Origin of the sequence: Marinobacter sp. Hex_13, from assembly GCF_001566815.1 — a bacterium.
GTDB classification, from domain to species: domain Bacteria; phylum Pseudomonadota; class Gammaproteobacteria; order Pseudomonadales; family Oleiphilaceae; genus Marinobacter; species Marinobacter salarius.
Window position 1 is genome coordinate 1 of sequence record NZ_LSMM01000026.1, and the last position, 57671, is coordinate 57671.

Annotated in this window: 45 protein-coding genes; 9 read left to right on the forward strand and 36 right to left on the reverse strand. The window is 56.4% G+C overall.

What is annotated here, in order from left to right; all coding sequences use genetic code 11:
• Positions 1 to 211: 211 nt before the first annotated feature.
• Positions 212 to 988: an IclR family transcriptional regulator gene (locus tag AXW11_RS05795; protein ID WP_041332689.1), complete on the forward strand. Its 777-nt coding sequence runs from the start codon at positions 212 to 214 to the stop codon at positions 986 to 988.
• A 705-nt stretch (positions 989 to 1693) separates the two neighbouring features.
• On the opposite strand, the gene AXW11_RS05800 is transcribed toward AXW11_RS05795, so the two are convergent.
• The 22 genes from AXW11_RS05800 to AXW11_RS05905 form a co-directional block, all read right to left on the reverse strand.
• Positions 1694 to 3289, reverse strand: coding sequence for an ATP-binding protein (locus tag AXW11_RS05800; RefSeq protein ID WP_041332692.1), 1596 nt, complete (start codon positions 3287 to 3289; stop codon positions 1694 to 1696).
• Positions 3282 to 4619 (reverse strand): TnsB C-terminal domain-containing protein, encoded by a 1338-nt coding sequence (locus tag AXW11_RS05805; RefSeq protein ID WP_220387384.1) that lies wholly within the window; start codon positions 4617 to 4619, stop codon positions 3282 to 3284. Before AXW11_RS05805 ends, AXW11_RS05800 begins: the two co-directional genes overlap by 8 nt.
• 44 nt (positions 4620 to 4663) lie before the next feature.
• Complete coding sequence (locus tag AXW11_RS05810; protein WP_220387385.1) at positions 4664 to 5362, reverse strand: hypothetical protein; 699 nt, start codon at positions 5360 to 5362, stop codon at positions 4664 to 4666.
• Positions 5352 to 6167, reverse strand: coding sequence for a heteromeric transposase endonuclease subunit TnsA (locus tag AXW11_RS05815; RefSeq protein WP_041332694.1), 816 nt, complete (start codon positions 6165 to 6167; stop codon positions 5352 to 5354). Before AXW11_RS05815 ends, AXW11_RS05810 begins: the two co-directional genes overlap by 11 nt.
• Positions 6168 to 6299: 132 nt before the next feature.
• On the reverse strand, positions 6300 to 8132 hold the full coding sequence (gene glmS, locus AXW11_RS05820; protein ID WP_041332695.1) for a glutamine--fructose-6-phosphate transaminase (isomerizing): 1833 nt from the start codon (positions 8130 to 8132) through the stop codon (positions 6300 to 6302).
• A 34-nt stretch (positions 8133 to 8166) separates the two neighbouring features.
• Positions 8167 to 9531: a bifunctional UDP-N-acetylglucosamine diphosphorylase/glucosamine-1-phosphate N-acetyltransferase GlmU gene (gene glmU, locus AXW11_RS05825; protein WP_091643281.1), complete on the reverse strand. Its 1365-nt coding sequence runs from the start codon at positions 9529 to 9531 to the stop codon at positions 8167 to 8169.
• Positions 9532 to 9673: 142 nt separating this feature from the next.
• Positions 9674 to 10096 carry a F0F1 ATP synthase subunit epsilon gene (locus AXW11_RS05830; RefSeq protein WP_007153013.1) on the reverse strand — a complete coding sequence of 141 codons (423 nt, stop codon included), beginning with the start codon at positions 10094 to 10096 and terminating at the stop codon, positions 9674 to 9676.
• Positions 10097 to 10143: 47 nt separating this feature from the next.
• Positions 10144 to 11538, reverse strand: a complete 1395-nt coding sequence (gene atpD / locus AXW11_RS05835) for a F0F1 ATP synthase subunit beta (protein ID WP_036211702.1) — start codon at positions 11536 to 11538, stop codon at positions 10144 to 10146.
• Between the two features lie 54 nt (positions 11539 to 11592).
• Positions 11593 to 12456: a F0F1 ATP synthase subunit gamma gene (atpG, locus tag AXW11_RS05840; protein WP_036211705.1), complete on the reverse strand. Its 864-nt coding sequence runs from the start codon at positions 12454 to 12456 to the stop codon at positions 11593 to 11595.
• 71 nt (positions 12457 to 12527) lie between these two features.
• Positions 12528 to 14072 carry a F0F1 ATP synthase subunit alpha gene (gene atpA / locus AXW11_RS05845; RefSeq protein ID WP_041332697.1) on the reverse strand — a complete coding sequence of 515 codons (1545 nt, stop codon included), beginning with the start codon at positions 14070 to 14072 and terminating at the stop codon, positions 12528 to 12530.
• Positions 14073 to 14100: 28 nt separating this feature from the next.
• Positions 14101 to 14637, reverse strand: a complete 537-nt coding sequence (locus AXW11_RS05850; protein WP_007153009.1) for a F0F1 ATP synthase subunit delta — start codon at positions 14635 to 14637, stop codon at positions 14101 to 14103.
• Positions 14638 to 14652: 15 nt separating this feature from the next.
• Complete coding sequence (locus AXW11_RS05855; RefSeq protein ID WP_036211711.1) at positions 14653 to 15123, reverse strand: F0F1 ATP synthase subunit B; 471 nt, start codon at positions 15121 to 15123, stop codon at positions 14653 to 14655.
• A 65-nt stretch (positions 15124 to 15188) separates the two neighbouring features.
• Positions 15189 to 15446: a F0F1 ATP synthase subunit C gene (atpE, locus tag AXW11_RS05860; protein ID WP_012138088.1), complete on the reverse strand. Its 258-nt coding sequence runs from the start codon at positions 15444 to 15446 to the stop codon at positions 15189 to 15191.
• Positions 15447 to 15519: 73 nt separating this feature from the next.
• Positions 15520 to 16392 carry a F0F1 ATP synthase subunit A gene (gene atpB, locus AXW11_RS05865; protein ID WP_036211714.1) on the reverse strand — a complete coding sequence of 291 codons (873 nt, stop codon included), beginning with the start codon at positions 16390 to 16392 and terminating at the stop codon, positions 15520 to 15522.
• Between the two features lie 19 nt (positions 16393 to 16411).
• Positions 16412 to 16810 carry a F0F1 ATP synthase subunit I gene (locus AXW11_RS05870; RefSeq protein WP_036211717.1) on the reverse strand — a complete coding sequence of 133 codons (399 nt, stop codon included), beginning with the start codon at positions 16808 to 16810 and terminating at the stop codon, positions 16412 to 16414.
• A 313-nt stretch (positions 16811 to 17123) separates the two neighbouring features.
• A complete protein-coding gene (locus tag AXW11_RS05875) occupies positions 17124 to 17996 on the reverse strand; it encodes a ParB/RepB/Spo0J family partition protein (protein ID WP_036212072.1) in 873 nt (290 codons plus the stop codon).
• A gap of 51 nt (positions 17997 to 18047) precedes the next feature.
• Complete coding sequence (locus AXW11_RS05880) at positions 18048 to 18842, reverse strand: ParA family protein (protein WP_041332702.1); 795 nt, start codon at positions 18840 to 18842, stop codon at positions 18048 to 18050.
• Positions 18830 to 19507: a 16S rRNA (guanine(527)-N(7))-methyltransferase RsmG gene (rsmG, locus tag AXW11_RS05885; RefSeq protein ID WP_041332703.1), complete on the reverse strand. Its 678-nt coding sequence runs from the start codon at positions 19505 to 19507 to the stop codon at positions 18830 to 18832. The genes AXW11_RS05880 and rsmG overlap by 13 nt, the downstream gene beginning before the upstream one ends.
• A gap of 8 nt (positions 19508 to 19515) precedes the next feature.
• Complete coding sequence (gene mnmG / locus AXW11_RS05890) at positions 19516 to 21402, reverse strand: tRNA uridine-5-carboxymethylaminomethyl(34) synthesis enzyme MnmG (protein ID WP_041332705.1); 1887 nt, start codon at positions 21400 to 21402, stop codon at positions 19516 to 19518.
• A 408-nt stretch (positions 21403 to 21810) separates the two neighbouring features.
• Positions 21811 to 24960, reverse strand: coding sequence for an efflux RND transporter permease subunit (locus AXW11_RS05895; RefSeq protein WP_075196411.1), 3150 nt, complete (start codon positions 24958 to 24960; stop codon positions 21811 to 21813).
• A gap of 3 nt (positions 24961 to 24963) precedes the next feature.
• On the reverse strand, positions 24964 to 26058 hold the full coding sequence (locus AXW11_RS05900; RefSeq protein WP_091643221.1) for an efflux RND transporter periplasmic adaptor subunit: 1095 nt from the start codon (positions 26056 to 26058) through the stop codon (positions 24964 to 24966).
• A gap of 59 nt (positions 26059 to 26117) precedes the next feature.
• On the reverse strand, positions 26118 to 26678 hold the full coding sequence (locus AXW11_RS05905; RefSeq protein WP_041332707.1) for a DUF3833 domain-containing protein: 561 nt from the start codon (positions 26676 to 26678) through the stop codon (positions 26118 to 26120).
• Between the two features lie 219 nt (positions 26679 to 26897).
• Here AXW11_RS05905 and AXW11_RS05910 point away from each other — a divergent pair, with 219 nt between their 5' ends.
• Entirely contained in the window at positions 26898 to 28718 is a 1821-nt protein-coding gene (locus AXW11_RS05910; RefSeq protein WP_036211734.1) for an acyl-CoA dehydrogenase C-terminal domain-containing protein, read from the forward strand.
• A gap of 25 nt (positions 28719 to 28743) precedes the next feature.
• On the opposite strand, the gene AXW11_RS05915 is transcribed toward AXW11_RS05910, so the two are convergent.
• From AXW11_RS05915 to rpmH, 8 genes are all read right to left on the reverse strand, one after another.
• A complete protein-coding gene (locus tag AXW11_RS05915; protein ID WP_036211737.1) occupies positions 28744 to 29493 on the reverse strand; it encodes a substrate-binding periplasmic protein in 750 nt (249 codons plus the stop codon).
• Positions 29494 to 29635: 142 nt separating this feature from the next.
• The gene (locus AXW11_RS05920; protein ID WP_228301408.1) at positions 29636 to 32005 is read right to left on the reverse strand and encodes a bifunctional diguanylate cyclase/phosphodiesterase; all 2370 of its coding nucleotides are present in this window, start codon (positions 32003 to 32005) and stop codon (positions 29636 to 29638) included.
• Positions 32006 to 32028: 23 nt separating this feature from the next.
• Positions 32029 to 32802 carry a tetratricopeptide repeat protein gene (locus AXW11_RS05925; RefSeq protein ID WP_158498349.1) on the reverse strand — a complete coding sequence of 258 codons (774 nt, stop codon included), beginning with the start codon at positions 32800 to 32802 and terminating at the stop codon, positions 32029 to 32031.
• 157 nt (positions 32803 to 32959) lie between these two features.
• Positions 32960 to 34330, reverse strand: a complete 1371-nt coding sequence (gene mnmE, locus AXW11_RS05930) for a tRNA uridine-5-carboxymethylaminomethyl(34) synthesis GTPase MnmE (RefSeq protein WP_036211739.1) — start codon at positions 34328 to 34330, stop codon at positions 32960 to 32962.
• 104 nt (positions 34331 to 34434) lie between these two features.
• Complete coding sequence (gene yidC, locus AXW11_RS05935) at positions 34435 to 36147, reverse strand: membrane protein insertase YidC (protein ID WP_091643224.1); 1713 nt, start codon at positions 36145 to 36147, stop codon at positions 34435 to 34437.
• Positions 36148 to 36151: 4 nt separating this feature from the next.
• Complete coding sequence (gene yidD, locus AXW11_RS05940) at positions 36152 to 36445, reverse strand: membrane protein insertion efficiency factor YidD (protein ID WP_036211745.1); 294 nt, start codon at positions 36443 to 36445, stop codon at positions 36152 to 36154.
• A complete protein-coding gene (rnpA, locus tag AXW11_RS05945; protein WP_036211748.1) occupies positions 36445 to 36852 on the reverse strand; it encodes a ribonuclease P protein component in 408 nt (135 codons plus the stop codon). The genes yidD and rnpA overlap by 1 nt, the downstream gene beginning before the upstream one ends.
• Before the next feature lie 15 nt (positions 36853 to 36867).
• Positions 36868 to 37002, reverse strand: a complete 135-nt coding sequence (rpmH, locus tag AXW11_RS05950; protein WP_008172542.1) for a 50S ribosomal protein L34 — start codon at positions 37000 to 37002, stop codon at positions 36868 to 36870.
• 643 nt (positions 37003 to 37645) lie between these two features.
• On the opposite strand from rpmH, the gene dnaA reads away from it, so the two are divergent.
• From dnaA to gyrB, 5 genes are all read left to right on the forward strand, one after another.
• Positions 37646 to 39097: a chromosomal replication initiator protein DnaA gene (dnaA, locus tag AXW11_RS05955; protein ID WP_036211752.1), complete on the forward strand. Its 1452-nt coding sequence runs from the start codon at positions 37646 to 37648 to the stop codon at positions 39095 to 39097.
• A gap of 56 nt (positions 39098 to 39153) precedes the next feature.
• The gene (gene dnaN / locus AXW11_RS05960; protein ID WP_036211756.1) at positions 39154 to 40257 is read left to right on the forward strand and encodes a DNA polymerase III subunit beta; all 1104 of its coding nucleotides are present in this window, start codon (positions 39154 to 39156) and stop codon (positions 40255 to 40257) included.
• Between the two features lie 57 nt (positions 40258 to 40314).
• Positions 40315 to 41586 carry an ABC1 kinase family protein gene (locus tag AXW11_RS05965; protein ID WP_036211759.1) on the forward strand — a complete coding sequence of 424 codons (1272 nt, stop codon included), beginning with the start codon at positions 40315 to 40317 and terminating at the stop codon, positions 41584 to 41586.
• Between the two features lie 103 nt (positions 41587 to 41689).
• Positions 41690 to 42826, forward strand: coding sequence for a DNA replication/repair protein RecF (gene recF / locus AXW11_RS05970; RefSeq protein ID WP_036211762.1), 1137 nt, complete (start codon positions 41690 to 41692; stop codon positions 42824 to 42826).
• 72 nt (positions 42827 to 42898) lie between these two features.
• Positions 42899 to 45313, forward strand: coding sequence for a DNA topoisomerase (ATP-hydrolyzing) subunit B (gene gyrB, locus AXW11_RS05975; RefSeq protein WP_041332713.1), 2415 nt, complete (start codon positions 42899 to 42901; stop codon positions 45311 to 45313).
• Between the two features lie 118 nt (positions 45314 to 45431).
• Here gyrB and AXW11_RS05980 read toward each other — a convergent pair whose 3' ends face one another.
• Both AXW11_RS05980 and AXW11_RS05985 read right to left on the reverse strand, forming a co-directional pair.
• A complete protein-coding gene (locus tag AXW11_RS05980; protein ID WP_075196403.1) occupies positions 45432 to 46196 on the reverse strand; it encodes a VC0807 family protein in 765 nt (254 codons plus the stop codon).
• Positions 46197 to 46359: 163 nt separating this feature from the next.
• A complete protein-coding gene (locus AXW11_RS05985; protein WP_177190638.1) occupies positions 46360 to 48075 on the reverse strand; it encodes a carbohydrate-binding module family 20 domain-containing protein in 1716 nt (571 codons plus the stop codon).
• A gap of 264 nt (positions 48076 to 48339) precedes the next feature.
• On the opposite strand from AXW11_RS05985, the gene AXW11_RS05990 reads away from it, so the two are divergent.
• Positions 48340 to 49080, forward strand: a complete 741-nt coding sequence (locus AXW11_RS05990) for a ParA family protein (RefSeq protein ID WP_036211769.1) — start codon at positions 48340 to 48342, stop codon at positions 49078 to 49080.
• 96 nt (positions 49081 to 49176) lie between these two features.
• On the opposite strand, the gene gabT is transcribed toward AXW11_RS05990, so the two are convergent.
• Positions 49177 to 50451, reverse strand: coding sequence for a 4-aminobutyrate--2-oxoglutarate transaminase (gene gabT, locus AXW11_RS05995; protein WP_041332718.1), 1275 nt, complete (start codon positions 50449 to 50451; stop codon positions 49177 to 49179).
• 81 nt (positions 50452 to 50532) lie between these two features.
• Positions 50533 to 52278: an ABC transporter transmembrane domain-containing protein gene (locus AXW11_RS06000; RefSeq protein WP_041332720.1), complete on the reverse strand. Its 1746-nt coding sequence runs from the start codon at positions 52276 to 52278 to the stop codon at positions 50533 to 50535.
• Between the two features lie 257 nt (positions 52279 to 52535).
• On the opposite strand from AXW11_RS06000, the gene AXW11_RS06005 reads away from it, so the two are divergent.
• Positions 52536 to 54344: an ABCB family ABC transporter ATP-binding protein/permease gene (locus AXW11_RS06005; RefSeq protein ID WP_091643227.1), complete on the forward strand. Its 1809-nt coding sequence runs from the start codon at positions 52536 to 52538 to the stop codon at positions 54342 to 54344.
• On the opposite strand, the gene AXW11_RS06010 is transcribed toward AXW11_RS06005, so the two are convergent.
• Both AXW11_RS06010 and AXW11_RS06015 read right to left on the reverse strand, forming a co-directional pair.
• The gene (locus tag AXW11_RS06010) at positions 54329 to 55888 is read right to left on the reverse strand and encodes a BCCT family transporter (RefSeq protein WP_041332721.1); all 1560 of its coding nucleotides are present in this window, start codon (positions 55886 to 55888) and stop codon (positions 54329 to 54331) included. The genes AXW11_RS06005 and AXW11_RS06010 overlap by 16 nt on opposite strands.
• Positions 55889 to 55987: 99 nt before the next feature.
• A complete protein-coding gene (locus AXW11_RS06015) occupies positions 55988 to 57568 on the reverse strand; it encodes a beta-helix domain-containing protein (protein WP_041332724.1) in 1581 nt (526 codons plus the stop codon).
• Positions 57569 to 57671: the final 103 nt, after the last annotated feature.

Here is a 57671-nt window from a genome sequence, read left to right on the forward strand (position 1 = left end):
TGCTAGTATAAAGCATTCTTCCGATTCCGAGTCAACACAGCAAGGTTGGAATTTGATGCACGTGCTGGCAAGCCAAGCAGAGAGTAGTTACCGAAGCTCTGGGGACGGGGCAATTGCAGTAGCGTATCTATCCAATGATGTGCTGATTGGCGGGTGATGCTGCGTTCCAGTCAGTCCCGCCCAATCGCAGATGGCTAATTTAGGAGATGAAATGTCAGAAGTTAGCAAGCAATCTAAGCCCCAAGTCCAGGGGACCGCGTCATTTTCCAAGTTCATGAACGTGTTGCAGGCGATCGCCGACTCGCCGAATATCGATATAACCGGATTAATGAATGTAGTGCCGTACCCGCGACCAACACTCTATCGCCTCCTTTCAGCGCTAATTAACGAAGAGCTGGTAATGGAAAACGGGGACCGCGGCACGTTCAAATTGGGTACGCGATTGATCAGCCTGGCCGCCCGCGCCCGGGATGAACACGATCTGCGAAGCATAGCGCATCGGCACGTCGCTGCGCTTCGCGATACCACCGGCGAGACCGTGCACCTCGCGGTTCCCAGCGGATTGGAAATGGTCTACGTCGATAAACTTGAGAGCCCGCAGAATGTACGCATGATTTCGCGCATCGGTACGCGAGTGAATCTGCACTCGACCTCCGTTGGAAAGGCCTATCTTGCGGCCCTCGATTCCGCGGTACGGGAAAATATTCTCGCGCAACTACAACTGACCCGGCGCACGGAACACACCATTACCAATCTCGATCAGCTCCGGGACGAACTCGCTCAGACCCAACAGCGAGGTTTTTCGCTCGACTGGGAAGAGAACGAACTGGACATTCGGTGCTTCGGAGCCGCGATTCTTGATTGCGGGGGCCAACCAATCGGGTGTGTCAGTGTCAGCGTGCCCAAGTATCGCTATGATTCCATCGATACCAAGCTCTTCCAAACCGCGATCCGCGCAACCGTCGATACCATCTCGAAAAGCCTGTAGTGGCGATACCGATCAGATGCGATAAAACATATCCCGCGGCGAACGCCGGCGAGGTAACCTTATGCGGCTCCTTCTGGCACTGCTCCGCCAGCATGTAGTTGTGCACCGCTGGCGGTAAGCGCCGTTAAATCGACCCACTTACCTCAGGGGTATTGATCCACTTTTTTGAGGCGAGCAAATCCACGTTCAAGGACAACAGTGCTTCCAGTTTCTCGTAAACGAGCGACTGTTGTTTGCAGTAAGCTGCGCAGCATAAGCCATAAACGCGTCAGTCAGACAGCGCCTTCTGCCAGAACTGGTGCAGGTCGGGGTTGTCTGTCCATGGATTTCCTCCTGGGATGAAAAGGCAGGAATCAGTGTGGCGAACTCTGGTGGTTGGAAACAGGTGCGGAGTTAGTGGCACTTATAAGACTGGAAAAAGCGGCTGGTCTGAGCTGGTCCTCGGAAGACCCCATACTGTTTCTCTATGCCTGAGTGCTTCAATGGTAGAAGACATACCTTTCAAGAAAGATAGCCTAAATCCTGCGCTCTAGACAGATGAGCAATGGATGAGGGGCTCCCATGCACTGTTTAAAATCCGCATGCCGGAGATCGGTCTTGCAACCTTGCATATTCCGGGCGATCGTGACCGATCCCAGGTGTTTTTCCGGAGTTTCTGGTCACGATGCCGGAATCCCCGGTCACGTTCGCCAGAATACGCAAACCTCATAGGTAAGACGAGATCTCAATAACCACACCCCTTGTTTTCAAGCTTTGGTAGCTTTTTTTAGGATCGTCATCCCTGATCACACGCAGGTCATCCTCCAGATACACCGGCGCTGGTTCTTCTTTTGTCCGAGAATGATTCTTCGGTGGTGAGGCGGCCGGCGCCCTCTCTCCCAAGTCATTTATATGAGCTACCAACGCGAATAAGTCATCATCTGGCCGCTCCGCCAGAGCCTGCTCTGCAACAGCGGGGGCGATGTCCTCTCCAATTCCCATCTGGACCAGAATCGTGATCAGGCTGTCCTGCTTGGAACCGTTAGACGCCGTCTGCCTTTCCTGATCAAATGACTCAAGAGGGGCTACAGGCTGCAAAGAGCTTTGGGCCCGGATAGACTCCCTTGGCACATCCAGATCATCGTATTGGAGAATCGTTGCCTCACGCCCGGTTCGCAACGCGGCAATCATTGGATGAATCATGGCAAGTTCTTCTTGATAGACCTTGGTTACAAGGCTCCGATCAACCACTTCCCTGCTAGCAGCGATAGCCCGCGCTTGGCTGAGGTAAAAAAGTGCAACTGCGATGTGGGCTATCCCCTGCGTATACTCCCAGAATAGATCCATCATTTCTTGATTTAGAGGGGTTGCATGCTCAAACCACTGCAGCTTCCAGAGCCGTTTGAAAAACCGCTCCCACTCTCCATCAGCGCCCTCATTCTCAGCCCGTGCAAACCGTTCCCAATCCAGACTACCAAATTGCGCTGCTCGCCTTGCCGACCGCATGGTTGGCTGGAAAAGCTCCAAAGCCTTCGGCGTTCCGATGAAAAGAACCGGAACTTTAATGACATTGGTCAGCGTTACGAAGAAATTAAGCATCTTCGCCGCCCCGCCCGAGCGAGATTTCTCCAAGTGCTGAATCTCATCAATAACAAGAACGCCAACCGAATGTAACGCTGACACGCGGGCGATATCGCCAAGCATGGACTCCGCAGAGGATCGGCTTTTTACATAGAGCGCCTGGTAATCGGTACCCAGCGCATCATCGACGGCCCGGAAAAAATTGGTGCACAGATTCTTTACCGACCCATCATGAGGGCACTCCACTTTCAGCCAGACCAATTGGGCATGCTGGTATTCTGGATGATAAATCGCTTGCGGGTAGGTTTTCAGGATTGCCTCTACCGCCGTGGATTTTCCGGTACCGGAACACCCGATAATGGAACTTACCAGGGCTTCATTTCCGGCATTTCGAACGATCGCATTGAAATCGTTATGGGCAACGTCATCCAAGTTTCGGTGATAATCCGGCGCGGCAATATTTCGACTCAGATAGCCACGACGGATCATTCCAGAAATCATTTGCTCTAATTGAAGGTGAGATTTCGTTGGGTACAGGAACTGATCAAGAATCCTCATCATTGCATGTCGCCGGATATGGGCTGGCAATGCCTTTTCAGCCTCGTCGACTTTTGGGAAACGAGCCAGCATCCTCGCTGTATCCTGCGGCGAATTAATAGGTGGCAGGGCATTAATTAATGGCTGTCCTTCGTATTCCCGGATTTCTGCTTCCCGATATTGTGCCCGTGGCAGTTTAATCATCGTCATCCTCCAGGAAGGCATCCATATCCGGGTAATCGAGGCTCTCGTTTGATTGGGTCTTATTAGAGCGGAACGGCACGACATCCGCTGGACGGTCACGCTTCGATTGTTTCCTGGATTTAATTCCGCTGCGATTTCGCTCAGCTTCTTTTTCTGTGGCGCGATTCTGCCGTATACCCCGAAGTCGCTCAGAGTCAGCAAGGGATAGTTTGCTGGCTTTCTGCCGCTTCTTCGCGTTAGAAACAATCTCCTCAACCGCGGATAGGGCGTCCGGCTTCTGATAATCCTCCTCTTGTTTGGCAGTGGCTTTGGTACGATTAATTTCTTTCACTATTCCAGCGGCCTCCACGAAGCTCATGCCTTTGTATCGCCGGCTTCGGTCCGAAAGCTCACATACCCAGTAGTTTTCGAATGCAGAGCCAGGTCTCAGGTAAACAGTGTCAGTCCGTCGCGGGTCAAAAGCGATTTCAACTCTTGAAGGGCGGTTTTGGCGGATACGGTCGAACCAGCCTTGGGCCAACGCCTCCTGACAGGTGTACACAAGTCCTTTGAAGGTGATGCCAACCTGTGACACCGTTCCACTCTCATAGGGCAGGAGATTAATGCGTGCCAAGTCTTCGTCACAGGAGCGAAGTCGGCCGGTGCGGTTTTGAATTCCCCAGTTCCAGAGTTCCCGGGGCACTGCGGGCAAGTCAGCCGGCATATCAGGCGCGAAATCATAACCTTCAACAACATGCTGGGTGTTGTAGATGATGACCAGATTAATCAACATTTGCGTGAAGTCAGAGAGGTTCAGTTCCGCATCCAGCTCGTAGCGCTTTCCGGCACGCTTTTTCCCATTTACAGGCTCAACTACCCCGCCAACATAGGGCCGAAACTTACTTTGAATAGTGTTGAAGAATCGCTCACAGATTGCTTTGTCATCACCGCGATAGGCGCGTGAATTGCTCAATTGAATATTGAATCTGTTAACCAAGACATCCGCTTGTTTGTAAAGAAGCTCCCCGCGGTCAGCCATGATGGACGCGGGAAGGCCGAAGCTTGGCCAGTCTTCTTTACTGATAGCTATTCCATAACCCTGGCAGTACGTTGTTTTATCGCTGAAGGCGTTGCTAAGCGCCACCATCGCAGCAACCCATGAGGGATTTTCGAGGCCCACATACATACCCACAACCATCCGGCTAAATACATCTTTGACAAAGTACAAAACCGGACGGCCAATGATGAGAGCAGGATCGTCCTCTGCCACTAAGTAGAGATCCGCTATGGTCGCGTCTATTTCATAACGGGCCCCCGGGCCGAAATTGAGATTGCCTGACGTGCTGGTCAACGCCCGTTTATCTTTTTGATAGATGCGGCTTGGAGTCCGCGTCCTTACCACATCAGATTTCTGTAATTCGTTTCATAAAAGTACCGGAATTGCCTCATCGTGGGCATACTTTTCTCTGTTGCAGAGGGGTTGCGCGCTTTGAAAAGCCCGACAGCCTTGTCTTTTGCAGCAGCCAAAGGGACCTTTTCGTTGGTCAGATAAAAGCCATCAAGTGCCATGCGAAAGAGCTCCGCAACTTCCGCTGTTACAGGCACCCCCACTCCTGGAGTAATCGTACGTTTTGGGCCAACCTTTTGCTCCACCTCACGTCTAGGGCGGCCTTTGGCCCCACATTTGTGATAATCCGGTGCCAGGGCATTGGGGGCCATTCCCCTTTGCCAGTATCGACGAAGCTGTCGGGTGATATACAGCCTCGGCTTATCGGTAGATTTAAGGAGTTCCTTTATCAACCGATTTCGTTCGTTTTTAATCAAAAGCGATTGGTAGTGTTCCAACAATGGGCTGATCGTGGCCCAGGCTTCATCACGCCTTGCGGCGCCAACGCTGCCATCCTCGACACTCGGTATCGGGTAGGGGTCGGAAATAGAGTCATACCCAACCGAACGGAACTCTTCTTCTGACATTGGGAAAGGCCAGGCTTTGTCACTGTCGACGTCGATCAACATCAAATCTGAGAGGTGCTCCAGGACCACACGATATCGCTTGCCTGTCGAGGGATCTTGGAATACACGATTAAGAAGCATTGTTCACCTCGGTGGCGAACTCTGGCTCTCTGAGAGTCAGGTCTCCAAATTTCCAGCTGTGAAATGCGTTGTTCAGAGGTGCCTTTATGAAACGGTGGGCTACAGCGTATCGAAAGATACTCAAATGGAATCCGCGATCGACGTTATATTGGTCATCCAGCTTCGCACAAAGCCGTGTGATCTTGGTTCGCGGATGCGACTGAAGCCGATGGAAAAGATCCTGCACATCTGAATAATCCACCTCTTGATGTGCCGCCATATCCGGGGATAGATAGGGCTGGATCCACATAAGATTTTCCCGCATCCCATCTGTGACTTCCCTCTCTGTGAAAATCTTCCATTCCACATCACGAGTTTCCCAGTAGGTTTTTTCAATCTGGAGCTTCTCCATCACTCTCAGCTTAGATAGCTCCGACGACGATTTCACTGCAATCGCCAACCGATGGCCCGATGAGAAGTCGACTAATAGGTCCGTTGAAACCACCGTTAAACCGCCATGCATCTGGGGATGACGGATTCCCAGTCGAGCACAGATATCGAGGGTATCGTCTATTCGCAGGGGGTATTGTTCTCGTATATCCGTCGTTTGCTCGAACTGATCGAAAACCAGAAACGCCAGCAGTTCTATACCAGACAACAGATGATGAATCCGACCCACCGAAGCACTGCGGATTCGAACACTCTCACCTGAACTGCTGAGCTCATGAACCTTGATGAAAGGTTCATAGTCTTTGCCTGATCCCTGGCCACGAGTTTTCAACGATTTCTCATGTTTTGGATCAAGCGGTTTGTTGGCATCTGTCATGAAAAGCCCCCTGCTATGTTGAGAATAGCAGGGGGCCTGTTTTGATCAAACTTTAATGTAAACAATCAAACATTAATGTTATTTATCAAACTTTAATGTCCTCTGACAGGCGGACTTCGGGTTTGTAACGAACTACTCCACCGTAACACTCTTCGCCAGGTTCCGCGGCTGATCCACATCAGTGCCCTTGAGCACCGCTACATGGTACGAGAGGAGCTGCAACGGCACGGTATAGACAATCGGTGACGTGATCGGGTGTACCGATGGTAGCGGCATCACGTGGATGCCTTCCTGTGGCCGCACGTCCGCCGCCTTGTCGGCAAATACAAACAGCTCGCCGCCACGAGCACGAACTTCTTCCAGGTTGGACTTCAGTTTCTCCAACAGCTCGTTGTTGGGTGCCACGGTAACCACCGGCATCTCCCCATCCACCAGAGCAAGCGGGCCATGCTTGAGTTCACCGGCCGGGTAAGCTTCGGCGTGGATGTAGGAAATTTCCTTGAGTTTCAATGCGCCTTCCAGGGCCACCGGGAACATGGCACCCCGGCCCAGGAACAGGCTGTGGTTCTTGTCCATGAAGGACTTCGACATTTCCGCAATATCGGCGTCCAGTGCCAGCACCTGGTCGACCTGGCCGGGTAGCAGGCGGATCGCCTCAACAATGTCTGCTTCCCGCGACTCTTCCAGGCCATTGTGGCGAGCCAATGCCAGCGTGAAGATCAATAGCGCAGTAAGCTGGGTGGTAAACGCCTTGGTGGAGGCGACCCCGATCTCCGGGCCGGCCTGGGTCATGATCACTAGATCGGATTCCCGTACCAGGGAGCTTCCAGGCACGTTGCAGATCGCCATGGCGGCGCGGAAGCCAGCCTTTTTGGCCTGGCGCAATGCGGCCAGGGTATCGGCGGTTTCGCCGGACTGGGAGATGCACAGGAACAGGGTGTCCGGCTGAATCACGTGTTTGCGGTAGCGAAACTCGGAGGCCACTTCCACGGAACAGGGCACGCCCGCCAGTTCCTCTATCCAGTAGCGTGCGACCATGCCGGCATGGTAACTGGTGCCACAGGCAATGATCTGTACATGGCGAACGTCCTCCAGCAGGTTGCCGGCCTGGGTACCAAGCGCCTGCTCCAGCACGCGGGTGTTGGTTACCCGGCCTTCCGTTGTGGCACGGATGACCCTCGGCTGCTCATGGATTTCCTTGAGCATGAAATGGCGGTACTCGCCTTTCTCGGCGGCGTCCTGGCTGTGTTCAAAACGGGTAACCGCACGTTCCACCGGCTGCTTGTTGCGATCGTGAATCTCAATGCGATCACGGCGGATATCAGCGATATCCCCTTCTTCCAGGAACATGAAACGGTCGGTAACCGGCAGCAACGCAAGCTGGTCGGAAGCGATAAAGTTCTCGCCGATGCCGACACCCATCACCAACGGACTGCCTTCGCGGCATACCACCATATGGTCAGGTTCGTCAGCATGAATCACTGCCAAGGCAAAGGCACCGCGTAAACGTTCAATGGCGGTGCTCACGGCCTCGTAAAGACTGTTGCTCAGGCGAAACTGCTTTTCGATGAGGTGCGCAACGACTTCGGTGTCCGTCTGGGAGGTAAACTCAAACCCCTCGGCTTTCAGTTCTTCCCGTAGTTCCTGATAGTTCTCGATAATGCCGTTGTGGACAATAGCCAGGCGATCACCAGACATATGCGGATGAGCATTGATCTGGGACGGCTCACCGTGGGTCGCCCAGCGGGTGTGGGCAATGCCGGCGGCTCCCTCAAGCCCGCTGCCGGTAATGGCATCGGCCAGGGCCGCAACCTTGCCCACTTCGCGGGCCCGGTTGATGGCTTGTTTACCGTCAATTACGGCCATGCCGGCGGAGTCGTAGCCCCGATATTCCAGACGGCGCAGGCCTTCGAGAAGAATTCCCTGAACATCCCTTTCTGATACCGCCCCTACAATGCCACACATGTCGCTGTCACCTGTCCGTTGTAAATCGTTTAAATCACTTTTTCGTCGGCCGTTCCCAACCGGAGATATTGCGCTGGCGAGCTCGTGCGACCGCCAGCTCACTCTCCGCCACATCGCGGGTGATGGTAGAGCCCGCACCGACGGTAGACCCGGAAGCGATGCTGACCGGTGCCACCAGTGAGGTGTTGGACCCCACAAACACGTCATCACCAATAACGGTTCTGGACTTGTTCACCCCATCATAATTACAGGTGATGGTTCCTGCACCCACATTTACGTTACGGCCAAGTGAGGTATCACCAACGTAACTGAGGTGGTTGATCTTGCTGCCCTCACCGACATCGGCTTTTTTGGTTTCGACAAAGTTACCCACCTTGGTCCTGGCCGCCAGTCGGGTACCCGGCCGGAGGCGTGCAAATGGCCCGATACTGGCGCCCGCACCCACGTCCGCACCGTCGATAACTGAGTGCGCTTCAATTTTTGCACCAGCTGCTACTTGGCTGTCCCGTATCACACAACCCGGCCCGATACTGACGCCATCCGCCAGGGAAACCTTGCCCTCAAACACAACGTTAACATCGATCAGCACATCCTGGCCCACAGACAACTCGCCACGCACATCCACACGAGCGGGGTCGGCCAGGGTTGCGCCCTCCGTCATTAAACGGTCCGCCTCCTGACGCTGCACCCAGCGCTCAAGTTCGGCGAGTTGAAGACGGTTGTTAACGCCCTGGACTTCGTATTCGCTGGCAGGCCGGGCAACGGCGATCTCCACTCCGCGATCAGCCGCCATGGCAATGATGTCGGTCAGGTAGTATTCACCCTGAGCGTTGTGGTTGGAGAGCTGCGGCAGCCAGTCCTTCAAGTGACGCGCTGAGATCGCCAGGATGCCGGTATTCACCTCCCGGATTTGCTTCTGGGCATCAGTGGCATCCTTCTGTTCCACAATCGCTCGCACCTTGCCGCTCTCATCCCGCAGGATGCGCCCGTAACCATCCGGTGTTTCCAGGTTCACGGTTAACAACGCGAGTGAACGATCACTTACTTGAGAAACCAGGTTTTCAAGCGTCTCAACTTTGGTTAGCGGTACGTCGCCATAGAGAATTAACACCCGCGCCTCATCCGGCAGGGCCGGCAGGGCCTGAGCAACCGCGTGGCCCGTGCCCAGTTGCTGTTCCTGCAGTGCCCAGATGAGATCCTCTGCGGGAGTTATCTGCCGAACCTGGTCCGCACCATGCCCAATGACGCCATGGATACCGGACGCGCCCAATTGGCGGGCGGTATCAATAACGTGATGGAGCATGGGCTTGCCAGCCACCCGGTGGAGAACTTTCGGCAGCGACGATTTCATTCTTGAACCCTGGCCGGCGGCCAGAATCACAACGTGAAGGGGAGTCATACGATTACCACGCTCCGGATCGGTAGCCAGTTTCAATGCCTGAATACAAAAAAACCGCACCCTTGGTTGCCTGACAACGTTTCGCTGTTCTCAGGCGACTCAGGATGCGGTTTCGGTGATCGGCAGTCCCGAACAGAAATGCTTAACGCATCTTGTTGCGCAGCTGCTGGATGGTGCGAAGCTGGGCAACAGCTTCGGCCAACTCGGCAGCGGCACGGGAATACTCGAACTCACCCGTTTGGTTGGCGAGTGCCTTCTCAGCCTCACGCTGAGCTTCGATCGCCGCTGCTTCGTCCACATCCTTGGCACGGACAGCTGTGTCCGCGAGCAGCGTTACCAGATTCGGCTGAACTTCCAGATAACCACCAGACACGTAGAGGATCTCCTCCTCTCCGCCCTGCTTGATTATACGGATAGGACCCGGCTTAAGCTGGGTCAGCAGCGGCGTATGACCCGGGGCAATACCCAGGTCACCTTCAGAGCCCGCTGCGATCAGCATTTCAACCAATCCGGAATAGATCTTTGTTTCGGCACTTACCACGTCACAATGCACGGTCATACCCATGTTGTTGCCTCTCTGATCGATCCGGAAACAAGCGCTTTAGGCTCAGATTACTTCTTCGCCTTGCTCTTCATTTCCTTCGCTTTCTCGACCGCTTCCTCAATGGTACCAACCATGTAGAACGCCTGCTCAGGCATATCATCATAGTCACCGTTGAGAATGCCCTTAAAGCTGCTGATGGTTTCCTTCAGGGAAACGTACTTACCGGGGGAACCGGTGAAGACTTCAGCAACATGGAACGGCTGGGACAGAAAACGCTCGATCTTACGGGCACGGGCAACGGTCAGCTTGTCTTCTTCTGACAGCTCGTCCATACCCAGGATGGCGATGATGTCTTTCAGCTCCTTGTAGCGCTGCAGATTGGTCTGCACGCCACGAGCCACTTCGTAGTGCTCGTCACCGATGACCAGTGGATCCAGCTGACGAGAGGTGGAGTCAAGCGGATCGATCGCCGGGTAGATACCCTTGGAAGCGATGTCACGGCTCAGTACCACGGTCGCGTCAAGGTGGGAGAAGGTGGTCGCCGGGGACGGGTCAGTCAAGTCATCCGCCGGTACGTAGACCGCCTGGATAGACGTGATGGAACCGGTCTTGGTCGACGTGATCCGCTCCTGCAGCTCACCCATCTCCTGGGCCAAAGTCGGCTGGTAACCTACCGCGGACGGCATACGGCCGAGCAGGGCTGATACTTCGGTACCCGCCAGGGTGTAACGGTAGATGTTGTCGACGAACAGCAGTACGTCACGACCTTCATCACGGAACTTCTCAGCCATGGTGAGACCGGTCAGGGCCACACGCAGACGGTTTCCGGGAGGCTCGTTCATCTGGCCGTAGACCATCGCTACTTTATCAAGGACGTTGGAGTCCTTCATTTCGTAGTAGAAGTCGTTACCTTCACGAGTCCGCTCACCAACACCGGCGAATACGGAGAGACCGGAGTGCTCTTTCGCGATGTTGTTGATCAGCTCCATCATGTTGACGGTCTTACCAACACCAGCACCACCGAACAGGCCAACCTTACCACCCTTGGCGAACGGGCAGATCAGGTCGATAACCTTGATGCCGGTTTCCAGCAGGTCGGCAGATGCAGACTGATCTGCATAGCCCGGTGCCTTGCGGTGAATCGCCCAGCGCTCGTCTTCGCCGATCTCGCCCTGTTCGTCGATCGGACGACCCAGAACATCCATGATACGGCCCAGAGTCTGGGTGCCAACCGGTACCGAAATGGCCTTACCGGTGTTGTCTGCTTTCAGGCCTCGCTTGAGACCCTCGGTGCTGCCCATGGCGATGGTACGAACAATGCCGTCGCCCAGCTGCTGCTGGACTTCCAGAGTTGTTTCGCCACCTTCAAGCAGCAGTGCGTCATATACGTTGGGTACGGAGTCACGTGGGAATTCCACGTCGATAACCGCGCCAATGATCTGAACGATGTGTCCGCTACTCATGCTCGGTTCCTCGTTATCTAGATAGTCAATAAAACCAGTTGGATTGTTGGCGGATCAGACCGAAGCCGCGCCGCTGACAATCTCCGAAATCTCTTGGGTGATGGCTGCCTGACGCGCCTTGTTGTACGCCAACTGAAGCTCGTCGATGATGCCACCGGCGTTATCAGTTGCGCTCTTCATGGCGATCATACGGGCGGCCTGTTCACATGCCAGATTTTCTACCACACCCTGGTACACCTGGGATTCAATGTAACGTGGCAGAAGGCCATCGAGGATCTGCCTGGCATCGGGCTCGTAGAGATAATCCCACTGGTTCTTGATCTCTTCCTCGTCTTCCCCCGGAGGCAGCGGCAGAATCTGCTCCACCTGCGGGGTCTGGGTCATGGTGTTCTCGAACTCGTTGCTGACCAGGTAAAGACGGTCGATCTTGCCTTCCGAGAACGCGTCCAGCATGACTTTGACGTTGCCGATGAGTTTGTCAGAGCTCGGGCTGTCCCCCAGATGGGTCAGCGCCGCAACGACGTTACCGCCGTAGCTCCTGAAGAAAGAAGCACCTTTCTGCCCGATGGCGCACAGATCAGCCTCTACCCCTTTCTCCTTCCACGCTCGCATGTCACGGACAAGCGCTTTGAACAGGTTGATGTTCAGACCACCGCACAGGCCTCGATCCGTAGACACCACCACATAGCCCACGCGCTTTACTTCACGCTCGACCATGAACGGGTGCTTGTACTGGACGTTCGCCTTGGCAATGTGCCCAATAACCTGACGCATCTTTTCCGCATAAGGGCGTGTCGCCTTCATGCGTTCCTGAGCCTTACGCATCTTGCTCGCCGCGACCATTTCCATGGCGCTGGTGATCTTCTGCGTGCTCTTGATGCTGGATATCTGGTTACGTATTTCTTTTCCGACGGCCATAACTCACTGCCTTCTCAAGTTAGACACTCATTGCTCTAAAATCGGCCTGCAACACGTTGCAGGCCCATTCGTTACCAGCTCTGAGTGGTCTTGAATTTCTCAAGTGCAGCTTTCAGGCTCGCGGCGATTTCATCGTTGTAATCGCCTTTCTCGTTGATCTTGTCGAGAAGTTCTTTCTGCTCGGACCGCATCCAGTCCAGCATCAGTGCTTCGAACTTCACTACATTGTCGACATCAACGTCGTCCAGGAAGCCTTCGTTGGCTGCGAACAGAACCGTACCCATTTCAGCCACGGACATCGGGCTGTACTGGTTCTGCTTCATCAGTTCGGTTACCCGCTGACCGTGTTCAAGCTGCTTACGGGTCGCTTCGTCAAGATCGGAAGCGAACTGTGCGAAAGCGGCCAGTTCACGATACTGGGCCAGCGCCAGACGGATGTTACCGCCAAGCTTCTTCATGATCTTGGTCTGGGCTGAACCACCCACCCGCGATACCGAGACACCCGCGTTCATCGCCGGACGAATACCGGAGTTGAACAGGTTGGTCTCCAGGAAGATCTGGCCGTCGGTGATCGAGATCACGTTGGTCGGTACGAACGCGGAAACGTCGCCGGCCTGGGTCTCGATGATCGGCAGAGCCGTCAGGGAACCGGTCTGGCCCTTCACTTCGCCGTTGGTCAGTTTTTCAACTTCCTCGGCGTTGATCCGGGACGCACGCTCCAGCAGACGGGAGTGCAGGTAGAAAACGTCACCCGGGTATGCTTCACGGCCCGGCGGACGACGCAGCAGCAGGGAGATCTGGCGATAGGCCACAGCCTGCTTGGACAGATCATCATAGATGATCAGGGCGTCTTCACCGCGGTCACGGAAGTATTCACCCATGGACGTGCCGGAGTAGGGTGCCAGGAACTGCATCGCTGCAGGATCGGCGGCGCCGGCGGCAACCACGATGGTGTGATCCATAGCACCATGCTCTTCCAGCTTGCGCACAACCGCGGCAATGGAAGACTGCTTCTGGCCAACTGCCACGTAGATACACTTGATGCCAGAATCTTTCTGGTTGATGATCGCGTCGATGGCGACGGCGGTCTTACCGATCTGGCGGTCACCGATGATCAGCTCACGCTGGCCACGACCGATTGGTACCATGGTGTCAATGGCTTTCAGACCGGTCTGGACCGGCTCATCAACGGATTGACGAGCGATAACACCGGGAGCCACTTTCTCGACCGGTGAGGTCAGATCGGTGCCCAGTTCGCCCTTGCCATCAATGGGATTACCCAGGCCATCAACCACACGACCCATCAGTTCCGGACCCACCGGTACTTCCAGGATGCGGCCGGTGCAACGAACCTTCTGGCCTTCCGCCAGGTCTTCGTAGTCACCCAGTACAACCGCGCCCACGGAGTCACGCTCCAGGTTCAGGGCCATACCGAATATGCCGTTGGCAAATTCAATCATCTCACCGTACATAACGTCGGCGAGACCGTGGATCAGTACGATACCGTCAGAAACGGAGAGGATCGTACCTTCGTTCTTTGCATCGGAAGAGATATCGAGCTTTTCGATTCTCTTCTTGATGATGTCACTGATCTCGGATGGATTCAGTTGCTGCATGCCTTTATCCTCAAACCTTGTGCTGAAATCAGGAGCCCAGAGCGTCGGCCAGTTTGGTCAGCTTTCCGCGTACAGATGCGTCAATCACCATGTCGCCGGTGCGTACAATCACACCACCGATCAAAGACTTGTCCATTGACGCTGCGAGTGACACTTGGCGCTCGAGTTTGGTCGACAGTGCCTGGGCGAGCTTCTGCTGTTGTTCGTCCGTCAGCTCATATGCCGAGGTGACTTCAATATCAACAGTACGCTCAAAGTCAGCCCGGTACGTGTTGAAGAGCGCTGCAATTTCGGGCAGAAGACTCAACCGGCGATTGGCCGCCAGAATCATTAAGAAATTGCGAACCGACTCTGTGACGTTGTCTCCAACGCACTCCAGAATCATGTCTGCCTTCTTCTGCTCTTCGGTGCCTGGACTGGCGAGAAGCTGTCGAATGTCTTCGTTGGCTGTAATCTGCCCGGCAACGGTTAGCACTTCAGACCATTCAGCCAGTTGCTTCTGGTCCTGAGCGGCCGAAAATGCTGCCTTTGCGTAAGGGCGGGCCAGCGTTCTCAGTTGTGCCATGATGAACCTCGTCGTTTAGAGTTCTGCTGCCAGCTTGTCCAGCATCTCACTGTGCTTGTTGGCATCGACAGAGGTTTCCAGGATCTTCTCAGCACCAGCAACCGCGATGGCGGCAATTTCCGCACGCAACGCGTCACGAGCCTGATTGCGCTCCTGCTCAATTTCGGCCTTGGCCTGCTCAATCAGCTTCTGGCCTTCCTTGCGAGCATCGTCTTTCGATGCTTCCACAATCTGGGCCGCACGCTTGTTGGCCTGTTCGATCAGGCCAGCCGCTTGCTGCTTGGCTTCACGCAGTTCCTGAGCTGACTTTTCCTGAGCCAGTTCCAGATCGCGCGCAGCGCGGTCTGAGGCAGCCAGTCCGTCAGCGATCTTCTTTTGACGCTCCTGCAGTGCGGCCATAATCGGCGGCCACACATATTTCATGCAGAACACGACAAAGATAAAGAACGCGATGGCTTGACCAATCATCGTCAAATTAATGTTCACGTCTTCACCTCTCGCCTGTTGTGTAAAGAATCATCAGACCGGGAAGTTCCCCGGCGGCGACTCGATTAACCGGCGATCTGGCCGACAAACGGGTTGGCGAAAGTGAAGAACAGAGCGATACCAACACCGATCATGGTTACGGCGTCCAGCAGGCCTGCAACGATGAACATTTTAACCTGCAGCATCGGGGTCATTTCCGGCTGACGCGCGGCGCCTTCCAGGAATTTGCCACCGAGGATACCAAAGCCGATAGCAGTACCCAGGGCACCCAGGCCGATCAGCAGTGCAACGGCAATCGCGGTCATTCCAACTACAGTTTCCATGATAACTCCCAGTTTTCAGTTAGGTTTTCAGTTTAAGGGTTTCGGTTTTCAAACTACGGTTTAATGGTTCCGATCAATGACTGTCTTCATGAGCCATGCTCAGGTAAACAATCGTCAGCATCATAAAGATGAACGCCTGCAGCGTGATGATCAGAATGTGGAAAATGGCCCAGGGTACCGACAGCGCCCACTGTGCCCAGAATGGCAGCAGGGCGATCAGGATAAAGATCAGCTCACCGGCGTAGAGGTTACCGAACAGACGCAGTGCCAGTGAAATGGGCTTGGCCAGCAGGCTCACGCCTTCCAGCAGCAGGTTGACCGGTACCAGCAGTACTTTGAGAAAGAAGTTGTCGGAAGAGAACGGGTGCAGGGTCAGCTCGCCGACAAAACCACCAACACCTTTGACCTTGATGCTGTAGTAGATAATCAGGAAGAACACGGAGAGCGACATGCCCAGTGTGACGTTAACGTCCGTGGTCGGCACCACCTTCATGTATTCCAGACCCATCATGTGGAACAGCTGGGGCAGGAAGTCTACCGGCACCAGATCCATCAGGTTCATCAGGAAGACCCAGCAGAAGATGGTCAGCGACAGGGGTGCAATCACCTTGTTTCGGCCGTGGAAGGTCTCCTTCACGCTGGTATCAACAAACTCGATCAGGATTTCAACGAAGTTCTGAAGGCCGCTGGGCTGACCAGAGGTAGCACGCTTGGCCGCCATGCGAAACAGGATCAGGAACAGGGCGCCCAGTGCAACAGCCCATCCAAGAGAATCCACGTGAACGGCCCAGAATCCCATATCGGAGGCTTCCCGGGCATTATGGGCCATGGTCCAGCCCGCTTCTGACATCACCGAACCATCCGCACGCTCGTAACCGGCCGGAAGTTTACCGTAGGTGAGGTTCTGGAGGTGGTGCTGGATATACTCTGATGCGCTGCCTGCCATAACGTTCTCTCAGGTCCTGTTAGCTTCGCTGCGTTCTGCGGCCCGCTAGGAGCGGAGTCAACCAATTGGTGACCAACATGATCGCAAATGATAAAAAAAGTGCCGCTATATCAAGCGACGGAATCCATTTGAACACCATCGTAAACAGGATGGCGCACAGGATGAGCTTGCCGGCCTCACCCTGGTAAAAAGAACTCATGATCTGCCTGGCAGACCGCGCGCCGGAGTAGCGGAAAGCCTTGAAGGCAAAATAACCGTGGGGCAGAAGAAAAATAAGCCCCCCAAACAGTGCTGAATAACCGGCCACCTGGCTTTTAAAGAGGAATGCCAGACTGACGACGACCAATACCACACTTTCTATTACAAACCATCGTGCGATGGGCGGACGCTGTATCCCACCCTGTTCAGCCTTCGTCATGGTATTTCCCGGTTGCCACACCGCTTTGGTTCGGTGCCGTTTATTAATTAGACAATCGCACCGATACAAGCGCCGCAGATTATATGTGTTCAATCTACACGAATCAACAAAACCGGAACGGTCGCTCCGCCCCGAAACACGCAGAAAAACTGGCGTTGGGGGGCATGAGGGACACAAATAGACACCAACATGAAGGGGCAGCACTATATGTAGTGGTACCTAGTCAAAACTGACCTTTGGTACCCCGCCGTTGGTCGCAGAGTGCCAACACTAAATTGTTAACAGTGGCGCTATGGAAACCCTGCCAGGGACGTTACTTGATATGGCCTAAAATGCCATCCAGTTCGTCGAGAGAGGTGTATTCGATAACCAGCTTGCCCTTGCCACGCTGGCCATGGTCGATCGACACCCGGGCACCGAGTCGCTCGGCCAGGTCGTCCTGCAGGGCACGGATGTTCGGATCCACTTCACCCTTGGCTTTCTTGCGGTTCGGCGATTCCTGTTGCACCCGGCGAACCAGGGCTTCCGTCTGCCGCACTGACAGGGATTTCGCGACCACCTGTCGCGCCACCTGCATCTGCTGCTCGGGTTGAAGCGTAAGCATGGCCCGACCATGACCCATTTCCAGATCACCGTGCTCCAGCATGACACGAACGTCTTCCGACAGGCTGATCAGCCGCAGCAGGTTGGTGATGGTGGTACGGGACTTCCCCACCGCTTCCGCGACCTGAGCCTGGGTCAGGCCGAACTCATCCTGCAGGCGTTGTAGCGCAAAGGCTTCTTCGATGGGATTGAGGTTCTCGCGCTGGATATTCTCAATCAGCGCCATGGCGATAGCGGCATCATCCGGCACGTCGCGGATAATGGCGGGAATGCGGTCGAGCTCGGCCATCTGGGTGGCTCGCCAGCGGCGCTCGCCAGCGATCAGCTCAAAGCGGCCTTCGGCAATCGGACGCACCACCACGGGCTGCATCACGCCCTGCTGGCGAATGGAGTCAGCCAGTTCCTGCAGGGCCGCCGGATCCATGTCACGGCGAGGCTGGAACCGGCCACGCTGGATCAGGTCGATCGGAACTTCCCGGAGCTCACCATCGTGATCCTTCAGTTCCTGGTCCAGGTTGACCCTGGAGCCCTGCAACAGAGCGCCCAGTCCGCGCTCACCCAGTCCTCGTTTCTTCGCCGCCATGGTGTTTGTCATTCTTCCCGATGAAATATCTGTGTGCAAAGGAGAGGTAGTTTACACGGCAACCGCCGCGGATGTCTTTTGCGATCCATGCCGGCGTACCATCTCACCAGCCAGAGCCAGATAGGCCACCGCGCCCTTGGACGCGCGGTCGTACTTCAGGGCCGGCATACCATAGCTGGGGGCTTCCGCCAGCCTCACGTTGCGGGGGATCACCACGCGGTAGACCTTGTCACCGAAAAACTCGTTGAGCTGACTGGACACATCCAGAGTCAGGCTGTTGCGGGGGTCATACATGGTGCGCAGGATGCCTTCCACCTGCAGATCCGGGTTGACGGTCTCCTGAATCTGCTCAACCGTGTTCATCAAGGCCGCCAGACCTTCCAGGGCATAGTATTCGCACTGCATGGGAATCAGCACCGTATCCGCCGCTGACAGCGCATTGACGGTCAGCAGGCTGAGGGACGGCGGGCAGTCGATCAGGATGTAGTCGTAGTTCTCCCGCACCTTGTTCAGGGCCAGGCGCAGGCGATGCTCGCGGCCGATTTCGTTCATCAGCTCCACTTCGGCGGCGGTCAGGTCGCCGTTAGCCGGCAGTATGTCAAACCCAGAGACTTCGGCCCGGAAAATCACCTCGGCTGCCGTTGCCCGTTTGGTGAGCATGTCGTAGCCGGAGAGCTCCAGGGCATTCTTATCCACACCACTGCCCATGGTGGCGTTGCCCTGGGGGTCCATATCCACCAGTAACACGCGGCGCTTGGTTGCGGCCAATGACGCAGCCAGGTTGACGCAGGTGGTGGTTTTACCCACACCGCCTTTTTGATTGGTCACTGCAATCACACGCGCCATGACTCGCCTCCTGTCGTGAAATTCTGATGGCTGGAATCCCGACCGATCACCAGCAGGTGCCGGTCGCCGTCCGAGCCAGGTACCGATAATGACTGTCGGGATGTTACCTGCCAACCCACTGGCAGGACAGCCACCTCATCATCCGGAAACTGGCCTTTCATGGCAAGGAACTCGCCCTCATCCACAAGCAGATGCCCGCACCAGTTGACGAGGTTATCCAGTGCCGTAAACGCTCGACTGCTGATCTGCTGGTATCGGATCGCGGGATCACAGCTTTCAGCCCGGCCGTGAATGATCTCCACATTCTTCAGGCCGAGTTCCAGCACACACTGGGTCAGGAAGCGGGTTTTCTTGCTGTTGCTGTCCAGTAGGGTAAAACGCCTTTCGGGCAACGTGATTGCGAGGGGGATGCCAGGCAACCCGCCTCCGGCGCCAACATCCAGCAGATGGTCCGCGGTAACAAATGGCAGGATACTGAGGCTGTCCAACAACTGGCGCGACACCATCTGTCGTGGCTCCCGTACAGCCGTCAGGTTATAGGCCCGGTTCCACTTATTCAGCAGGGCCAGAAACGCCAGCAACTGTTGCTGGCTGGCGCTGCCCAGTTCCAGGTTGAGGTCAGCCAGGCCCTGGGTGAGCTGGCGTTGCCAGAGTGCGTCGCTCATGGGCGCACTCAGGCGGATTGCTTGCGCAGCAGGTCGCGCTTCTTGAGATGCACCAGCACCTGGGAAATGGCGGCCGGGGTCACGCCCTGGATGCGTGAGGCCTGGGCCACGGTTTCCGGCCGTACTTCCTTGAGCTTCTGCTTGATCTCGTTGGACAGGCCACCAATGGCATCAAAATCAATATCATCCGGTAAACGGGTATTTTCATTCCGGCGCAGACGCTCGATTTCGTCCGCCTGACGGGAGATATAACCCTCGTACTTGATCTCGATTTCCACCTGATCCGCCACCGCCGGGTCGTCTGCTTGGCCTTCGGCCATGTCAGCAATGTGGCGATAGTTGATTTCCGGGCGCCGCAGCAGCTCTGCGAGTGTCTGGTCTCGGTTCATGGGCTGACGCAGGTGGCTGTTAGCGGCGTCGCCGCCAGATGTTCCCGGATGAATGCGCGTGGTTTCCAGGCGCTGACGTTCTGCGGCGATGGCTTCACGCTTGCTGTTAAAGGCCTGCCAACGCTGGTCATCCACCAACCCGAGCTTGTGGCCGGTTTCCGTCAGGCGAAGGTCGGCGTTGTCCTCCCGCAGGATCAGCCGGTATTCAGCACGGCTGGTAAACATACGGTACGGCTCGGAGGTACCCATGGTGATCAGGTCGTCCACCAGAACGCCGAGGTAGGCTTCGTCACGGCGGGGGTACCATTCGTCCTTGTCCTGAGCACGCAATGCCGCGTTGATACCTGCGAGAAGGCCCTGGGCACCGGCTTCTTCATAACCGGTAGTGCCATTGATCTGGCCCGCAAAGTACAAGCCCTGGATGAACTTGGTTTCCAGGGTGTGGCGCAGATCCTGTGGGTTCAGGAAGTCGTACTCGATGGCGTAGCCGGGCCGCGTAATGTGGGCATTCTCGAAGCCGGGAATGGTGCGCACAGCCGCCAACTGAATATCGAACGGCAGACTGGTGGAGATGCCGTTGGGGTATAGCTCATTCGTCGTCAGCCCTTCCGGCTCCACGAAAATCTGGTGCGAGTCCTTGTCGGCAAACCGGTTGACCTTGTCCTCGATGGACGGGCAATAGCGAGGCCCGATGCCTTCGATGTTACCGGCAAACATGGGCGACCGGTCAAAGCCACTGCGAATGATGTCGTGGGTTTGTTCGGTGGTGCGGGTAACGTAGCAACAGACCTGTTCAGGATGCTGGTTGCGGGAACCCAGGAAGGACATCACCGGCGCCGGGTCATCACCCCATTGCTCCTGCATCACGGAGAAATCCACGCTGCGGGCATCGATACGGGGTGGGGTGCCGGTTTTCAAGCGCCCGACGTTGAACGGCAGTTCCCGCAGACGCTGTGCCAGCGCATTGGCCGGTGCGTCACCGGCACGGCCACCGGAATGCTGCTGCATGCCGATGTGGATAACACCGCCAAGGAAGGTTCCGGTGGTCAGCACCACCGTGGGCGCGCGAAAACGGATGCCCGACTGGGTCACCACGCCGGTGATGCGCTCGCCATCCACAATCAGGTCGTCAGCAGCCTGCTGGAACAGCGTCAGGTTGGGCTGGTTCTCGAGGATCTCGCGGATCGCCGCCTTGTACAGCACCCGGTCTGCCTGGGCGCGGGTGGCTCGTACTGCCGGCCCCTTGCGCGAGTTGAGCACGCGGAACTGGATGCCCGCCTTGTCAGTCGCCATCGCCATGGCGCCACCGAGAGCATCGATTTCCTTGACCAGATGACTCTTGCCGATGCCGCCAATGGCGGGGTTGCAGGACATCTGACCCAGGGTCTCGATGTTGTGGGTCAGCAGCAGGGTCTGGGAGCCCATGCGTGCAGCCGCCAGAGCGGCTTCAGTGCCGGCATGGCCACCACCAATGACTATGACATCGAAACGGGTCGGATAATCCACAACATCACCTCGGCAAACGGGGACTCAGAAAAATTCTCGGTCTCAGGAAACTGCCTGAAAATCAGGGCGGGGAGTATAACGCCTCACCCGGTAAATTGCAGTCAGAATGTGCAAATTTTAACCAGACAGGCGGGGTTATCGAAAGACCTCGAGCATTACCTACCCGATACATAGGGTTCCACGCCGGGTTTCACGAATAGTGGATAACCGAAATCTGACAGATATCAGCGGCTTGTAGACACCTTCTCAGAAAACTTTTCAAGAAAGTTATCCACATATCAGATGTACCCTATAACGCCTTATTATTCAATCTAACTATTTGTTTTAAATAACTTATTTTTGTTCTAACCAAAGCTTATCCGAAGGTTATCCAATAAATTATCCACAGTTTGGTGCTGCCTGCGGTCGTCAGAACTGATCCATCTCTTTTGATTGCGGGGCGGCCGTCATGCCGCGACCACCAGGAGACTGGCTGGCCTGTTGTTCAAGCTCCAGTGCAATCGCGTTGGTGGATTTGGCAAACCGTGCCAACAGGTTGTATAGCACCGGAATAATAAACAGGGTCAGGGTGGTGGCGAACACCAGCCCGCCGAGGATCACGATACCGATCGACGCCCGGCTTTCCGCCCCCGCGCCCGTTGCGAGCACCAAAGGCACGGCACCGAAGACCGTGGATATGGTGGTCATCAACACCGGCCGGAAGCGCAGGCTGGCACCTTCCAAAATCGCGTCCCTCACTTCATAGCCCTTATCCCGGAGCTGGTTGGCAAACTCGACAATCAATATGCCGTTCTTCGCCATCAACCCCAGCAACATGATGATGCCGATCTGGCTGTAGATGTTCAGGCTGATGCCGGCCCACCACAGGCCCAGCAGGGCTCCGGTAACCGCCAATGGGACCGACAGCATGATGATCAGCGGGTGAATCCAGCTTTCGAACTGGGCAGCCAGCACCAGGAAGACAATCACGAATGCCAGGCCAAAAGTGACGTAGATCGCCGACGACGATTCCTGGAATTCCCGCGATAGCCCTTTGTAGCTTACCCTTGCCTCCGGCGGCAGGTTATCCACAGCCAGGTTGTTCAGATACGTCAGTGCCGCCCCAAGATCATAGCCATCGGCCAGGGAGGCACTGATGACAACCGCCGGCAAGCGGTCGATGCGTCTCAGGTCGGGATTGGCGCCGATCTCCTCCACCGACACCAGCGCCTGGAGAGGGATCAGGGTGCCTCCCTCACGGGGGCGCAGGAAAATCTGCCCCAGGTCCGACGGCGTTGCCCGGTCAGCGTCCGCGGCCTGGAGGATGACATCGTATTCGCGTCCGCGGTCCAGGTAGGTGGTGACTTGCCGTGATGCCAGCATGGTCTGCAGTGTCAGGCCCACATCCTCAATGGTGACATCCAGGTCCGCGGCGCGCTCCCGGTCGATGGATACGCGCAGTTCGGGGCGGGTCAGTTCGAAATCAGTGTCCAGATTCAGCAGGTTCGGGTTGTCCTTCGCCCGCTCGACGATTTCCTCGCTCCAGGCCTGCACACTTTCGTAATCCGGCCCGGCCACTACGAATTCCACTGGTTGATCAAAGCCGCGCTGCCCAAGCCCCGGTGGGTTCACCGCAATCGCGCGAATACCTGTGACCTGGCTAAGCTTGCCTCGCAGCTCGCTGGTGATCTGCTGTTGTTTGATCTCACGGTCTTCCCAGGGCACCAGGCCCATGATCATGAACGCGTTGTCCTCTTCGTCGCGGAAGCCCACGATCGACAACAACCGATTGGAGACACCGTCTTCCAGATAGGGCAACAGTTCCTGCTCCGCCTGACGCACGTAATGATCGGTGAACTCGACCGTCGAGCCCCGGGGGGCACTGGTCGGCATGATGATCACGCCCCGGTCTTCCGTAGGCGCCAACTCCTGCGGCAATCTTGGAAAAATCGCTGTGGCAACGATAAGCCCGACAAGCCCAAGTCCCAGCAACAATCCGGGCTGGTTGAGGGCGAATCGGAGCATGCGTTCGTAACCATGGGTCAGGCCATTGAGCACTTTTTCACTGGCCGCCCACAAGCGATGTCCTTCCGCCGATTCCGGGCTGTGTCGCAACCATTTTGAACACAGCATGGGCGCCAGGGTGAGCGCCACCAGGCTGGACACCACCACCGCCGCCGCCAGGGTGAAGCCAAACTCGGCAAACAGTCGCCCGATGTTGCCGCCCATAAACGAAATCGGCACAAACACCGCCACCAGGGTGAGCGTGGTGGCAATAACGGCAAAGGCCACCTGCTTGGCGCCGCGATAGGACGCCAGCAGTGGCGGTTCGCCCTCATCGATCCGGCGCTGGATGTTTTCCAACATGACGATGGCGTCGTCCACCACCAGACCAATGGCCAGAATGACTGCAAGCAGGGTCAGTACGTTGATGGAGAAACCGAGGAAGCCCAGCCCGATAAAGGCGCCGATAACCGCCACCGGGATGGTCACCGCCGGTATCAAGGTGGCCCGCCAGGACCGCAGGAACAGGAAGATCACCAGAATGACCAGGGACACCGCAATGGCGAGCGTAAACACCACTTCCTTGATCGACGCGCGGATGAATATCGACTCGTCGTAGCTTTCGGCAATGGTCACTTCCGGGGGCAGGGTCTCGCGTATCTTCTCCAGCTCCGCACGCACGGCATCGGACACTGCCACCGTGTTGGCCTTGGATTGACGAATGATGCCCATGCCGATTGCAGTCTTGCCGTTGGCCCGCAGTCGGCTGACATCGGACTCAACCCCCATCTGGACATTGGCCACCTCGCCGAGGCGCAGAAGATCATTGCCGTCGCGACGAATCACCAGATCACGGAACTGCTCCACATTGGTGAGCCGGCCTTCTGCACGCACCGTGAAGTTACGGGTGGAAGAGTCCACCGAGCCGGCGGGCAGTTCAACGTTATTGGCCCTCAGTGAGCGCTCGACCTCGGCCACGGTGATATCCCGCGCGGCCAACCGTTCACGGTCCAGCCAGACCCGGATGGCGTAGCGCCGCTCACCACCAATGCGTACGTCGGCAACGCCATCCAGCACGGACAGTCGGTCGGCAAGCACCCGTTCGGCAAAATCGCTCAATTCCGCACTGTCCCAGATGTCACTGCGCAGGGTCACCCACATCATCGGGCGGGCGTCCGAGTCGGCCTTCTGGACCACCGGCGCCTCAGCCTCTTCGGGCAGCTGATCGGCAATGCGGGACACGGCATCGCGCACATCGTTGGCGGCGATGTCGACGTTGCGGGAAATGGTAAATTCGATACTGGTTCGGGATTCGCCCTGTTCGGTGGAGGACTCAATGGAGCGAATACCTTCAATCCCGCTGATAGCCCCTTCAACCACCTGAGTGATCTGGGTGTCCACCACTTCGGCGGCGGCGCCGATGTAATCCGTGGAAATGGACACCACGGGTGGGTCAATGTCCGGATACTCCCGCACAGGAAGCCCCAGCAACGCCGCCAACCCGAAAACTACAATAAGAAGACTGAGAACCGTCGCAAAGACAGGGCGTTTGATGGAGACATCAGACAGGATCACGGTTCAGGACTCCAGGGAGTTGGCAAAGCGGTTGTCGGGAATCACGTTTTCCCCTTCCACCACACTGATCCTGTCGCCACTGCTCAATCTGTCCTGGCCGGTTACAATCACCTGCTCATCCAGCGACAGTCCGTCAACGATTTCCACCAGGCCAGGCATCCGGGACCCCAGGGTCACCGAAACCCGTCGGGCGATACCGTCTTCGGCCACGAACACATACTTCTCGTCACCGCGAATCATTACTGCCTGCTCGGGAATGACCAGGGATTCTCGTTCGCGGAGTGTCAGCGTGGCCGACATGAACTGCCCAGGCCGAAGCTTGCCATCGGGATTGTCGATCAGCGCCCTGACAGGCAGTGTTCGGCTCAGTTCATCAATTCGCGTGCCCAACTCCACCAATTCACCGCCAAAGGTTTCCCCGGTATAGGCCGGCGACGTGCCCCGCACGGTCTGGCCAATGTGAATCTGGCCGAGGAAGCGCTCGGGGATTGCGAAGCCCAATTCCATCTTGGTGGTGGAATCCAGGGTGGCCACCGACGTGCCTGCACCGAGATAAGTTCCCAGGCTGATATCGGAAAGGCCAATAACCCCGGCAAATGGCGCTTCAATACGGTGGTTGTCGAGCCGGGTTCGGGCGGCCTCGCGCTGAGCTTCCGCCACATCGACAGCGGTGCGCAATTCATCCACCTGGGACTGGGATATGCTGTTGTTGGCCTGGAGTTTCCGGGCGCGATCAAACTGGCGACGGGCGTCGGAGAGGGTAGCTTCCGCCACCTGCAGATCGGCGCTGGCCTGACGATCATCCAGCCGCAGCAACAGGTCACCGGACTGGACCCGCTTTCCCGCATCAAGGTTCATTTCAACGACACGACCGCTGACTTCGGTGGTCAGTTCCACCTGATCTCGGGCCTGAAGGCTACCCACCGCCCTGACGGTGTCACTGACCAGCTCCATTTCGGGGGTGACCGTATTCACCTTGCTGGCAGGGCGTTCCCGCTGGGCGTCCGCCGCCTGCTCGCCGGTCAGATGCTGCCAGGAGAATGCCCCCCCGGCGGCCAAAGCCACGAGTACCAGAGCGATCAACCATTGCTTAACCATAATTGCATTATCCGTCTGCTTGATTGTGCCCCAACAACCGGCTGAAGGTTCGACATGGGCTATCGTTTGCTGATCACCAGCACGATCTCCCCGACTTCTATCCCCCATTTTGTCATGGTGGTCTGGTTAATCAGGGTGTCCGGTGTAATCAGGTACATCCAGTCATCCATGCGGACATCAATGGTGCCGTCGCCATAGGACACCCGCAGGACATAATTCATATTAATGGCATTGCCTTGCCAACGCATGGTGCCCGGCTCCACCACATCACCGGCATCGGCGTGCAATGCACCGTTGTCGGGTGTCAGCGTCCATACCCGGGTCTGGACTTCGCCGTCGTCGAAGCGGAACTCCTCATTCAGAGTGCCGATGCCGTTGCTGTCCCAACTGGCGGAAATGTCCGCATCGAAAGTGCGAATCACTTCGCCCGAGAAATCCTTGACCACACCCCGGGCAGAAAGTTCGCCGGTAAAAAATTCCTGGGGCGTCAACACCGGCCCGCGGTCACTGTAATCCTCAAGCGACGGCCCGGCACAGCCCGCAAGCAACACTGTCGCCAACAATAACCAGAGACAGCGGGGCAGACCAGTGATCCTGTTGGTCCCAATCGATATTTGCATGATATTTACACTCCCCTGGCGATTCAGAACGGATGGTCGGTCCTTCAAATACGCCTATAGCGTTGTTATCGATCATTAGGCAACGTCGACATCCATGCTCGCGTCATTTCAGCCAATTGTCCTTTCTGACAGGGGGCATGGCGGTTTCCGTCAATGGCAGGTCGCCGGCAATGCCGTAAAACATCGGGCAATGGAAACAGAACCACAGAGGTATTTGCTATGCCGGTGTACAAGGCACCCCTACGCGACATGAAGTTCCTGCTCAACGAGGTTTTCGACTACCCGGGGCACTACACACGATTGAAAACCGGTGAGAACGCCACTCCTGATATCGTCGATGCGATACTCAACGAATGCGGCAAATTCTGCGAAGAAGTCTTGAGCCCGCTCTACCAGAGCGGCGACGAGGAAGGCTGCAAACTGGATAACGGCGAAGTCATCACCCCCAAAGGCTATCGTGAAGCCTATCAACAGTACGCGCAGGGCGGATGGCAGGGCCTGTCTGCACCGGAGGAGTACGGCGGGCAGGGACTGCCGGCCTCCATGGGCCTGTTCAAGCAGGAGATGATGGGTACCGCCAACTGGTCCTTCTCCATGTACCCGGGCCTGTCGATGGGCGCCATGAATACCATTTTTCTTCACGGTAGCGAAGACCAGAAACAAACCTACCTGGTGCCGCTGACCGAAGGCCGCTGGGGTGGCACCATGTGCCTCACCGAACCCCAGTGCGGGACCGATCTGGGACAGGTGAAAACCAAAGCGGCCCCTCAGGAAGACGGCAGCTTCAAGCTCTCCGGTACCAAGATCTTCATTTCCTCCGGTGACCATGATCTGACCGAGAACATCGTTCACATTGTGCTCGCCCGTTTGCCGGATGCCCCGAAAGGCACCCGGGGCATCAGTCTGTTCATCGTGCCCAAGTTCCTGCCCGACGGGAACGGTGGCGTTGGCGAAGCCAATGGCGTGACCTGTGGCAGCCTGGAAAAGAAAATGGGGATCAAGGCCTCAGCCACCTGCGTGATGAACTTCGACGATGCCACCGGTTTCCTGATCGGCCCGGAGAACGAAGGGTTGAACTGCATGTTCACCTTCATGAACACCGCGCGGATCGGCACTGCCATCCAGGGTGTCGGCCCGGCGGAACTGTCCTACCAGTGGGCTCTGGATTACGCCAGGGAACGCCGCTCCATGCGCGCCCTGTCGGGTAAGAAAGAACCCGACCAGGTGGCCGACAGCCTGATTCACCATGCCGATGTCCGCCGCATGTTGCTGACCCAGAAAGCTATCGCCGAGGGCGGGCGTGCCATGCTGTACTACGCCGCACGGCTGGCCGATCACATGGTGGAAGGCCACACCGCTGGTGATGAGAAGAAAGCGGATGCTTACGATGACAGGCTGGGCTTTCTGACCCCCATTCTGAAAGGCTTCCTGACCGAGCTGGGCAACGAAGCCGCCAATCTGGGGGTACAGGTGTTTGGCGGCCACGGCTATATCCGCGAGCACGGCATGGAGCAGATTGTCCGCGACACCCGCATTGCCACGCTCTATGAAGGGACCACCGGTATCCAGGCGCTGGACCTGCTGGGCCGCAAGGTGCTGCTGATGACTCAGGGCGGGGCGGTCAGGGAGTTCACCCTCAAGGTCGCCAATTTTGCCCGCAAGACCCTGACTGACAAACGGGTACGGCCTTTCTCGGTGGAGTTGCTCAAACTGACAGCGCAATGGAATGTGCTTACGGTGCGGCTGATGCTGGCCGCCCGCAAGGACCGCGATGTGGTGAGTTCCGCTGCCAACGACTTCCTGATGTACAGCGGTTACGTGACCATGGCCTACATGTGGGCAAGGATGGCGGCGGTCGCTTCAGAGAAACTGGACAAGAGTGGTGACGACTCGGAAGACTTCTACCGTGCCAAGCTGGCCACGGCAGAGTTCTACTATGAACGCCTGCTGCCCCGGGCGCAGGCTCACGCCACCGGCATGTTGAGCCCGACAAGAAGCCTGATGCAACTGGCGCCCGAGCACATGGCCTTCACCGACTGAAGCGAGTACGGCCTGTAGTACGAACTTACAGGCCGTACTTGGTTTCGATGGCCTCAAACATGCCGGTTTCATGAACCTTTCGAAGCCCGGCGTTAAGCTTTTCGACCGTGGCGTCCGGCGTATCCAGGTTGATCGCCAGGAAAAGCTCGGTGTCGTTAAACGAGTAGACCGGATCCAGCCCCTCAACGTTCTGCTGGGACGCAAAATAAGGGCCGGCCAATCGGTCTGCGATCCACAGGTCAATCTGGCCGAGCTCCAGGCGTTTCGGGTTGAGGTCATCGCTGTCCAGAGTGGACACCTCGTAGCCGCGCTCGAGCAGGTATTCGGTCATTACGTCATTGCGATAGCCGCCAAAACGCAGCCCCCTGGCGTCCTCAAGGTTATCAATCTGCAGGTTTGTACCCGCCGGCGCGAAAATGGTCCAAAGGTTCCGGGTCAGCGGGCCAACCCATTTGAAACGCGGCGCGCGGGACTCCGTGTAGGTGGTGCAGAAAATACCGTGGTTACGCTTGCTGAGTGCCCGGTTGTAACCGTAATCCCAATTGCGCAGCTTGATCACGTAATCCAGATCGGTGTTGTTCAGGATGGCCTTGACCATTTCCGTGCACAGACCATCAATGTTGGTGCCGTTATGCTCGAACGCCCGGCCGGTAGCGCTCATGTTGTACGGGGGGAAGTTTTCGGTATACAGATACAGCTTGTCTGAAGCCTGGGCGCTGGAAACACCCGTCATCAAGACGAGGGCAGCGAGTAAGAACACTGGCAGGTTCCGCACGGTTTATCTCCTTGATATGCGTGGTCGCCATGAGCTGATGTCACGGTCTGTCATTCTCTGTGTCGCCGGAGTCTACCCCAGGTTTTCACGGTATTTGACAATAAAAATGTGTGTTTTCGTAATGGAATGAACCGGCATCTGCCTAGTCAGCAGACCCGGGGGCCGGCACCGGCATGCTGACGTACTCGCCCTGTGAAAAGTCGATCCCTAACTCCCTTACCTTTGCCTGAACCGGCTCGTTGTGGACAAATTCCGCCACCGTTTGAATGTCCAGACTGCGGGCGAACTGGACGATGCCACTGGTCACCAGGAACGCGGTTTGATCTTCATGGAGGTTGCGAATCAGACTGCCATCAATCTTGATGAAGTCCACGTTCAGGCTCAGCAGGTGGGAAAAATTGGAGTAGCCAGTGCCGAAATCGTCGATGGCAATACGGCAGCCATAGGGTTTGACCTGTTCGATGAACGTGCGGATGTCGTCGTAGTTGGTAATACCATCGGATTCCAGGATCTCGAAGATAACGCGATCGCCAATGCCTGAGGTTTCGATGGCGGAGAGGATCTGAGCGACGGTCTCCGGCTCGGTGATGTCACCGTAGGAGAGGTTGATCGAAAACTCGTCGTCGCGCCCGGTAAAACAGGCAAAACATTTCTCGATCATCAGTTCGGTAATTCGCCGGTTCAGCCGCAGTTTGTTGGCGATGTCCATAAAGCGGCCAGCACTGATCACGCTGCCATCCGGCTCCACCATCCTCACCAGGCACTCGTACTTGGAGATACAGCCGCTCTGGTTATCCTGGATAGGCTGAAACCACGGCACCAGGCGATCATGGTCAATGGCTTCTTTCAGGCGATTGGCCCAGTACAGATTGTTTTCGTAGTTTTCCTCAACCCCTACGGCCGGGTCATACAACAGATGATGGCGTCCTGTTTCCCGGGCCTGTAATACCGCCACTTTTGCCTGGCTGACCAACTGATCGGCGGCATCTTCCGACTTCCGGTTATTGCGAAGCGCGATGCCGATACTGACATCCACCGTCAGGCGCTGTTCCTGCCAATACACCCGGTCGCCAGTAACCAGATGCCGGACCTGGACAGCAAGCTGGTGAGCCACTTCCGGCGCCATTGCCGGTGCCAGGACAGCAAATTCGTCACCGGGAAGACGGTATACCCGAAAAATTTCGCGGTTATGATCGCGGCTGAACGCGGTCAATCGTGTGGCAACCGCCAAAAGCACATGGTCGCCACAGACATTACCGAACAAGCTGTTGATCTGGTTGAAGCGGTCCAGATTGATGATCAGCAACGCGGCTGCCTGGCGGTTCTGGAGATCCCGCAACAAACGGACACGGTTCGGGAGACCGGTAAGGTCGTCGGTATAGGACGCCTGCAATTCACGAATCAGCTGGATAATCCGGTACAACAGATACAGGCTCAGGATCAGCATCGCCGAGACGGTACCGACCAGAATCCGGTAATTGGTGCGCTCCATCGGCAGCAACACTGCATTGATCTCATTTCGCGGAACGCCGGCCCCGTACACCATGCCCCCAGCGGTGGCGGCATAGTAAAGCTCATAGTCTTCATTGCCCGCTGAGAGGCCTCGAGTGGTCAGTTCCCCGACCTCGCCCAAGGACCGTGCTGAGTCAACATCAGCACCAAGATCCAGCGCCAGGATGGCATCAATCAGGGCCTGCTCCCTGCGGGTGTCTTTCCCCTGACTGAGGCTCGATAGATTGCGATTGTTGCGGTCATTCAGGAACGCGAAACTGTGTTGGGTGACGGTGATGCGACTGACAACATCAATGATCTGGTCCGCGCCCCAAGCAGTTGTCGCCATGCCCAGCAGGTTGCCGTCACGATCGTACATAGGACTGGCGAGCGTCAGCACCGCGCGTTCAGTATTGAGATCGAAATACACCGGCGACCAGTACACGTGTCCGGAATTGTCGGGATCGGCCGTCCACTCCTGTTCCAATGTGCGACCGAACCAGGGAGCGTTGCGATAGTGGTCAAAACGGGATTCAGTATCCAGCCTTGTCAGTGTGTTGTCGTCGCTACCCTGCAAAAAGTAGGGCATATAGCTGGTGCCTGTTTCTGACAACACGCCCGGCTCAAACCAGAGCCCGGCACCCGCCGCTCCCTCGAAATCCTGCAAATGGGCGTTCAAGGTGTGCTCCAGGCTCCCACGCACTATAGACAGAGCACGACCGGACATCCCACTCTCGACCATCTCGTGGAAACTCTCACCAACGTTGGCGAGGGTAATGGTGTAGCTTGCCAAAGCGGATTGACGGGCATTGATGCGCGACAGTCCTGCACCCACCACCTCATTGATCTGTTGCCTCCGAAGCTCGGAGAGGGCATCCCGTGAGTAACTGAGATTCAGGCTGGATAACAGAAACATTCCGACAACAAACACCAGCAATAACAAACCCAGCATCCACATGATGGATTGGCGTGAGGACGGGGTTTTCCGACGAGTCAGGCGGCTGGGAAGTATCCCCGGCATTACGGATATCCTCGGGCAGTGAGTCAGGTGTCTCCGGCAGGGAGGTCTTCCAGATGCCGGTCCAGCGCTGCCTGTGCTTGCTTGTGGCCCCGCTTGGCAGCCTCAGTGTACCAATAAACGGCCTGATCCATATCCTGCCCGACACCACGTCCGGTGGCGTACATCTGGCCCAACAGAAATGCGGCTTCGCCAGAGGCAGGCGCCGCCTTTTCGGCCCATACCCGTGCACTGGCGTAGTCTTCAAAGGCATGGAAAATAATGGCCATATTGGACTGCGCGCGCACGTCGCCGTTGTCAGCCGGACCCTGGCAGGCCTCTCTGGCTTCACTGTAATTGCGAATGGCCATCAACAGGTAGCAGTCACTCAGGGCCTGGTCGGAAACGCCGCTTTCATCGGCAACGTCTACCGTGGCTGGCTCCGGCTCAGCACGAGGTTCGGGTTCCGGTGTCGACGGCTGCCGCTTCACCCGCTCCGCAAAGGCGGCAACCTGGTCCGGGCATGAGTAACTGTAGCCGGCTTGATAGCGCTGAAGCATCGCGTTAGTAGCCGGCTCATTGGCGTACTCTTCTGCAATGGCTTCACAACGCAGATCCCTTTCCCGTTCCACGTTATGTAGTACGGAAGCGCGGGATGGATCGTCGCGGTGCTCCGCAAGGTATTCCGTCAGCGGGTCGATGTACGGCTGGTCAAACAACGCCCGCTGTTCCCGTTGGTAGGAATTCGGCGTTTGCGGGTTAACGATCTTCTTCATCACCTGCCCGGTTCGTTCCAGCAAATCCGACGACGCCTTGGACAAGCGATCACCGTCGACGCTTGCGCATCCGCTTAGAAAGAGCAAAATCAGAAGACAGGAATACGGACGATACATCTACACTCACTAGCCGTTTTCAGCAGTCGATGAAGCGACTAGTTTTACACGGAAGAAGGCAGGTTCAAACCGTTTCTTTTGAGGCTTATTTGCCGATGCAAAAACTGCTGAAGATTTTCCCCAGTAAGTCATCAGGTGTCATTACACCAGTGATTTCCCCCAGAGAATCCTGGGCAGCACGAAGGTCCTCTGCCAACAGTTCACCGGCTCCATAGCCCTGTAACTGGTCCTCGCCCTGCAGCAGGGAAACGCGGGCCCGCTCAAGGGCATCCAGGTGACGACGCCGGGCGATAAAGCCGCCTTCGGTGGTACTGGCAAATCCCATGCACTGCTTCAGATGATCGCGCAGCACTTCCAGACCGTCCGCTGACTTTGCCGCAATGCGCACCACCGGCGCGGCACTGGCGTCCAGTTGCTCGATGCCCGCTGGTTCGCCAGTCAGGTCCACCTTGTTGCGGATGACGGTCAGGGGCGCGCCGGGTGGTAACTGGTCGATAAAGTCTGGCCACAGTTGATGGGGTTCGGTTTCCGGTGTGGTGGTGGCATCTACCATCAATAATATACGGTCGGCCTGACGAATCTCGTCCCAGGCCCTGGCAATCCCGATCTGTTCCACTTCGTCGGGGCTGTCCCGCAGGCCGGCGGTATCGATGATGTGCAGGGGCATGCCATCAATGTGGATGTGTTCGCGCAACACATCCCGGGTGGTGCCTTCAACTGCGGTCACAATGGCCGCCTCCCGTCCCGCCAGGGCATTGAGCAGGCTGGACTTGCCAGCGTTCGGACGCCCGGCAATCACCACCTTCATACCATCTCTTAGAATGGTGCCTTGCTGGGCTTCCTCAAGGATAACATCCAGGTCCTGGATAATGAGCTGCAGGTCGTTCGCCACTTTGCCGTCAGCCAGAAAATCGATTTCCTCTTCCGGGAAATCGATCGCAGCCTCGACATATATCCGTAGGTGGGTAACAGCCTCAACCAGGGCGTCAATTCTGCGGGAGAATACGCCTTGCAGGGAACGCACCGCACAGCGCGCTGCCTGCTCCGAACTGCTTTCAATCAGGTCGGCGATAGCCTCGGCCTGGGTCAAGTCCAGTTTGTCGTTCAGGAAAGCCCGTTCTGAAAATTCTCCGGGCCGGGCCAGGCGAGCCCCAAGTTCGCACACCGTTCTCAACAGCAGGTCCAGAATAACGGTGCCACCGTGGCCCTGGAGCTCAAACACATCCTCGCCGGTAAACGAATGGGGATTGGGAAAATACAGCCCGATACCTTCGTCGATCAGTTCCCCCCGAGTGTCCAGGAACGGCCCATAGTGTGCGTAACGCGGCCTGGGCTCGAACCCCAGCATCTGGCGCGCAATGGCCGTTGCCTGCGGGCCAGATACCCGAACAATACCCACCCCGGACTGGCCCGGGGCCGTGGCAATTGCTGCTATGGTATCGGTGGCATAAAACATCGTTACTTTCCCCTTCCCCCTTGCCCCTTGCCCCTTGGGGCCCCTGAAATAACAGAGGCTCCCAAAAGGAGCCTCCGCAATCACTGGAACCGTTGGATGACCGGTCAGCTCTTCTTGGCCGCAACTTCTGCTTCAATCTTGCGGGTAATGTACCACTGCTGGCTGATGGACAGGATGTTGTTGACCAACCAGTACAGAACCAGACCTGCCGGGAACCAGAGGAAGAACACGGTAAAGATCAGCGGCATCAGCTTCATAATCTTCGCCTGCATCGGGTCCGGTGGTGTCGGGTTCAGACTCATCTGCAACATCATGCTGGCACCCATCAGGATGGGCAGGATGAAATAGGGGTCCATGACCGACAGATCCTGGATCCACAGCATGAAGGGAGCATGTCTTAACTGGACACTTTCAAACAGCACCCAGTACAGGGATATAAAGACCGGCATCTGTACCAGTATCGGCAGGCAGCCACCCAACGGGTTTATCTTCTCCCGTTTGTACAACGCCATCATTTCCTGGGACATGCGCTGGCGATCGTCGCCATACAGTTCTTTCAACCGTGTCAGCTGGGGAGCTACCGCACGCATTCTTGCCATGGAACGGTAACTGGTCGCCGACAGTTTGAAGAACACCGCCTTGACCAGGACTGTCAGCAGGATGATAGCCACACCCCAGTTGCCAACCAGCCCGTGGAACCAGTCGAGAATAATGAACAATGGCAGGGCAATGAAGAACAGGAAGCCGAAATCAACCGTCCGGTCGAGGTTCGGGGCAACGTTCTCAAGGCGCTCAATGATCTTGGGACCGACATAGGCCTTGGCGGACACTTCGCTGGTTTGACCCGGCTCCACGACGGTCGCGGGATACACAAAGCCCATGACATAGAGCGGGCCACGACGAGTGGACTGGAACTGGGCCGGCTGATCACGTTCGGGCACCCAGGCCGCCAGGAAGTAATGCTGGAGGAAGGCCAACCAGCCATTGGTCACTGATTGGTTGATCGGGTTCTCGGAGAGATCGTCAAAATCGAACTTCTCGTAAGGATCTTCTGGCGAACTGACCACCATGCCCAGGAAAGCACGTATGCCCAGGCTGTTCTGGGCGGTTGGGTCCGGTGCCTGATCACGGACAATCTTGCCCGTCATGTTTGCCTGCCAGACGCTATCGGACTGGTTGTTGATCTGATAACGAACATCAATCTCATAGCTGTCACGGCTAAACAGATACTGTTTGGTGACTTCGACATTGTTGTCCGTGGTGAAGGTGAGATCGACCGTCAGTGTATTCTCGCCTTCCTGCAGTTCGTATTCTGACGCAGACGCGTTGTAAACCGGAGCACTGCCATTGCGTTTGCTGTCGATGCCATCGCGGCCAATCAGCCCGCTTTCCATGATGTAGGTGCGCTTGCTGGTATTGGTCAACACCCTCAGTGATTCTTCACTGTCCAGGGACCGGTCGTGCTGGAGTAGGGAACTCTCAATCAGATTACCGCCTACACGGTCGATCTTGAGCTCGTAGACATCGGTACGCACGGTGATGAGTTGATCACTGGCAGAAACGGAGGATGTCTCCGAGGCCGAGATTGTCTGGCCGTCGCCTTCCGGAGTGGTGAATTCTTCGCTTGAGGTATCCGGGCCACTGGCGCTCTCGCTCGGGAGAGTCATGTCATCCGTCGATGCAGGCTGGGTACTGGTACTGGCCTGTTCCGTAGCGGGTTGGGTCTGCGGCTGGTTATAGTCTTCATTCCAGGCAAGCACCATCATGTAACTGACAATGGCAAGGCCGGCAAATAATACAATGCGTTGAATATCCATAAACTTACTGTTTGGTCTGGTTAGCGTTATGGGTTTGGCTGGCCGGCCCGCAGCAGATGGAAGGTACTACCTCAGTGCGAACGTCAGTGCCCGGAACGGGATCATACCCGCCTTTTGCCCATGGATGACACCTCATTAGACGTTTGACCGAAAGAAAAAGGCCTCTAATGGCGCCGTGGGCGGTGATGGCTTCGACAGCGTATTGGGAACAAGTGGGGTAGTGACGGCAATGACTGGCCATCATCGGGCTGATCGCGTACTGGTAGACTCGGATGGGCAGGAGCAGCAGTTTGCGCATTAACCCGTTCCTTTGCCGGTACCGGAAAGTTCCGATGTGGTTGGTTTCTGGAGCTGGCGGTTTTTCTTCCTGAGGCGTGCCCAGAGCTCCGTCAGGGTAGCATTGAGCGCGGCATTATCAAGCTCCGTCAATCCTCGCCGTCCAAGAACCACGATGTCCAGGGCAGGGTATTCCCGTTCGTGCCTGAAGGTTTCCCGAACCCGGCGTTTAACGCGGTTTCGTTGTACAGCCAGTTTGAGATTCTTCTTTGAAAACACCAACCCAATCCTGGCGTGCCCCAGAGTATTGGGTGTGGCCAGGATCAGGAAATGTCGGTGCGGAACCCTTAGCTGTACGTCATCGAAGACTTTGCCGTAATCGGATGGCTTGAGCAGCCGGGACGATTTTGGAAAGGTCAAAGCCTTCATCAGGCGGTCAATGTCTTATGCAGACAGACGGGCACGGCCCTTGGCGCGACGACGGGAAATTACCTTACGGCCGTTGGCGGTTGCCATGCGGGCACGGAAACCGTGAACGCGCTTACGCTTCAGTACGCTTGGTTGAAACGTTCTTTTCATGGTGTCGGTCTCACATTACAGATGTTGGAAATTCAATCGTTGGCTGGAAAATGAACAGCCAAAACAGGAGCGGCATTCTATGCAATGTGGCGGTGGAATTCAATGGTTATTCGAGACCAGTGTCGGGTTATTTCCATCTCCGCTGATTCACGGTTCAGGTAATAAATTCATTAGGTCTTTTTGTATTCTCTTTAAGGATTATTATTACTGTTATTAGGCAGGCCTTTTTCTGTGGAAAACCGATGGAATTGATTTGGAAACAGGGGATTGGATGGTTCATAAAGTGGTTGAGAAGTGGGGATGAGGCCTGTGTATATCCGAGGCAGGAAATGTGGGTAAGTTGGAGGTTTGCTCAGATCGCGATTTATCCACCGAACATCGGGGTGTCGTCCACAGGGTTGAGAGCGCTTTGTACACACAGGTCTGTGGGTAACTTTTTCTGCACGATATTTCTGTACACAAGCCTGTAGGTAAGTCTGTAAAAAATTGAAATAAAAGAAAATAAATTTCCACAGGCTGTTTATTAAATGCGTTTGGCTCTTTCACTCGGGAGGCCCTCAGGTTAGAATCCTTGGTCATCTCTTTCGTCGGGTCATGGAGATCCGTGACGAGAAATTTCTGAGGCATCGGAGGCAAGACTGTCGTGCCGAACAACATATGGCATCAGTGTCTGGAAGTACTCCGGGACGAGTTTCCCGCCCAGCAATTCAACACCTGGCTTAGACCCTTGCAGTCGGATCACCGCGAGGGTCAGTTGATGCTGTTCGCACCCAATCGGTTCGTCATGGACTGGGTGAACGAAAAATACCTCAGAAGAATTGAAGAAGTCCTGAAGGATCTGCACGGTGGCCAGGCACCTCGGATTGATATGAAGGTGGGTTCCGCGCCACGGTCATCTGACCTGGTGGTCCGTTCCGAGAACGCGGTCAGTGGTGTGGCCGCCGAGCAGGAAGAAGCGGGTAGCCGGGTAACGGAAGAAGAGAAAGGCGTTGCGGCCACAGTGACCACGCCTTCGGTGAAGGCCAAGAGCACCAGCGAACGACGTTCGGTTCAGGTTGAGGGTGACATCAAGCACCAGAGTTTCCTGAACGAAGGCTTTACCTTTGACACGTTTGTGGAGGGTAAATCGAACCAGTTGGCCCGGGCGGCCTCGATGCAGGTGGCGGAGAACCCTGGTGGAGCTTATAACCCACTGTTTTTGTATGGTGGTGTGGGTCTGGGTAAGACCCACCTGATGCATGCCATTGGTAATGACATTGTACGGCGCAACCCGAGAGCCAAGGTGGCCTATCTTCGCTCCGAGCGTTTTGTGGCGGATATGGTGAAGGCACTTCAGTTAAACGCCATCAATGAGTTCAAGCGCTATTACCGTTCTGTGGACGCATTGTTGATAGACGATATTCAGTTTTTCGCCCGCAAGGAGCGCTCCCAGGAAGAATTTTTCCATACTTTCAATGCGTTACTGGAAGGCGGACAACAGGTTATTGTGACCTGTGACCGCTTTCCGAAAGAAATTGTGGATATGGAAGAGCGCCTTAAATCCCGTTTCGGCTGGGGCCTGACCGTGATGGTAGAGCCACCGGAGCTGGAGACCAGGGTCGCCATCCTGATGAAAAAGGCGGAGCAGGTGAACGTCAAACTCAGCAGCGAGGCGGCGTTTTTTATCGCGCAAAAAATTCGATCGAACGTTCGTGAACTAGAAGGGGCGCTGCGCCTAGTGATAGCGAATGCTCACTTCACTGGTTCGGAGATCACCCCGCCGTTTATCCGGGAAAGCCTCAAGGATCTGTTGGCGCTGCATGAAAAGCAGGTCAGCATCGATAATATCCAGCGCACGGTGGCGGAGTACTACAAGATCAAGGTGGCCGATTTGTTGTCAAAACGGCGTACCCGCACTGTGACCCGGCCAAGACAGGTTGCCATGTCCCTGGCCAAGGAATTGACCAATCACAGCCTGCCGGAAATTGGCGATGCGTTTGGTGGCCGTGATCACACCACGGTATTGCATGCCTGCAAAAAGATTGTAGAGCTGCAGGAAACGGATCCTGGCATCCGAGAGGATTATCAGAACTTTATGCGGCTACTGACAACCTGACCGGGTTAGCGGCAGCCAATACACATTCACCTTCCAATAAAAGAATGCTGAGTGCCATGAAACTGACGATCAGCCGAGAATCTCTGCTCACCCCCCTTCAGTCCATTGCCGGTGTGGTGGAGCGAAAACAGACAATGCCCGTTCTCTCCAACGTGTTGCTGGTGGCCGAGGATAATACCCTCACGCTGACTGGTACCAATATGGAAGTGGAACTGGTGGGCCGGGTGTCACCGGTGCACGTTGACCAGCCAGGCCGCATTACAGTTCCGGCGCGGAAACTGTCTGATATTTGCCGGGCGTTGGGTGATGAGGCGCCTATCGAGTTGGCGTTGGAGGGCGACCGCCTGCATCTGCGTTGTGGCGCCAGCCACTTTACGCTGTCGACCTTGCCGGCGGAGCATTTTCCCAACGTTGAGGATGATGCGGAAAGTTTCGGCCTGGAACTGCCCCAGAAAGAACTCAGCCGAATGTTCGACGCCACTGCTTTTGCAATGGCTCAACAGGATGTTCGCTATTACCTGAACGGGCTGTTGCTGGAAGTCGACAAGGATCACGTTCGCACCGTGGCTACTGATGGCCATCGCCTGGCCATGGCGCATTTTGATTTGCCCACCGGCTGCCCGGAACCCCGCCAGGTGATCGTGCCGCGTAAGGGGGTGCTGGAACTGGCGCGCTTGCTGGATGATGTGGAAACCCCGGTGACCCTGGTGATCGGAGACAATCATCTGCGCGCGACGGTAGGCTCCTATACCTTTACCTCGAAGTTGATCGAAGGCAAGTTCCCGGACTATAACCGGGTCATTCCCCGCGGTGGGGATAAAGTTGTCCTGGCGGATCGCGCTACCCTCAAGAACACACTCCAGCGCGCCGGCATTCTATCCCATGAAAACATCCGTGGCGTACGCCTGAACTTGGCGCCCAACGAGTTGCAGGTATTTGCCAACAACCCGGATCAGGAACAGGCCGAAGACGCGCTGCCGGTCGAGTATCAGGGCGAATCACTACAGATTGGCTTTAATGTAGGCTACCTGGTGGATGTGATGAACGCGCTGGATGAAGATCAGGTCAAGATAACCCTGGCGAATCCCAATAGCAGTGCGTTGATTGAGGCCGAGAACGACAATCGCTGCCTCTATGTCGTCATGCCGATGCGGCTGTAGGTCCGCCGGATTGGTTGTGGCCGCCAGATATTTACCGGATCAGTAAGGAAGAGAGTCATGGGAACGGTGACGAACAGCCTCAAGGGTGCCTTTCGAATCGGTCAGACCGTATCGGTGTTGGGACGCGCTGGAGTGAATTGGGTGCGGGGAGATCGACCGCCCGCGCCGCGGTTGCTCAGGCAGACGTTTGAATCCCTGGGTGCCACCTACATCAAGCTCGGCCAGTTTATTGCCAGCTCCCCCACGTTTTTCCCCAAGGAATACGTGGAGGAATTCCAATACTGTCTGGACCGTACCCCAAGCCTGCCATTCAGTGTGATCCGGAAAATTATCCGGGACGAACTGGGCCGACCAATCGAAGACGTATACTCTGACATTGACCCGGTGGCTTTGGCGTCGGCATCGATTGCACAGGTTCACGCCGCAAAGCTGGTTACTGGTGAGGATGTGGTGATCAAGGTGCAAAAGCCGGGTGTGGAAAACATTCTGCTGACGGATCTCAATTTCCTGTACCTGTCCGCGAAAATTCTGGAGACCCTGGCGCCCAAACTATCCTGGACTTCGTTGTCCGGAATCGTGGAGGAAATCCAGCGCACCATGCTGGAGGAGTGCGACTTCATCAAGGAAGCGAACAACCTTAAGGTGTTCCGGGAATTTCTCCATAACACCCACAATGAAGATGCTACCGTGCCACGGGTCTACGAAAGCTGCAGTACTCGTCGCATTCTTACCATGGAGCGTTTCCACGGTGTACCTCTGACGGATCTTGAAAGCATCCGGGGTTACGCGCGGGATCCGGAGCGCACGCTGATTACGGCAATGAACACCTGGTTTTCCAGCCTCACCCAGTGTGAGTTTTTCCACGCCGATGTTCATGCGGGCAATCTGATGGTGTTGAAAGACGGCCGGGTTGGTTTTATTGATTTCGGTATTGTCGGTCGCATCCGTCCGGATACCTGGCAGGCCGTCAGCGATTTTATTTCAACGGTCATGGTCGGCAATTTTGAAGGCATGGCCGACGCGATGATTCGTATAGGTATCACCCATCAAAAGGTTCAGGTGGCTGAACTGGCAGCCGACCTGCGGCGCCTTTACCAGCAAATGGACACCATGGTGCCGGATGAAGTGCCCTATCAGGCTGAACAAGCCGAGGATGACGTGAACAACATCCTGATGGATATGGTACGGATTGGTGAGGGCCACGGGCTGCATTTTCCAAGAGAGTTTGCGCTCTTGTTGAAACAGTTCCTGTATTTCGACCGTTATGTTCACATACTGGCGCCGGAAATGGATGTCTTCATGGACGAGCGGTTGAACATGCTGCATTAATCGCGTTCACCCGCGAGGTTTTGTACACTGGGGCAGCGTTGTCGGTAAGGCACGCTGCCTTTTTTGTCCCCGTCTCCTGCTGGTTAATAACCTATCGTGACCTATGGCGCTTGTTAAACTTCAATCGGAACATTTCCGCAATCTCTCGCCTGCGCCGGTCAGTTTCTCACCTTCCATTAATTTGTTATATGGCGCCAACGGCAGTGGAAAAACCAGCGTTCTGGAAGCCATTGGCTACCTGGGGCTTGGCCGCTCATTCCGGGTAAGTAGACATCAGGCGGTGGTTAGCCACGGCCAACACAAACTGACGGTGTTCGGTGGCCTGGATCAGGGAATGTCGGGAGGGGAACAATCATCAGTTGGAGAGCTTAACCATCGTGTGGGCATCTCCAGGGATGTGACCGCTAAAGAAACCACGCTTAGAGTGGATGGGGAAGCAGTTCGTAACCTGTCTTCGCTTGCCCGGCATCTGCCCGTCTCGGTTATCGATCCGGGGGTGTTTGATATTGTTGCCGGCGGACCCGGAAAACGCCGGCAGTTTCTCGATTGGGCAGTGTTCCACGTGGAACCTTCGTTTGCTTCGTTGTGGCAGCAGTGTCAAAGAGTGACGTCACAGCGGAATCAGATCCTGAGAAATGGTAGAATAGATGACGCTCTGATGAAGGTCTGGGATTCCCAGTACACGGAGTTGGCAGAGCGATTGACGCAAGCCCGGAACGAAACCTTTCGGCTCTTTACCAAGGCTTTTTACAGTTTACTCGGTGAGATAGACGCCCCCTGGGTTGATGGGCTCAAGCTGGACTATTACGTTGGCTGGGACGCCAGCCAACCCCTGGTCGAGGTACTACGTTCCCACCGGGAGCAGGAACAGAAAATGGGCCATACCCTGTACGGTCCCAATCGGGCTGACATCCGCTTGCGATACCAGGGAAGGCCGGTGGCGGAGACCTTCTCCCGGGGCCAGCAAAAGACGTTGGTCATTTTGATGAAGATCGCACAAGGCATGGTGCTGAGCGATCTTGGAAAGCAGGTTACCTTTTTGCTGGACGATATCAATGCAGAGCTGGATGTCGTCCACAGGGCCATGCTTGCCCAAAAGCTCTACGAATTACGATGTCAGGTGTTTGTGACATCGATAGAGGCGCCCAGGCCGGATGAATTATGGCGGCACACCATGCCGGAATACAGATTGTTCCACGTGGAACATGGCAAATTGACGGAAGAACAGGAACCCGGATGATCCACTTTCATCGCTCTAGAATAACAGCGGCAATGGCTTCACGCCGGGAAATCACCCTTCAGGAGTACCCTAATGAGTGAATCGAACTACAACTCCTCAAGCATCAAGGTATTGAAAGGACTGGATGCCGTTCGGAAGCGGCCCGGCATGTATATCGGTGACACTGATGATGGCACGGGCCTGCATCACATGGTCTTTGAGTTGGTGGACAACTCCATTGACGAGGCATTGGCTGGGCACTGTTCTGAAATCGGGGTGATCATCCATCCGGACGAATCGGTCACGGTCAGGGATAACGGCCGTGGTATTCCCGTCGACCTTCACAAGGAAGAAGGTGTCTCCGCTGCGGAAGTTATCATGACGGTTCTCCATGCCGGTGGTAAGTTTGATGACAACAGCTACAAGGTCTCAGGCGGGCTTCACGGTGTTGGGGTGTCGGTGGTAAACGCCCTCTCCTCCTCCCTTACGTTGACCATTCGACGTGATGGCAAGGTTTACGAGCAAACCTACAACAACGGCGTACCAAAAGCGCCGCTCGATGTGGTTGGCGACACCGACGCCAGTGGTACGAAGGTTCACTTCGTTCCATCCCCGGATACGTTTACCAGCATTGAATTCCACTGGGATATTTTGGCCAAACGCCTGCGGGAGCTGGCGTTCCTGAACAGCGGTGTGCGTATCCGCCTGCAGGATGAGCGTAGTGGCAAGGAAGAGGTATTCGAATACGAGGGTGGCCTGCGTGCCTTTGTTGAGCACCTGAACTCCAACAAGACACCGATCAACCGCGTGTTTCATTTCATCAAGGAACGTGAAGACGGTATTGCGGTGGAAGTGGCCATGCAGTGGAACGATGCCTTCCAGGAAAATATCTATACGTTTACCAACAACATCCCGCAGCGCGACGGTGGTACCCACCTCGCTGGGTTCCGTGCGGCCCTGACCCGTTCGCTCAACAACTATATTGAGCACGAAGGCCTGGGCAAAAAGGCCAAGGTCAGCACGTCCGGTGATGACGCTCGGGAAGGTCTGACGGCTATTATCAGCGTGAAGGTTCCTGACCCCAAGTTCTCGTCCCAGACCAAGGACAAGCTGGTTTCTTCCGAGGTCAAAACCGCGGTTGAGCAGGAGTTGTATCAATCCTTTGCGGACTTCCTGCAGGAGCAGCCCAACGAGGCCAAGCTGATCGTCAACAAGATGATTGAAGCGGCCCGCGCCCGTGAAGCGGCCCGCAAGGCCCGTGACATGACGCGCCGCAAGGGGGCGCTGGACATTGCCGGTCTGCCGGGCAAGTTGGCGGACTGTCAGGAAAAAGACCCCGCTCTTTCCGAACTGTTCATAGTGGAGGGTGATTCCGCCGGTGGTAGTGCCAAACAGGGGCGCGATCGGAAGACACAGGCCATCCTGCCACTCAAGGGTAAGATCCTGAACGTGGAGAAGGCCCGCTTCGACAAGATGTTGTCCTCGGCGGAAGTGGGTACGCTCATTACTGCGCTGGGCTGCGGCATCGGGCGAGAGGAATTCAATCCGGAAAAACTCCGCTACCACTCCCTGATTATCATGACCGATGCGGACGTGGACGGTTCCCACATCCGTACGCTGCTACTCACCTTCCTGTTCCGTCAGATGCGTGAAATTATTGAGCGTGGCCATGTGTTCATTGCCATGCCACCGCTGTACAAGGTCAAGCGTGGTAAGCAGGAGCAGTACCTGAAAGACGAGAAAGCCAAGGAAGCGTACCTGACACAGACCGCTCTGGAAGGCGCCCAGCTCTATGTCAATCCGGAAGCGCCGGCTATCAAGGATTCCGCTCTGGAAACCATGGTGAAGGACTACCAGGCGGTGATGGCGATGATTGATCGTCTGTCCCGGGCCTACCCGGCCAAGGTACTCCAACAAATGCTGGATAACGTGACCCTGAAGCCGGAACACCTCAAAGAAGAGGCAGAAGTGGCTCGTTGGGTGGCTCGCCTGGGTGACGGCCTTCAGCTGGATACTCGCACCGGCACCAAGTACACCTTCTCGGTGGAAAAGGACACCGAGCGCAATCTCTACCTGCCGAAGGTGGTGATTTATGTGCACGGGATTCCCCATAACCACGTGTTCAGCCATGAGTTCTTCGAGTCGTCCTCTTACGCGGCCATCGCGAGGATGGGTGAGACACTGGACGGCTTGATCGAAGACGGCGCTTATATCCAGCGTGGCGAGCGCAAGCAGGCGGTGCTGTCATTCGAGGGCGCTCTGGAATGGCTGATGAAGGAAGCCCAACGCGGCCTGAACATCCAGCGCTATAAGGGGCTGGGTGAGATGAACCCGGAGCAGTTGTGGGAAACCACCATGGATCCGGAGACTCGTCGCATGATGAAGGTCACCATCGAGGACGCCATTGCGGCGGACCAGATCTTCACCACCCTGATGGGCGATGACGTCGAGCCACGGCGCCTGTTCATCCAGAGTAATGCGCTTGAAGTGACCAACCTGGACGTGTGATCACGGCGGGTTTTTGATCGGACCCGGGTTATCCGGGGATACGAAAAAGGCGACCTGATGGTCGCCTTTTTTATTTATAATTCAGTTATTTAGAGGAATTCAGTATTTCTGACTGGCGTCAGCTACCGTTACCTGTGGATGTGTCAGACGACTTGTTGTCGTGCTGGGCCGCAAGGTGCGGCGCCATAACATCCTCAAGGGTGTAGCCGGTGAGCCGGCGAATGGAACGCCAGAGGTAGTAGAAAATGGCGATCATCATGATCATCGAGGGAATAGCGATCATGGGATAACTCACCAGGGTCATCCTGCCCAGTTCTTCATTGAACGCCTGGGTTCCGGATGGGCTGGTGACAATCCACTTGGCCAGCACGAAATTCATGATGGAGGAGAACAGAAAGGTCAGGCTGAAGAAATAGCTGGCCTTGAGCAGGCGGGCCTCGAACTCTTCCTCACTTCCGTTTTCTTTCAGCACCGCCTGAATCTTGTCCACGTTGAGCACGGACGGGTTGTACAGCAGCGTTCTAACCAGCGGATAGCGTGTACGGGTTGAAACAAGCACGGCAATACCGATGACGGCGGGAACAGCCGCTTCCTTGATCGCCAGCCAGCCGGCATCCAGCTCCATCAGGCCGATACCGCCGGTCAAACCGACGCTGACAATGCCGAGCACCGCAATAAAGTTGTACTTGCGATAGCGCACCAACTCGAACAGTCCCCATCCAAGGGGGAACGCAAGCCCGATGACCAGGGCCATGACACTGCCCAAATATTCATCCCCGCTCAACTTCATCAGAATGACGGAGGGAATGATGATACTCACGAGTAGATCAACCCAGGGCCTTGGCTTGTGGGTCGGTGGAGATTGGATTTCCGGGTCGGTCATAAATCAGCCTGATCGTTCGGGGAAGTGATGCCGGTGGAATCCAGCATACCGATAAAGTCGTCAGGCAGTATACGATGAAACCGTGAGTGTGAGTAACCGAGGTCGGCGGTACCGGCCCGCTAACGCGGGCCGTTTCAGTTGGTGTGGTAGTGGCAGGTGCGCTTCAGAAAGAACCGGAAGTGGAACTGCTGGTGCCCTCACCTGCGGTCTGTACCAGGTTATTATCCCCTGACTGCCACTGCTGCTGGGCGCTGGGATCGGTTTCGCTGCGCTTCAGGCATTTCCACTCGATGGAGGTCTCCGCTGGTAGATTGATCGACCCACTCCAGGTTGGGTAGGCTGTTGGATCCAGTTTTACCGCATCGGCAGGTGACCAGTTACCCAAAGCATTGTTGTTGCCGGTAACGTACACACTTTGCCCCATGGTGGTAGTGCCGTTCTGGCACTGGAAGGTGACGGATGCCGTCCCTGCTGTTGGCGGATTGGGATCGCTTCCGTCACAGGGGGCACCGCTATGAAGTGCCGCTGCCTCCATCGCCGGTACCGTCAGTGCCACCTGGCCATTCTGCACCGTTACGCAGGCACCGTTGCCAGCCACATTGCGATAGTTTCCATCGGCCAGCCCGGTGCTGAAAGTCCGTGACAGTGTGCTGCCTTCACGGTTGATGGCGACGAACCCCTTATTGCCCCGGCTAAACGCAATCTGGTTATTGCCATTGTCCCACCAGCTGTTCACGCCCTGGCCGTCGGTCTCAGCCCGGAAGGCAACCATGTTGGCAATGGAGTCCCAGCGATGTTCGCATACCCAGGCGGAGCCGCACTGAGCAGTGCCGTTCTGGTAGACGTTTTGGGCTGGAGGGCCCTGGTCACCGTTGGAAAATGCGTAGCTCGACATTACCTTGGGGTAGCCATAAGGCCAGCCCAGCATGAACACGTTGGCCAGGTTGTAGAGATCACCATCCTTGTAGGTCAACACATTGCTGCCACCGGCACCGTGGCCACGTTGGTTGTCATGGTTGTCGGTGAATACAACGGCATCACCGCCGGACAGGAAGCCCCAGCTCTCACCAAAGGCGTTGAGGTTGGCCAGTTGCTGGTTCTTGAAGACGTTGCCGATGGACGCGCTGTAGCGGAACTCGGTGACGTCTGACGTACCCGTGTACTCAGTGGCACTGACGGCTTCGCCACCCAGGTCGATCACCTCCTGGAATACGTACAGCGAGCCGCCGGCCTGATTGATGACGGCGCCGATATCACCGGGCGACATATGTTTGGCGGCATCCACCCGTATACCCTTCACACCCAGCGAAGTGAGCTGATTGAGATAGCCGGCCAGAGTGTCGCGCACGTAGCCGCTTCCGGTATCCAGGTCCGGTAAGCCGACGAGGCGGCAATTGCGAACGCGCCAGGCATCCGAACTGTAATCCGAGCCGTTGATACTGCATTCGGCGTGGAAATCGTTGCCACTGTAGATAGGATAGGTCAGGGAATCGCTGCTGTAATAGGACCCGGCGGTGCCGGTTCCCGTACCATTGGCGGTATGGTTGATCACCGCATCCACATAAACGTCGACCCCGGCCGTGTTGCAGCGCGAAACCATATCGGCGAACTGGCTGCTGTTACCACTGCGGCTCTGGAGCTGGTAGCTGACCGGTTGATAGCGCGTCCACCAGGCGCTGCCCTGAATGTGTTCCTGCGGCGGTGACACCTGAACGGCGCTGTAACCCTTGGGCCCAAGAAACTGTTCACATTCAGTGGCGACATCGCTCCACTTCCATTCGAACAGATGGACAAAGGTACCGGCGTGGGCGGTATTAATGGGCAACGCAAGTGTCAGGCCGAGACTGACACCGGTTGCCAGGCGTTGTATGGAGATCATTGTGTGCTCCTGTCTTGTATTTTTTGTGGAGACGATCCAATGGCCAATGCCGCCTGTTGACGGCAGTTGTGGATGTCCATCGTCAACATGAAGTGTTCAATCGTTAGCCAAAACATCCTTTCAGGCAGTTTGCGGGGAGTAGTCAGGGGGAGGAGTTGCAATATTTACGTAGCTTCTGGATACGTGTCACTAAACTGAAACACGCCTGCCAGTGGGATCGGTTAAGCTTGCAGCCGGTGTTTTGACGGGGCTTTAGGAGGAAGCATGAAGATCATTGCGTTTTACAGTCTTAAAGGCGGTGTCGGTAAAACCGCTGCGGCTGTAAACATTGCCTACCTGGCCAGCCAGGCTGGCATTCCCACCCTGTTATGGGATCTCGACCCTCAGGGCGCGGCCAGCTGGTACCTGGCGGGAACCGACGAGATCAAGGGTCGGAAACTGGCTGCACTGATGGATGGCAAGACCCCCATCGGCAAATTCATTCGGGCCAGCGCCTACCCTGACCTCGATTTTATCCCGGCCCATAACAGTTTTCGCAACCTTGATGTCCGGCTGGATAAGGACGACAGCGCCAATACCCTCAAAAACTGGCTGGCGCCGCTATCGGAGGAAACCAGCCTGGTCGTACTGGATTGCCCGCCCTCGATGTCGCGGTTGTCCGAGCAGGTGTTGAAAACCGCCGATGGCGTGTTCGTGCCGGTGGTTCCGACTTGGCTCGCTCTGAATAGCTGGCAACAGCTCCAGGCCTTCGCCAAGGACAAGAAGCTCAAACCCGGTCGTCTGCACCCGTTTTTCTCCATCGTGGACCGCCGCAAGAATCTGCATCGCGAGATGGTGATCCATCGCAAACAGCGCCTCGAGAATGGGCTGAACGCGCTGATTCCCAATGCCAGTGTGGTGGAGAAGATGGGTGAGAGTGGCCAGCCGGTGGAACTGATGGATCGGTCATCCGCAGCTGCCGATGCCTATCGGCGCTTGTGGAAGGAAATCAGGAAGTTGATCTAGAACGGATAGAGCCCATAAAAAAACGCTGGTCAGCTTCACACTGACCAGCGTTCCGGTATACAGCGGCAGGTGTGTTAATGACCCTGCCAGAAGGTGTTAGCCCACCTCTTTCAGTGCCTGCTCAACGATCGCCAGGCCTTCCTCAAGAATATTGTCCTCGATGGTGACCGGCATCAGGAAACGCAAGGTATTGCCGTACATACCGCAGCTCAGCAGGATCAGGCCATTTTCCTTGGCTTTCTTGGTAACGGCCGCCGCCAGGTCTGCCCGCGGTTCTTTGCTGGTCTTGTCGGTGACCAGTTCAATGGCAGCCATGGGCCCGAGGTTGCGCACGTTGTCCACGTGGGGGAACTGTTCCTGCCACTGATCAAAGCGTCTGCGCAGGGTGTCACCCAGGCGCTGACTCTTACCCAGAATGTCTTCTTCCTTGAACACGTCAAATACTGCCAGGGCTGCCGCACAGGCCGTCGGGCTGCCGGTGTAGGTGCCGCCGAGGGAGTTCGGGCCGGACGAGTCCATAACCTTGTCGGTACCGACAATGGCTGAGATCGGCATGCCATCGGCCATACTCTTGGCCATGGTCATCATGTCGGGCTCAACACCGCTGTGTTCGATGGCGAACATCTTTCCAGTCCGGCCAAAGCCGCTCTGAACCTCATCCGCGATCATCAGGATGCCGTTTTCATCGCAGATCTTGCGGATCTCTTTGAGGAAGCTGGCTGGTGCGGCGTAGAAACCGCCTTCACCCAACACCGGCTCAATCACGATGGCGGCTGTCTCATTGCCGGGTGAATCAGCCTTCATGGCCATCTTCAGGCCACGGAGCGCTTCATCCTCACTGACACCGTGATAGGGAACCGGATAGGGGGCGCGGAAGACGGTGCCCGGCATTGGGCCGAAATCGGTCTGATAAGGAGCGGCTTTGCCGTTCATGGCCATGGTGTAGAAGGTACGGCCGTGATAACCGCCGTCAAAGCAGATCACATTGGTTTTGCCGGTCGCCGCGCGGGCGATCTTCATGGCGTTTTCCAGAGCTTCTGCGCCGGAGTTGGCCAGCATGACCTTGGCGTGGCCCTTTACCGGAACCACTTCACTGAGCTTCTGCGCCAGCTTCACATAGCCCTCATAGGGCATGACGGTCTGGCAGGTGTGCATCAGCTTGTCCAACTGCGCCTTCACCGCTTCAACCACTTTGGGGTGACGATGGCCGATATTCAGTACACCAATGCCGCCGGCGAAGTCGATCATACGCTTGCCATCGGCATCCCAGAGCTCGGCATTGGTCGCATGGTCGGCAAACTGCTCGTTGGGGCTGGCAGCACCGGCCGCGACATAACGTTCTTTGAGTGCCTGCAATTCTTTGTTCGTCACTTTGACTCTCCTCGAATTCGGTTTGGTACTGTCAGCATACACGAAATGATGGCCCGGTTTGAAAACCCGGCCCTGTTGTTTCTACGTACTGCGGCCGCCAATGTCCTCCCGGAACTGAAGTTCCGCAAGTCTCCGGTACAGCGGATTCCGTTCGACAAGTTCATCGTGGTTGCCGATATCCTGAATAATTCCGGCGTCCATCACAATGATACGATCGGCGTGCCTGACGGTGGCCAACCGGTGTGCGATGACCAATGTCGTGCGGTTGGACATCAGTCCCGGCATGGCTTGCTGGATCAGGTGTTCGCTTTCTGCATCCAGTGCGCTGGTCGCTTCATCCAATAACAGTATAGGCGCATCCGCAAGCAGTGCGCGGGCAATCGCCAGCCGCTGCTTCTGCCCCCCCGATAGCCCGAGACCCGTATCGCCCAGTGGCGTTTCATAGCCTTTTGGCAGTTTGCGGATAAACTCATCGGCATGGGCAATCCTGGCGGCCTCCACCATGGCAGTGTCGCTGGCCTCCGGTCGGGCGTAGCGGATGTTATCGGCAATGGTGCCGTGAAACAGCGCGGGGTTCTGTGGCACCAGCGCAAAGCATTGGCGCAGGTCTGTAAGCGCTAACTTACGACTGTCAACGCCGTCGATAAGAATCCGCCCCGTGTCGGGGTCATAGAACCTCAAGAGCAGATCGAACAACGTAGACTTTCCAGCCCCGGAGGGACCAACCAGGGCCACGGTTTCGCCTGCCTGGATGTGAAGTGAAAGGCTTTGCAGAACCTCGATATCGCGACGGGCCGGATAGGAAAAGGTCAGATTGCTGATCTCGATGTCGCCGCGAAGGGGGTCGGGCAGAGCCTGGGTGGCGTTTGCCCCACTGAGGATTTCACTGGGTGTCTGCAGCAGCTCGAAAATCCGCGCCGCTGCCCCGGCTGCGCGCTGCAACTCACCAATCACTTCACTGATGGCGCCGGCGGCCAGTCCCACCAACAGGCTGTAGAATACAAATGCCGCCAGCTCGCCCGGGCTGGTACGACCTGAGATCACATCCAGCCCGCCAATCCAGATCACCACGCCAATGGCACCCATAACCAGGGTAATGGCGATGGTGGTCAGCCAGGCCCGCTGGCGAATCCTCACACGGGCAATCTCGAAGGCATTTTCCGCCACCTGTGAGAAAAACCGGCGGTCATGAGGCTGATGGTTGAACGCCTGCACCGTCTTGATCTGGGTGAGGTTCTCCCCCACGTAGCTGCCCACTTCCGCGACCCGGTCCTGGCTCAGCCTGGACAGCTGCCGCACACGGCGACCATAGATCAGGATGGGAATGATCACCAGTGGGAAGCCGAGGATGATGATACCGGCAAGTTTGGCATTGGTTATGAAGAGCAGGATCAGACCGCCCACCAGCATCAGGGTGTTGCGCAGCGCGATGGAGACCGTGGAGCCGATGACGGATTGCAGCACTGTCGTATCAGCGGTAAACCGCGACTGTATTTCCAGGCTTCGGTTTTTCTCGTAGAAACCAGGGTGAAGGTCGATCAGATGGTTAAACACCTGCTTTCGAATATCCGCCACCACCCTTTCGCCAATCCAGGACACAAGATAAAAGCGGGCAAAGGAGCCGATAGCCAGTCCGATCACCAGCACAAAAAACAGACCGACTGCTTTGGACAACATCGCGGGAGACTGGGTGGCAAGGCCCTGGTCCACCAGAATCCGTAAGCCCTGACCCAGGGCAAGTGTGATGCCGGCTGTAATAACCAGAGCCACGAGAGCGCCGGTAACAGCCCTTTTGTAAGGGCTGATAAAATCGACAACCAGTTTCAGAGCCTTCCGATGACGGGTGTTGATGGTGTGCCTCCAGGATAAGGGGTACTGTAAACTCCGATAACAATACGGTTTTTACTCGTATTAGAACCTATCATACAGCTACGTAAGAGCGTGCGGGGTGGGACTTGTCTGCCAGGACCGTCAAAAGCCATGGATGGCTTTTGTCGAGCGTACAGGGACGTATCTACAGCGTGTCCTGGCAGACAAGTCCCATCTCGTGCGCTCGACTACTCCGTTATTGAAGGGAAACCCGAGTGCGCGCCTACGCTGACAACGAGTACCCCGCCAACCACAAACCCGACTGGAAAGTCATCGCCGGCCTATGGCCCTATCTGGCGGAATTCCGTGGTCGAGTCATGCTGGCACTGGGGTTCCTGATCTTCTCCAAACTGGCCACGGTCGCCACACCGGTCGCCTTGAAATACATCGTCGACTACCTGGACGAAAGTCAGGGCGGCGAGGTACTGCTGTGGATACCGGTCATACTGGTCGTCGCCTACGGCCTGCTCCGATTTGGCAGCACCCTGTTCAGCGAATTGCGGGACGCGGTGTTCGCCCGAGTCGCGGAACGGGCCATGCGACGAGTGTCACTGAGGGTTTTCGAACATCTGCACAACCGGGAGCTGTCCTTTCACCTGGACCGGAAAACCGGCGGACTGGCCCGGGACATTGAACGGGGCACCAACGGCATTAGCTTCCTGCTGCGTTTCACCCTCTTCAACATTGTCCCCACCCTCCTCGAAATCCTGATGGTGGCCGGTATTCTCTTCGTGGTGTTCAACGTGGGCTATGTGCTGGCGATCCTGGTAGCGGTGGTGGTGTATGTGGTGTTTTCCATCAAGGTGACCGAGTGGCGCACGAAATACGTGCGCGAAGCCAATGCCCGGGACAACCAGTCCAATTCCCGCGCAGTCGACAGCCTGCTCAACTACGAGACCGTAAAGTATTTCAATAACGAACGCTTCGAGGCAGAGCTCTACGACAAGGACCTGGATGACTGGGAACAGGCACGGCTCAAAAACCGGCTGTCGCTTGCCGCCCTGAACTCGGGCCAGGCCCTGATCATCGGTGTGGCGATGATCGTCATCATGGCCATGGCAGTGCAGGAAGTCGCCAGTGGTGAGATCACCCTGGGGGATTTCACCATGATTAATGCCTACCTGTTACAGCTGTTTATACCGCTCAATGCACTGGGGTTCGTGTATCGGGAGATCCGCCAGGCGCTGGTGAATGTGGAACGGTTGTTCGGGTTGCTCGGCGACGAACCGGTCATTGAGGACGCGCCGAACGCCAAAGCGTTGGTGGTGGAAAAAGGCGAGGTTTGTTTCGACCAGGTTCACTTTGGTTATCGCCCCAACCGTCAGATCCTCCAGAACGTAAGTTTCTCAATTCCCGCTGGGCACACCGTAGCCGTCGTGGGCGCCAGCGGCGCGGGGAAATCGACCCTCGCCCGCCTGCTTTTCCGGTTTTACGATGTGAACCGGGGCAGTATCACCATCGACGGTCAGGATATCCGTGAGGTCACCCAGGACAGCCTGCGTTCCGCCATTGGCGTGGTGCCCCAGGATACGGTGCTGTTCAACGACACACTTTTTCGGAACCTGGCTTACGGTCGGCCTGATGCCAGCGAGGAAGAGGTGTACCGGGCAGCCCGAATGGCGCACCTGGAACAGTTTATCCACAGCCTGCCCGATGGCTATAACACACAGGTTGGTGAGCGGGGGCTTAAACTTTCCGGCGGCGAGAAACAGCGGGTCGCCATTGCCCGGGTACTTCTCAAGAACCCACCGTTATTGATTCTGGACGAAGCCACATCTTCTCTGGATTCGCTGTCTGAACAGGCGATTCTGGGGGCCTTGAAGGAAGTCAGCCGCCAGCGCACCTCCCTGGTTATCGCTCATCGGCTGTCGACGACGCGCGATGCGGATACCATTCTGGTGATGGACGGCGGCTGCATTGTCGAGAGTGGCAACCACGTCGAGCTGCTGGGCCAGAAGGGGCATTACGCCAGGCTCTGGGAACAGCAGCATCGAACTGGTGATGATGGTCAGGCAAGCCCCTGATCACGGGCCATGGCCATAGCCGCTTTCGGCCCTGTCCATAGCGATGGCAGTATGACAAAGGAGACCGGTATGGCGGTTATCACAATGAACTGCTGAAGCACGCCAATCTGCCCTGAACCCATATACAGCAGAATGGCGGCCATCATCGCCATAGCACCGCCCCAGAATACCCGGATCCAGGGATTTGGCTCATCATGGCCCGCACCCACCATGGCAATGGAATAGCTCATGGAGTCGCCGGTGGTGGCGACAAAAATGGTGGTGAGCAGCAGTATCGCGGCGGCCATCCAGGTGCCTCCTGGCAGCGCCTGGGCCACGGTCAGTGTGGCGACGTCAAAACGGAAATTGTTCAACGCTTCGGTCAGGTCAAAGGTGCCGGCCAGCTGGTGATAGATTCCCGAGCCACCCAGCAGCGTAAACCAGATTGTGGTGGCAATAGGTGCCAATACGGCAACCGCGAGGATCATTTCACGAACCGTGCGTCCGCGGGAAATTCGCGACACAAACACTGCCATCAAAGGCGTGTAACCAATAAACCAGGCGAAGAAAAACACCGTCCACCATTTCATCCACCAGTCCGGCGCCGTTTCAGCGGTCATCGTCGACATTGCCATGAAAGACGTCAGGTACTCGCCGAATGACTGGGTAAAGGTGTTGGCCAGAAACAGTGTGGGACCGAACAGGAAAATCACCGCGGCGATGGCCAGGGCGAGGAGCACGTTGAACCGGCTGAGCAACTGAATACCCTTGTGCAGGCCGGTCATGGCGGAGGTCATGTACACCCCGGCCAGAATGATCAGTACCGCGAGCTGGGTGCCATAGCCATCGGTGATGCCAAACAGCTCGTGCAGCCCGAAACTCACCTGGGTTGCCAGGAAACCGATAGGGCCGACGGTTCCCGCCACCACGGCAATGACGCAAAGGGCGTCAATCACCCCACCCAGCTTGCCTTGAACAGCGTTCTCACCAAACACCGGATACAATAGGGTTCGCGGCTGCAGCGGTTTGCCCTGATCATAGTGAGCCCTGCTGAGAACCAGTGCGGTCAGCGAGCCGAGCACGGCCCAGGCAAGGAAGCCCCAGTGAGTAAACGACTGCGCCATGGCGGGAGCGGTGGCCGCAGCCGTTCCGGCTTCGGTATCAAACGCCGGTGGTGTTACCACAAAGTGATAGACCGGTTCCCCGGCGGCGAAAAACACCCCTCCACCGGCCAGCAATGTACACATGATCATTGAAAGCCAGCGAAAACGGCTGATTTCCGGCCGGTCCAGGCCACCAATCCGTGCATTGCCGGCCTTGCTGACCGCTGTTCCAAGTGCGATGAAAAAGGTTGCCAGCAGGAGTAGTTGGAAGAACGACCCCAGGTACTTTGCCGTCCAGGTGAATCCGGCGCCAATCGCTGTGGCGACGGCGCTGCTGTCAATAATGGAAGCACCAACGAACAGCAGGATGAAGCCAATCGTAAGCGTCAGAACGATCGGGTCGCTATCGGAGAAAGCGCCCGGCCGTTCATCGGTAGCCAGGGAGTTTGTCTGGGAGATCATGGTTGTTCCTTTCGCGAAGAGCCGCGCAGGGTACAGAAAAGTTCAGACCTCTGCATTCCTTTGTGGAGGTAGCCACCCTCCCAGGCATTGGTAAGCTCGTCAGGATTCCGGAAATGCCGTCCAGTCATCCAGCCAGGTCGATGTGGCCCTGGGGTTAACAGCGCCCTGGTACATTGCCGACTCATCAAAGAATTCGGCTTTCGGAGGCCGTTTGGCAGTCATGGCGCGCACTGAGCTTCTGGGGCGGAAATGCGGCGACGACTCGCTGGTGACAGAGGGTTGCAAGCCGGTTTCAACCTGTACGGTGTTCTGCAGTTCGGGGCTGCGTATCCACAACTCTTCGTTGAAGCCGAAATCGTCATCATCGGTTTCGTTAACAATGGTGAGGTTGCCCAACCTACCGTTATTGGCAAGCAGGTTGTGGCTGAACGTCAGAGCATTCATGCCTACAAGTGCAGTGACCTCGTCCCGTGTATCCAGGGCTTCAATGGCGTAACTGTCAATGATCATGTTGTGAAAGTGGCCACCGGAACCTTCACGCAACAGGATTGCACGATGTTCCTTCGCGGAACGGCCGCTGCCATAAAGGGTGACGTTGTAGAATGTGGGTTCGGACCGTGGCATGGCCGAGTGGCTGGAACCGTTGTTGTCGCCCTCAAAGGCGTTATCGCCAACATCCCGGTACTGCTGGATAATGGCAAACTGCACCCGGCCTCGCCAGCCCCAGTCCCAATCGATGCTGTCATCGGCAGCACCGGTCACCAGGATGTTTTTCAGGTCGACGGTGCCACCGAACATTTCGATACCGTCGTCCAGAGCACGGTGAACCTGCACGTTCTGGATGATGGTGTTGGAGCCACAGCCACCCAGGGTTAAGCCGTTCAGCTCGTTGTTCTGATAGACCTCGAAACCGGCAAATTCAATGCGGGTGTATTGCACCACGCCGCAACTATGCTGCGTGTCGCTGCCACCGAATTGCCCACGGGTGTCGTTTTCAGGTACGCCTTCAATGCGGGCGTTCGGCTCGTTCACCGGTGCCTTTCCAAGAAGCACAACGCCACCCCAGTCACCGCGAGCCCGTGCTCCGGGTTCCTTGCTACTGGTAAAGACCACCGGTTGGTTGCGGCTGCCGCGGGCAAACAGTTTGGCACTGGGTGTTACGATCAGCGCGGAACCGGATTCGCCTTCAATGGTTACACCGGGTTCGATGGTCAGATTGGCGCCTTCCACAAAAACGGTGTTTTCAAGGGTGTATCGGTGGCCGCTTTCCCAGACAGTGTCTGCGGTAATGTCGGAGCTGATACGCACGTTACGGTTCTCAAATGCGGTAAAGCCGGCGACCGTTGCGACAGCAGCGCCAATGACGGGAACCAGTACCAGTGCGTGACGGGCAAACCAACTGCGTCTTTTCTGCGGCGTGACGGGACTGGCCTGGAGCTTCTGGTTCGAGGACTTGGCCATCAGCGGACGGCCATCATCGTTGGCCATGATCTCGCGTGCCAGCGCCTGAAGCTCTGGCGTGCCATTGGCTTCCACACGCATCAGAACGTCATTGCGGTAGTTGGGCTCTCTCAGCAAGACGTTGAGATGGACAAAGTCGACGCTCGGGCACTGGCCCTTGTCGATGCGACGTTTGAGTCGCCAGAGCTTCTCTACCAAAAGGGAGGATTGGTCGGACATTACTGCTGCTCCGTTGGGATGAGAGCACCGTTGTACATGTCCAATGTGAAAGCTTTATGTCAATTGAAAGAAAAGAGTCGCTTAAAGGGGAGTATTTCGTCGT

What these genes read in the sequence shown, in the direction of transcription:
- AXW11_RS05900 (WP_091643221.1), bottom strand. Translation starts at nt 26,058, where the DNA reads ATGGTTAAGCAATGGTTGATCGCTCTGGTACTCGTGGCTTTGGCCGCC.
- rpmH (WP_008172542.1), bottom strand. Translation starts at nt 37,002, where the DNA reads ATGAAAAGAACGTTTCAACCAAGCGTACTGAAGCGTAAGCGCGTTCAC.
- glmS (WP_041332695.1), bottom strand. Translation starts at nt 8,132, where the DNA reads ATGTGTGGCATTGTAGGGGCGGTATCAGAAAGGGATGTTCAGGGAATT.
- rsmG (WP_041332703.1), bottom strand. Translation starts at nt 19,507, where the DNA reads ATGAGCGACGCACTCTGGCAACGCCAGCTCACCCAGGGCCTGGCTGAC.
- AXW11_RS05880 (WP_041332702.1), bottom strand. Translation starts at nt 18,842, where the DNA reads ATGGCGCGTGTGATTGCAGTGACCAATCAAAAAGGCGGTGTGGGTAAA.
- gyrB (WP_041332713.1), top strand. Translation starts at nt 42,899, where the DNA reads ATGAGTGAATCGAACTACAACTCCTCAAGCATCAAGGTATTGAAAGGA.
- recF (WP_036211762.1), top strand. Translation starts at nt 41,690, where the DNA reads ATGGCGCTTGTTAAACTTCAATCGGAACATTTCCGCAATCTCTCGCCT.
- AXW11_RS05830 (WP_007153013.1), bottom strand. Translation starts at nt 10,096, where the DNA reads ATGGGTATGACCGTGCATTGTGACGTGGTAAGTGCCGAAACAAAGATC.
- atpD (WP_036211702.1), bottom strand. Translation starts at nt 11,538, where the DNA reads ATGAGTAGCGGACACATCGTTCAGATCATTGGCGCGGTTATCGACGTG.
- atpE (WP_012138088.1), bottom strand. Translation starts at nt 15,446, where the DNA reads ATGGAAACTGTAGTTGGAATGACCGCGATTGCCGTTGCACTGCTGATC.
- AXW11_RS05905 (WP_041332707.1), bottom strand. Translation starts at nt 26,678, where the DNA reads ATGCAAATATCGATTGGGACCAACAGGATCACTGGTCTGCCCCGCTGT.
- AXW11_RS05795 (WP_041332689.1), top strand. Translation starts at nt 212, where the DNA reads ATGTCAGAAGTTAGCAAGCAATCTAAGCCCCAAGTCCAGGGGACCGCG.
- yidD (WP_036211745.1), bottom strand. Translation starts at nt 36,445, where the DNA reads ATGCGCAAACTGCTGCTCCTGCCCATCCGAGTCTACCAGTACGCGATC.
- AXW11_RS05965 (WP_036211759.1), top strand. Translation starts at nt 40,315, where the DNA reads ATGGGAACGGTGACGAACAGCCTCAAGGGTGCCTTTCGAATCGGTCAG.
- AXW11_RS05985 (WP_177190638.1), bottom strand. Translation starts at nt 48,075, where the DNA reads ATGATCTCCATACAACGCCTGGCAACCGGTGTCAGTCTCGGCCTGACA.
- AXW11_RS05800 (WP_041332692.1), bottom strand. Translation starts at nt 3,289, where the DNA reads ATGATTAAACTGCCACGGGCACAATATCGGGAAGCAGAAATCCGGGAA.
- AXW11_RS05870 (WP_036211717.1), bottom strand. Translation starts at nt 16,810, where the DNA reads ATGACGAAGGCTGAACAGGGTGGGATACAGCGTCCGCCCATCGCACGA.
- AXW11_RS05810 (WP_220387385.1), bottom strand. Translation starts at nt 5,362, where the DNA reads ATGCTTCTTAATCGTGTATTCCAAGATCCCTCGACAGGCAAGCGATAT.
- rnpA (WP_036211748.1), bottom strand. Translation starts at nt 36,852, where the DNA reads ATGAAGGCTTTGACCTTTCCAAAATCGTCCCGGCTGCTCAAGCCATCC.
- atpA (WP_041332697.1), bottom strand. Translation starts at nt 14,072, where the DNA reads ATGCAGCAACTGAATCCATCCGAGATCAGTGACATCATCAAGAAGAGA.
- mnmE (WP_036211739.1), bottom strand. Translation starts at nt 34,330, where the DNA reads ATGTTTTATGCCACCGATACCATAGCAGCAATTGCCACGGCCCCGGGC.
- glmU (WP_091643281.1), bottom strand. Translation starts at nt 9,531, where the DNA reads ATGACTCCCCTTCACGTTGTGATTCTGGCCGCCGGCCAGGGTTCAAGA.
- AXW11_RS06010 (WP_041332721.1), bottom strand. Translation starts at nt 55,888, where the DNA reads ATGATCTCCCAGACAAACTCCCTGGCTACCGATGAACGGCCGGGCGCT.
- dnaN (WP_036211756.1), top strand. Translation starts at nt 39,154, where the DNA reads ATGAAACTGACGATCAGCCGAGAATCTCTGCTCACCCCCCTTCAGTCC.
- yidC (WP_091643224.1), bottom strand. Translation starts at nt 36,147, where the DNA reads ATGGATATTCAACGCATTGTATTATTTGCCGGCCTTGCCATTGTCAGT.
- AXW11_RS06015 (WP_041332724.1), bottom strand. Translation starts at nt 57,568, where the DNA reads ATGTCCGACCAATCCTCCCTTTTGGTAGAGAAGCTCTGGCGACTCAAA.
- AXW11_RS05910 (WP_036211734.1), top strand. Translation starts at nt 26,898, where the DNA reads ATGCCGGTGTACAAGGCACCCCTACGCGACATGAAGTTCCTGCTCAAC.
- atpB (WP_036211714.1), bottom strand. Translation starts at nt 16,392, where the DNA reads ATGGCAGGCAGCGCATCAGAGTATATCCAGCACCACCTCCAGAACCTC.
- AXW11_RS05815 (WP_041332694.1), bottom strand. Translation starts at nt 6,167, where the DNA reads ATGACAGATGCCAACAAACCGCTTGATCCAAAACATGAGAAATCGTTG.
- AXW11_RS05990 (WP_036211769.1), top strand. Translation starts at nt 48,340, where the DNA reads ATGAAGATCATTGCGTTTTACAGTCTTAAAGGCGGTGTCGGTAAAACC.
- AXW11_RS05920 (WP_228301408.1), bottom strand. Translation starts at nt 32,005, where the DNA reads ATGCCGGGGATACTTCCCAGCCGCCTGACTCGTCGGAAAACCCCGTCC.
- atpG (WP_036211705.1), bottom strand. Translation starts at nt 12,456, where the DNA reads ATGGCCGTCGGAAAAGAAATACGTAACCAGATATCCAGCATCAAGAGC.
- AXW11_RS05980 (WP_075196403.1), bottom strand. Translation starts at nt 46,196, where the DNA reads ATGACCGACCCGGAAATCCAATCTCCACCGACCCACAAGCCAAGGCCC.
- AXW11_RS05850 (WP_007153009.1), bottom strand. Translation starts at nt 14,637, where the DNA reads ATGGCACAACTGAGAACGCTGGCCCGCCCTTACGCAAAGGCAGCATTT.
- AXW11_RS05875 (WP_036212072.1), bottom strand. Translation starts at nt 17,996, where the DNA reads ATGGCGGCGAAGAAACGAGGACTGGGTGAGCGCGGACTGGGCGCTCTG.